The organism is Pseudomonas sp. AF32, assembly GCF_022342325.2.
Classification (GTDB): domain Bacteria; phylum Pseudomonadota; class Gammaproteobacteria; order Pseudomonadales; family Pseudomonadaceae; genus Aquipseudomonas; species Aquipseudomonas uvaldensis.
Genome location: NZ_RQJK02000007.1, coordinates 173,015 through 230,210, shown reverse-complemented (window position 1 = coordinate 230,210; position 57,196 = coordinate 173,015). Strand labels below are relative to the sequence as shown.

Here is a 57,196-nt window from a genome sequence, read left to right as displayed (position 1 = left end):
ATGGTGAAGGGCAGGGCGACGATGACGTGGCTGACCACGAACGCGAACATCGTCCCGGTGTAGCCGAGCTTGAGGAACAGCGCGTACACCGCCACGGCGATGATCACCAGCGGCACGATCATCGGCAGGGTGAACAGGCCGTAGAGCATTTCCCGGCCAGGGAAGCGCCCGCGCACCAGGGCAAACGCGGTCGGCAGGCCCAGCGCCACGGCGCAGACGGTGGTCAGCAGCGCGACCTTGAGGCTAGTCAGGGCAGCGCTCATCCAATCGGGGTTGGAAAAGAACTGGCCGTACCATTTGAACGTCCAGCCCGGTGGCGGGAACACCAGCCACTGGGATGAGCCGAACGACAGCAGCACGATGAACGCGATCGGCAGCAACAGGAACAGCGCGATCAGGCCGGTCGTGGCGTACAGACCGAAGCGCATGCGCCGGCTCATGGCATTGGGAGTCAGGAGCATGACGGTTTACCTCGCGTTACTGGCGCCAACCGGGGATTCCGGCTGAAGCTTCAGGTAGAAGTAGAACAGCACCAGCGTAATGACGATCAGCAACGCGGCACCAGCGCTCGCCAGGCCCCAATTGAGGAACGACTGCACCTGCTGGATGATGAATTCAGGCAGCATCATGTTCTGCGCGCCACCCAGCAATGCGGGAGTCACGTAGTAACCCAGGGACATTACGAATACCATCAGCCCGCCGGAGAACAGGCCCGGCCGGCACAGCGGCAGGAAGACCCGGAAAAAGTTGGTCCAGGGGCTGGCACCGCAGATGGAGCCGGCCTGCAGGATCATCGGGTCGATGGCCTGCATGGTCGCCTGCAACGGCAGGACGATGAACGGGATCATGATGTAGCTCATGCCGATCACCACGCCGGTGAGGTTGTGCACCATCTCCAACGGCTGGTCGATGATGCCCAGGGCCATCAGCGTCTTGTTGACCACGCCTGAGGCCTGCAACAGTACCAGCCAGGAATAGGTGCGGGCCAACAGGCTGGTCCACATCGATAGCAACACGATGTTCAGCATCCAGCGGCCCCAGCCACGCGGTACCAGGGTGATGGCCCAGGCCAGGGGAAAACCCAGCAACAGGCTGAACAGCGTCACCAATCCGGCCACGGAAAAGGTGTTGAACAACACCCGGGCATAAGCCGAATTGGCGAACAATTGCTCGTAGTTGCCCAACCCGGGCACCGGCTCCAGCACGCCACGCAACAGCAGGCCGATCAGCGGCGCCAGGAAGAACAGACCCAGGAACAGCAGGGCGGGCGCCAGGTTGCCGGCCCCACGCCAGCGCTGGGCCAGCGACGGGGTCTGCGCGGTCATGGCCTTTGCGGTTGCCACACCGGCAGCGCCAGGGGCGCTCCCGGTGTGTCGTGCCGTTGCCGACATTTTCATTTCACCAGCCATTCGTTCCACCGTGTCGAGATGTCCTGACCGTTCTTGGCCCAGTACGCGAAATCGAGCGTGATCTGGTCCTTGGCGTAGGCGGTCGGCAGGTTAGGGGCGAGCACTGAATCCAGGCGTGCGACGCTATCGACGTTGACAGGCGCATAAGCGGTCAGGTTGGAGAAGTCGGCCTGGCCCTTGGCGCTGCTGGCATTGGCCAGGAATTTCATGGCGGCGGCCTTGTTTTTCGAACCTTTCGGTACGACCAGGATGTCGGCCATGACCAAGTTCTGTTTCCAGCTCACGCCGACAGGGGCGCCGTCCTGTTGCAGTGCATAGACGCGGCCGTTCCAGAACTGTCCGATGCTGGCTTCGCCGGACGCGAGCAACTGCTGGGACTGGGCGCCGCCGCCCCACCAGACGATGTCTTTCTTGATGGTGTCGAGTTTCTTGAACGCACGGTCCAGGTCCAGTGGGTAGAGTTTGTCCTGAGGTACGCCGTCTGCCAGCAGAGCCAGTTCCAGCACGCCGGGGCTCGGCCATTTATACAGGGCGCGTTTGCCAGGGTAGGTCTTGGTGTCGAACAGCGCCGACCAGTCCTGGGGTTTGCCGGCCCCGAGCTTGCCTTCGTTGTAGCCGAGGACGAACGAGAAGTAGAACGAACCGACGCCGTGGTCGGACACGAAGCGTGGGTCGATCTTGTCACGCTGTATGACCGAGAAGTCCAGCGGTTCGAGCAGGCCTTCTGCAGCGGCGCGCAGGGCAAAGTCAGCCTCGACGTCCACCACGTCCCATTGCACGTTGCCGCTCTCGACCATGGCTTTGAGTTTGCCGTAGTCGGTCGGGCCATCCTGGACCACCGTGATGCCGCTGGCCTTGCTGAACGGGTCGGCCCAGGCCTGCTTCTGCGCGTCCTGGGTGCTGCCGCCCCAGCTAACGAAGTTGACGCTTTCGGCAGCCATTGTCGCCTGACTGGCGATGCTCAACAGGCCCGCAAACAGAACTGCGGCTGCACTTTTCTTCAACACCATTTTCACGCCCTCATTGTTGTGTTTATTGAGCGGGCTTTGTGGTTGCCCGCTTATCGGGAGCTTCAGGTCCATCGGGTCTTGCAGGTGACCGTGCCAAGGGCTGTTGAGTGCGCTTCCCTGCCGGGTGCGCTTGGCTGGAGCGTTCGGTCTATGGAATATCATATTATGGTATTCCAAACTTTGTGCAAGGGTTTTGCCGTACCGGTTATCCATCCGGCCTCGTTTTTTTTGCTGCTTTTCCCTGTGGGAGCGAGCTTGCTCGCGATAGCGGTGTACCAGTCAGCATCCAGGTTGGCAGGTCCCATTGCTATCGCGAGCAAGCTCGCTCCCACAGGGGGTTTCTGTTATTCGGTAAACGGAATACTCTCCACCACCTCCAGGTCATATCCGGTCAGCCCGGCGTATTTGAGCGGTGGCCCCAGATGACGCAACTTGCCGACGCCCAGATCCTGGAGAATCTGCGCCCCGGTGCCTACTTCAGAATAGATGCGCGATTGGGAGCGGCTGAACTGTCGCGGCGGCTGGGTGAGTTGTGGCACCCGTTCGAGCAGCGCCTGGGACGATTCGTGGTTGGCGAGCACCACCACCACGCCGCAACCTTCTTCGGCGACGCGCTGCAGCGCTGCCCACAGCGTCCAGTTGGATGGACCGTTGTATTCGGCGCCCACCAGGTCTCGCAGCGGGTCGATCACGTGAACCCGGACCAGCGTCGGTTCTTCCCGGTGAAGGGTGCCCATGACCATCGCCATGTGCACACCACCCTCGATGCGATCTTCAAAGGTGAACAGCCGGAAGGTGCCATGCACAGTGGGCAGTTCCCGTTCACCAATGCGTACCACGGTGTGCTCGGTGCTCAGGCGGTAGTGAATCAGGTCGGCGATGGTGCCGATCTTGATCCCGTGTTTGCGGGCAAACACTTCCAGGTCCGGGCGGCGGGCCATGGTGCCGTCGTCGTTCATCACTTCGACGATCACCGAGGCGGGCGTGAAGCCAGCCAGGCGCGCCAGGTCACAGCCGGCTTCGGTATGCCCGGCGCGGGTCAGCACGCCGCCTTCCCGGGCGCGTAGCGGAAAGATATGGCCCGGCTGCACGATATCGGCGGGGCCTGCGTCGGTCGCGACGGCAGCGGCTACGGTGCGGGCCCGGTCGGCTGCAGAAATGCCTGTCGTCACACCCGTTGCGGCCTCGATGGACACGGTGAACGCGGTGCTGAAGGCACTGCCGTTACTCGGCACCATTTGTTCCAGGCCCAGGCGCTGGCAATGTTCGTCGGTCAAGGTCAGGCAGATCAGTCCGCGAGCTTCCCGAGCCATGAAGCTGATGGCCTGGGCGCTGCAACAGTCGGCGGCCAGCAGCAAGTCGCCCTCGTTTTCCCGGTCTTCGTCGTCCACCAGCAACACCATCTTGCCCTGGCGGTAGTCTTCAATGATTTCCTGAATGCTGTTAAAGGCCATGGCGGGCTCTCTTTGTTTTTTGGGTGGGTGCAGGATGGAAACAGTTTGTGGTATACCATAATACAAACAACCCGAGAGGTCACTATGAAGGCGTACTGGATTGCTCATGTAGATGTCACCGATCCCGATCAATACACCCGATACACCCAGCGGGCACCCGCGGCGTTTGCCTTGTACGGCGGTCGGATGCTGGCCCGGGGTGGGCGCAGCGAAGCGATGGAAGGCCGGGCCACGCCGCAGCGCAGCGTGGTGATCGAATTTGACTCTTACGAACAGGCGCTAGCCTGCTACCGCTCAGAGCAGTACCAAGAGGCGAAGCGCCATCGCAAGGATGTGGCACAGGCCGAAGTCATCATCGTCGAGGGCGTGCCGATTCCATAGCGATTGGCACGGCTCACACCCTGTGGGAGCGAGCCTGCTCGCGATAGCGGACGGTCAGCCAACACCTGCGCCGACTGATACACCGCATCGCGAGCAGGCTCGCTCCCACAGAAGGTTGCATCAGCGGATGAAGTGGATCTTGCCGCTGTCGTCGTTGCCCATGTAGATGCCGTAGACCCCGGCCTGGCGTTCTTCGATATAACGCTCGAGGATCTGACGGATGGCCGGGTAGTAGATGCTGTCCCAGGGGATGTCCTCGGGAGCGAAGAACTGACAGGCAAGGGTTTCCGGGCCGAACTGGCCGGTGATTTCCAGCGCGACGGCGCGGAAGATGATGTACACCTCGCTGATCTTGGGCACGCTGAAGATCGAATAGGGGGAAACGATGTCGGCGCGTACACCGGTCTCCTCCCAGACTTCCCGCAGCGCCGCTTGTTCAGTGGTTTCGTTGCCCTCCATGAAACCGGCCGGCAGGGTCCAGGTGCCAGGACGCGGCGGGATGGCGCGCTGGCACAACAGGTATTTGCCATCCTGTTCGATGATGCAGCCGGCAATGATCTTCGGATTGACGTAATGAATGTAGCCGCAGCCGCCGCATATCAACCGCTCATGGGTATCGCCCGCTGGCAGGCGGCGACTCAAGTCACTGCCACCACACTTTGGACAAAAGTTCGGGCTGAACATGTCAGTGGCCTATACGGGGTTCTTTCAGTGCGATGGGCGCGGTGATTTCAGGCACGTCGCCGGTTTCTTCCTGCTTGCGCTTGAGGTACTCCAGTGCCACCTTGGCCGCAGCGCGCACGTGATCCACCGAGGCCTGGTGAGCGGCCAGGGGGTCGCCGCTCTTGATGGCTTCGACAATGCGCTCCATTTCCTGATTGCTGGAGCCACGACGGTTTTCCTGGGAGACGGAGGTGGCCCGCAAGTAGCTGATGCGCGCCTGCAACTGGCGCAATTGGGTGGCGGCGACATGGTTGCCGGAGCCTTCGAGCAGCACATCGTAGAAGCCCTGGACCGAATCCAGTACCTGTTGCAGTTCACCATCCTTGAGGGCCTTGCGGTTTTCCTCCAGGGCTTTTTCCAGGGCCTTGATGTCCTTGGGTTTGGCCCGTAGCGTGAACAGCTGGACGATCAGGCCTTCCAACACGCAGCGCAGCTCGTAAATATCGACGGCATCGGCCAGGGTGATGATCGCCACCCGCGGCCCCTTGGCGTCGGCGAACTCAACCAGCCCTTCGGATTCGAGGTGACGCAAGGCTTCGCGTACCGAAGTGCGGCTCACGCCCAGGCGATCGCACAGGTCGCGCTCGACCAGACGATCGCCCGGCAGGAGCTGGAAGTTCATGATGGCGCTTCGCAACTTATCCAGCACGATTTCGCGCAGGGTGACGGGGTTGCGATTGACCTTGAAGCTGTCGTCGAGTGGCAGGCGTTTCATGGGGTCCGCTCTGTAATGTGGCTGTCCATGCAAAACGGGCAACATCCGTGCGCGTTCGGATCAGACAGCCGAAGGTTGACTGGAGGCCTCGGCGTCGGCTTCGGCGAAGGCTTCGCGGGCAAGCCGGAAACTGTCCACGGCAGCGGGGACGCCGCAATAGATACCGACCTGAAGCAGAATTTCGCGTATTTGCTCACGACTCAGGCCGTTACGCAAGGCGCCCCGCACATGCAGCTTGAGTTCATGGGGGCGATTGAGGGCCGAGATCATGGCCAGGTTGATCATGCTGCGCTCCTTCAGCGACAAACCCTCGCGCCCCCAGACGTGGCCCCAGCAATATTCGGTGACCATTTCCTGTAACGGACGAGTGAAATCGTCGGCGTTTTCGATGGAGCGGCTGACATAAGCCTCGCCCAGCACCTGGGTACGGATCTTCAAACCCTGTTGGTATTTATCATGACTCATCGCTGTGCGCTCCCAACGTCTTCGAGTCCACCCATCAGGGTGTACTTGAGTTCCAGATAATCGTCGATGCCATACCGCGAACCTTCGCGGCCCAGCCCCGACGTCTTGATGCCGCCGAACGGGGCGACCTCGGTGGAGATCAGTCCTTCGTTGATGCCGACCATGCCGTATTCCAGGGCTTCGCTCATGCGCCAGGCCCGACCCAGGTCGCGGGTGTAGCAATAGGCGGCCAGCCCGGAGTCGGTATCGTTGGCCATCTGCACGGCTTGGGCCTCGCTGTCGAAGCGGAAGATGGCGGCCAGCGGCCCGAAGGTTTCTTCCCTCGCGACTTTCATCTGCGCCGTGACGTCCACCAGCACCGTTGGCTGGAAGAAGCCGTGACCGAGGGCATGGCGCTCACCGCCACAGAGCAGTCGGGCGCCGTGGGCGAGGGCATCCCGGACGTGGTCCTCGACCTTGGCTACGGCCCGTTCGTTGATCAGCGGCCCTTGGTTGACGCCGCTTTCGAAGCCGCCGCCGACCTTCAGTTGCGCCACACGCTCGGATAGCCGGGCGACAAAGGCATCATGAATACCGCTCTGGACAAGGAAGCGATTGACGCAGACGCAGGTCTGCCCGGCATTGCGGAACTTGGCGATCAAGGCTCCTTCCACCGCTCGTTCCAGGTCGGCGTCGTCAAAAACGATGAACGGCGCGTTGCCACCCAGCTCCAGCGACACCTTCTTCAAGGTCGCCGCGCACTGGGCCATCAAGTGCTTGCCGATGGCCGTGGAGCCGGTGAACGACAGTTTGCGTACCTGTGGGCTGGCAGTCAGTTCACCACCAATGGCGACGGCATCACCGGTAATGACGTTGAAAATGCCTGGTGGAATTCCGGCCTGTTCCGCCAGCGCGGCCATCGCCAGCGCCGAGAACGGCGTCTCCGGCGCCGGTTTGACAATGCACGGGCAGCCCGCCGCCAGCGCCGGTCCGGCCTTGCGGGTGATCATCGCCGCCGGGAAGTTCCACGGGGTGATGGCCGCCACCACGCCGATCGGCTCTTTGCTGACGACAATGCGCGCATCGCCTTTGTGGCTGGGAATGGTGTCGCCGTAGATACGTTTGGCTTCTTCGGCGAACCATTCGATGAAGCTGGCGGCATAGAGGATTTCGCCCTTGGCTTCGGTCAGTGGTTTGCCTTGTTCGAGGGTGAGGATTTCTGCCAGTGCATCGGCGTTCTCAAGCATCAGTCCGTGCCAGCGCTTGAGGATCTGGCTACGCTCCTTGGCGATCAGCCCGCGCCAGGCCGGCCAAGCCTTGTTGGCGGCGACGATGGCCTGACGGGCATGCTCGGCGCCGAGATTCGGCACGCGGCCGATCAGCTCGCCGCTGGCCGGATTGAAAATGTCCTGGCAGGCGCCATCGAATGCCTCCACCCATTGGCCGTCGATATAGGCCTGTTGGCGGAACAGTTGCAAGGCTGCTGAGTTCATGCTGGCTCCTGGGATAAATGTAGAAAAGTCACTCTGTGGCGAGGGGATTTATCCCCGCTGGGGCGCGAAGCGGCCCCAAAAGCTGTTAACTCAATCAGCCTGACACACCGGGTCGGCAGGTTTCAGGGGCCGCTTCGCAGCCCAGCGGGGATAAATCCCCTCGCCACAACAGTGTTCGGCCCAGGATCCCGTTCATATCAGCGCGGGCAGGGCGCCCAACTTGCCTTTGTGGTAGATCATCGGCGTGACCGGTTGCTCGGGCAGTATCAGGTTCTTGACCGCGCCGACGATGATCGCGTGGTCGCCGCCATCGTATTCACGCCACAGTTCGCATTCGATAATGGCCGTGGCCTTGTTCAGGATCGGGTTGCCGAGTTCGCTGAGGTGCCAGTCGATGCCCTTGGCCTTGTCCTTGCCTTTACCGGCGAAGGCATAGGCTTCGGCTGTCTGGTCGGCGGACAGCAGGTGGATCGCGAACTGCTTGCTGTCGCGTAGCACCGGATAGGTGTCGGAGGCGTAATTGGGACAGAACAGCACCAGTGCCGGGTCGATTGACAGGGCACTGAAGGCGCTGGCGGTGATGCCGACGATGTTGCCGTCCGGGTCCAGGGTGGTGACCACCGTGACGCCGGAGGGGAAGGAGCCCATGACTTCTTTGTAAATGCCGGGTTCGATCATTTCGCAAGACTCCTAACGCATCACAAACGGATCAGGCATCGGCGCCTGGGAGAGGTTGATCCACACCGTTTTCAGCTCGGTGTAGGCCAGCACCGAATCGATGCCGCTTTCGCGTCCGTAACCGCTGTTCTTGAAACCGCCGATAGGCGCCATGGCCGACACTGCGCGGTAGGTGTTGACCCAGATGATCCCCGAGCGCACATCCCGGGCCAGGCGATGGGCACGTCCCAGGTCACGGGTCCAGATACCGGCGGCGAGGCCGAACTGGGAGTCGTTGGCGATCGCCAGGGCTTCGGCTTCATCCTTGAAACGAATGACCGAAGCCACCGGGCCGAAGACTTCTTCCTGCATGATCCTCATGGAATTGCGGTCGCATTCGAACAGGGTCGGCTCGTAGAACCAGCCTTCACCCAGGTGCCGGGGGCGCTTGCCGCCCAGGCGCAGGCGTGCGCCTTCGGCAATGGCGTCGGCTACCAGGCCTTCGACCACGGCCAGTTGCTGGGCGGTGGCCATGGGGCCCATTTCGCTGGTGTCGTCCTGCGGGTTACCGATGCGGATGCGTTGGGCGCGTTCCACCAGGCGCGAGACGAACTCATCGTAGATTTCGTCCTGCACCAGCAACCGCGAACCGGACACGCAGCTCTGCCCCGACGCGGCATAGATGCCGGCAATGGCGCCATTGATGGCGCTGTCGAGGTCGGCATCGGCAAAGATGATGTTGGGCGACTTGCCTCCCAGTTCCAGGGACAGCTTGGCGAAGTTCTCCGCACTGCTGCGAACCACGTGACGAGCCGTGGCGGCGCCACCGGTGAAAGCGATCTTGCGCACCAGTGGATGGCGGGTGAGGGCGGCGCCGGTGCTCGGGCCGTAGCCGGTCACGACGTTGACCACGCCCGGCGGGAATCCTGCTTCCAGGGCCAGGCGAGCCAGCTCCAGGATGGTGGCCGAGGCGTGTTCGGAAGGTTTGATCACGATGGTGTTGCCGGCCGCCAATGCCGGGGCCAGCTTGATCGCGGTCAGGTAGAGCGGGCTGTTCCAGGGAATGATCGCGGCGACCACGCCCATGGCCTCATGCACGGTGTAGGCAAACATGTCCGGCTTGTCGAGGGGAAGGGTTCCACCTTCGAGCTTGTCGGCCAGGCCTGCGGTGTAATGGAAAAATTCCGGCAGATAGCCAACCTGACCGCGGGTCTCGCGGATCAACTTGCCGTTGTCACGGCTTTCCAACTGGGCCAGCTGCTCCCTGTTCTCGGCGATCAGATCGCCGAGACGACGCAGTAACTTGCCTCGGGCGGTGGCGGTGAGACCACGCCAGGCGGGGCTGTCGAAAGCCGTTTGTGCGGCCTGGACGGCGCGTTCGACATCCGCCTCCGCGGCGTCGGGCAACTCTGCCCAGGCCTGGGCCAACGCTGGATTCAGACTTTCGAAAGTCTTGCCGGACAGAGCATCGAGCCATTCACCGCCGATGCACATCTGGAAACGTGCGAGTGTCATGCAACGATCCCCTTTATTGGATTGGGTCGGTTGTTTGCCGTGTCGAGAAAATCCAGCAGCAACTGGTTGACCAGGCGCGGCGATTCTACCGGCATCATATGCCGCTGCTCGGCGAGCACGGCAACGGCGGCACCGGGAATTCGCTCGGCCAGTTGCCGGGCCATTTCCGGGGTCGAACCCGGATCCAGTTCACCGGTGGCGATCAATGTCGGTGCGTGGATGCTGCCCAGGTCGTCGGCGCGGTACATGTCCTGGGTGGCGAACAGTTCATAAGTGGTCAGGTAACCCTGGGGATCGTTCTTTGCCAGGGTCTGACGCAGCGCGGCGATCTGCGCCGGGTTGGCCGCCTGGTATTCGCGGCTGAACCAGCGTGACAGCGCAGCCTCGGCATTGGCATCCGGTCCATGTTCGGCGGCCTGGGCGGTACGGGCGATGACGCCGGCACGTTGCTCGGCGCTGCGGTTGAACACACTGTTAAGTACCACCAGGGCTTGCAGGCGTTGCGGGTAATGCAAGGCAAACGCCCGAGCCACCAGACCGCCCATGGAAAAGCCGATCACCGTTGCCTGGGGCAATTGAAGATGATCGAGCAGTTCCAATAACTGATCGGCGTAGCTCAGCAGGGTGGTACCGCTGGCAGGAAGCGGACTGGCACCGTGGCCGAGCATGTCATAGGCGATAACACGGTATTTCGTGGCCAGGCCAACGACTTGGCCGCCCCACATTTCTTTGTTCAGGCCCACGCCGTGGATCAATACCACGGGCTGGCCTTGGCCGGTCGCCAGGTAACTGGTGCCAGCCGGGGTGAGTTCAGCGGTGAGCCGAATCATGGAACGCTCCTGCATGCCTTTTTTATTGTGGTTGGCCGGGTTGAATCACTGGGCCTTCTCGGCGGCCAGCTCTTCAAGGTCGATATAACGGTTACCGATGCGTGGATGCAGGCGGCCACCATCGGCACAGCCGAGCACCACGACGATCTCGTCGGCGCGAGGAGCGTCTTCGATCTGCATTTCCAGGGTGATGTAGTGTGAGCGCAGGCCTTCGTCGTCTTTGTGCATCATAGGGATCTGGATGGAGGTCCCCGGGCCGCCACGCTTGTTGGTGAAGCTCAAGTAGCTTTTGGCCTTGACCGCTTCGCGGTAATGATTACCGAAGCGCAGAGTATGGATGACAGCGGAGGCGTGCTCGATTTCACCATCGGCGCCGACGACCGCCGCCTTGCCATAGGCCTCGATTTTTTCCGCGCCGCCAATGATGCCCACCAGGCGCTCGACCATCAGTGCACCGAGGTCGGAGCAATTTGCGCGGATTTCCGGTTTCAGATCTTCGACAAAGCCACGGCCCAGCCAGGGATTCTTGATCACCACTGCGAGCCCGGCCATGGTCACCGGCTTGTCGGTGGCCTTGCCGCCTTCGATAAAGGTCTCTTCGACATAGCTGACGATCTTGCGAATTTCGAAACTCATGTGCTGCTCCCGTAGGCGATGTAGTGGGTCTATTCGTATGATGGTATACCATAATACTGTAAGCGCAAGTACCCGCTTTGAGTTTGTTTTTGGGAGACGACAGAAGGAGGTCGACTTTCGTCTGGGCAGCCATGCTCTTACAGCCCAACTGAGCCTCTGGGTAAAAACTTCCCCTTTTCAGGGCAACTCTCCCGTCAGTCCGGCTCCGTTGCACCGATTCGATCCGTTTCGGAGCACCCACCTGACGCTGCCTTAAAACGTTTCAGCCCTGCCGACCCTCTTTTGTCGCAAAAACGAAAATAAATTTCGTCCTCGCGTCGTTCTGCGACGTTTTTTCCAGCGAATTGCCACGAAATCGGGCTTGGGCACAGCCTTTGCTACGCTCCATAAGCGCAACCGGCGCAGCGCTGACATTTTCAGGGGGGGCATTCATTACGCAGATCTGACCAGGGGGCGCACGTCATCCAGACGCAATGCCAGAACAGAGACCGACATCGATCGAGGTGCTCAGCGAAACAGGGCTCATCAGAACAAGGCTCATAAGAACAAGGCTCATAAGAACAAGGCAAGGCCGGACTATTTGGAATGACGAAGTGATAAGAAATGCCGTGTAGAACGCGGCTGGGAGTTGGCTATGCCCCGAGCTTTTTTCAATGAAATGTACGATGCCCAGGGTGACTGCCGCCCGCATTACCAAGCCTTCGCACGCTGGCTGGCGGACACACCGGTCGAGTTGCTCGACCAACGCCGTCGCGAAGCCGACCTGTTGTTCCATCGGGCCGGTATCACCTTCACCTTGTATGGGGATGAACAAGGCACCGAGCGGTTGATTCCGTTCGACATCATCCCGCGCAGCATCAAGGCCAGTGAATGGCAATCAGTCGAGCGAGGCTGCATCCAACGGGTCCAGGCCCTGAATATGTTCCTCGATGATCTCTATCACGGGCAGCACATCCTCAAGGAAGGGATCATCCCCGCCGAGCAGGTGCTGGCTAACGAGGGTTACCAGATCGCGATGCAGGGCCTGAACCTGCACCGGGGCATCTACGCCCATATCGCCGGTGTCGACCTGGTGCGCGATGGCGACGGCAGCTACTACGTGCTGGAAGACAACCTGCGCACCCCCAGCGGCGTGAGCTACATGCTCGAAGACCGCAAGATGATGATGCGCCTGTTCCCCGAGTTGTTCGCGGCCCAGCGTGTGGCCCCCATCGATCATTACCCGAACCTGCTGCTCGACACCCTGAAAAGCTCAAGCCCGCTGGAAAACCCCACGGCGGTGGTCCTGACCCCGGGCCGTTTCAACAGCGCCTATTTCGAACATGCGTTCCTGGCCCGCGAGATGGGCGTGGAGTTGGTGGAGGGGGCCGACCTGTTCGTGCGCGACGAGCATGTCTACATGCGCACCACGGCCGGTCCGCAGCAGGTGGACGTGATCTATCGTCGCCTCGACGATGCCTTCCTCGATCCGCTGTCCTTCAATCCCGACTCCATGTTGGGCGTGCCTGGACTGGTTGCCGTGTATCGCGCCGGCAACGTGGTGCTGGCAAACGCGATTGGCACCGGCGTGGCCGACGACAAGTCGATCTATCCTTATGTCGACGAGATGATCCGCTTCTACCTCAGCGAAGAACCCATCCTGAAGAACGTGCCGACCTGGCAATGTCGCAAGCCCCAGGACCTGTCCCATGTGCTGGCCAACCTGCCGGACCTGGTGGTCAAGGAAACCCAGGGCTCCGGCGGCTACGGCATGCTGGTCGGGCCGGCGGCTACCGCCGCGCAGATCGAGGACTTCCGCGCACGCCTCAAGGCCCGCCCGCAGGACTACATCGCCCAACCGACCCTGAGCCTGTCCACGTGCCCGACCTTCGTCGAGAACGGCATCGCCCCGCGCCACATCGACCTGCGTCCGTTCGTGCTGTCCGGCAAGGAAACCCGACTGGTGCCCGGCGGCCTGACCCGCGTGGCCCTGCGTGAAGGCTCGCTGGTGGTGAACTCGTCCCAGGGCGGCGGCACCAAGGACACCTGGGTAGTGGAGGACTAAGACATGCTTTCAAGAACCGCTTCGGACCTCTACTGGATGTCCCGTTACCTGGAGCGCGCCGAGAACCTGGCGCGCATGCTCGAAGTCAGCTACTCGTTGTCGCTGATGCCCCAGGCCGGGCGCAGCGACGGCCATGCCGAGCTGGCGATGTCACTGCTGGCGGCCGGCACGCTGGACGACTACAACGCTCGTTATGGCGCGCTCAACAGCGAACATATGCTGCATTTCTTCGCCCTGGACGACACCAACCCCGGCAGCATCTACAGCTGCCTGCGAGCGGCACGGACCAATGCCCACGCCGTGCGCGGACGCATCACCGCCGACATGTGGGAGAACATCAACGCCACCTGGCTGGAGATGCGCAATATCGCCAGCAATGGCCTGGGCCGCTATGGCATCAGCCATTTCTGCGAATGGGTCAAGGAGCGCTCGCACCTGTTCCGTGGCGCGACATCGGGCACCATCATGCGCAACGATGCCTACTGTTTCATTCGCCTGGGCACCTTTATCGAGCGTGCGGACAACACCCTGCGCCTGTTGGATGCACGCTACGAAATGTTCGGCGAAGAGTCGGAGGAGGTCAGCGACAAATCGGCCCGCGGTTATTACCAGTGGAGCGCATTGTTGCGGGCGCTGTCGTCGTTCGAGGCGTTCAACGAGATCTATCGCAACGCCCCGAATGCCGAGCAGGTCTCGGAGATGTTGCTGCTGCGCGCCGACGTCCCGCGCTCGTTGCACGCCTGCATCGAGGAACTCGATAACATCCTCGCCAGCCTGCCCGGCCATAACGGCCGCCCGGCCCAGCGCCTGGCCGCCGAGCTGCACGCACGCCTGCGTTATTCCGGGATCGACGAGATCCTCGCCTCGGGCCTGCATCAGTGGCTGACCGATCTCATTGGCCAGATCCGTCACCTGGGCCAGACCGTTCACGAGTCCTATCTGGAGGTCGTATGAAACTGTCCATACGTCACGACACCACTTACCGTTACACCGATGACGTGTGCACCAGCATCCAGTTCCTGCGCCTGACCCCCAAGGACAGCCCGCGCCAGCGTGTGCTGCAATGGCATCTGGAACTGCCGCGCCTGGTGCGCAGCCAGCTCGACCCCTACGGCAACATCCTGCACGTGATGACCGTGGACGAGCCCCACGGCGCGCTGGTGCTCACCGCATACGGCGAGGTACAAATCAATCAAACGGTGGAGATGGAGCCCGACCATCAGTCGCCGCTGCCGTTCCTGCGCACCAGCCGTCTCACCCAGGCGGACGAGGCTCTCAGTGCCTTTGCCCAGGAGCAATGCGCAGGGCGACGTGATCGTGCGGCCCTCGCCGATTTAATGGACGGCCTGGTGACGCGCATGCCCTACAGCCTGGGCACGACGGCGGTCAACAGCACGGCCGCCGAGGCATTTGCCGGTGGTTCGGGCGTTTGTCAGGACCACACCCATGCGTTCCTCGCCTGCGCCCGCAGCCTGGGCATTGCGGCGCGCTATGTCTCCGGTTACCTGTGTACCGAGGATGAAAGCCACTTGGCGAGTCATGCCTGGGCCGAAGCCTGGCTGGACGATGGCTGGTACAGCTTTGACGTGACCAACCGGCTGATCCGGCCCGACCGGCACTTGAAACTGGCGGTCGGCCTGGACTATCTCGATGCCTGCCCGGTGCGGGGCATGCGCCGGGGTGGTGGGGCGGAGCAGATGCAGGCGCGGGTGCAGGTGAACTCGATGGTCCAGGTCCAACATTAACGGTCGCGGCTAGCCGGCGCTGCGCAGGTGCTCCATGGCCCAGACGGCGGCCTCGACCCGCGAGCGCAGGCCAAGCTTGTGCAGCAGGTTCTTGACGTGGACCTTGACCGTGCCTTCGGTGATGCCCAGCTTGTGCCCGATCACCTTGTTGCTGAAGCCACTGGCGATGGCCCTGAGTACCTGGCGTTCGCGCTCGGTCAGTTCCACGTCCGCCTGGCGCGGCGGGGAGCGCAGGGCCTGGGCCATGACGCGGGTCAGGCCGGGGCTGATCACGAGGGCGCCGTGGAGGGCGTCGCGGATGTACTGGATCAGCAATTCAGGTTCCATGTCCTTGAGCAGGTAACCGTTGGCGTCCAGGCGCAGGGCGTCGCGGATGTCATCCTCGGCATCGGACACCGTGAACAGCAACACCTTGCCGGTGTAGTTCATCGCACGTAACCGACGCAGGGTTTCGATGCCGTTCAATTGCGGCATGTTGTTGTCCAGCAGTACCAGGTCGGGCTTGAGCGGTTCGATCAGCGTCAGCGCTTCTTCACCGTGGCTGGCTTCGCCGACGATCTGCAGATCGTCTTCAAGTTCGAGCATCTGGCGGATCCCGCGACGCATCATCGGGTGATCGTCGACCAGTAGCAGGGTATGGCGCAGGGGGGCGTTCATGTTGCGATGCCTTCGGAGTGTTGGCCCAGGAATTCCGGTTGGAAATGCACCTGGATACGGGTGCCCTGGGGTGTTCGGGAGAGAATCTGCAGGTGGCCGCGCAGGCTGCGGGCCCGTTCGTTCATGATGTTCAGGCCGTGATGCTCGCGCTGGTCGACCTCGCCGCTGAAGCCCCGGCCATCATCTTCGATCGACAGCCGCACCGTCTCGCCTTCCTGGCGCAGTTCCAGCCAGGCGTTCTCGGCATGGGCATGGCGCAGGCAGTTGGATAACGCTTCGCGGGTGATCTGCAGAATGTGGATCTGTTCGCTGGCCGACAACTCGAACGCCAGCGTGTCGATGAACAGATGCACCTGGAAATCCCCACGGTTGGAGAACTCTTCGGCGGTGTCCTTGAGCTCCTGGACCAGACCATCGTCGTGAATCTGCAAACGGAAGGTCGTCAGCAATTCGCGCAACTGCCGGTAGGCGTTGTTGAGCCCTTCGCGCAACTCGCCGGTCACTGTCTCCAGGGTTTGCACCGGTTCGCCACGACGCATCAGGGTCTGCATGCGGCTGACTTGCAGCTTCATGTATGACAGGGCCTGGGCCAGCGAGTCGTGCAGCTCCCGGGCAATGATCGTGCGCTCGTCGAGCAACAACAGGCGATGGTCCTGTTCACGCTGGCGTTTGAGCGACAGCGATGTGCCGATCAGGTTGGCCAGGGCCTGGATCAATTGGGTTTCCCAGGGTTGCGCCAGATGCCCGTCGACGAAATGCGCCTTGAGCTCGCCAAGCTCGTTGCCCTGGTTGCTGATGCTGAACGTTTGTGGCCGGGCAGAGTGGTGTTTCTCGCAGGTGGCGCAGTCGCTGCTGGCGCACACTTGGCGGCTGTTGGCGCCATGCAAGGCCAGCAGTTGTCGTGCCGGTGCCTGGAGTTGCCCTTGCAGGCACAGCGACAGACGCAGGCCGGGCAGCCGTTGCTGGAAGCGCCGGATCAATTCATCCAACCCCTCGGCATTGGCCTGGCGTGTCGCCAGGCTGCGGCTGCTTTGGTAGAGCAGTTCCAGGGCGGCATTGGCCTGTTGCAGGTTCAAGGTTTTTTGCAGGACCTGATCTTCCAGGGTGCGGTGGGATTGCTCGATGGTTTCGGCCATGGTGTTGAAGCTGGTCGCCAACTGGCCCAGTTCATCCTCGGACTGATGATTGACCCGCACCTGGAACTCGCCCCGACGAAAACGCTGAGTCGCGTCCACCAGCTCCTGCAACGGCGTCACCACGCTGTACTGCAACTCATACAAGCCGATCAGCAGGATGATCATGGTGCTGAACAGCGCCATGCCCTGGATCGTCTGTTGCCAGCCCTGTTTGTGCTCGCTCTGGCGTTGCAACAACGTGACGAACTGGTCCAGTTGTGCGACGAAGGCGTCCGCGCTGGCCTGGAAGAAAGCCGAATCGCCGCGCTCGACGGCGGGCCGCAGTGCTCCGTTCCAGCGTTGCAGGAGATCGCGATAGCTCTGATGCAGGGCGGTAGTCGGACCGTCTTCCAGCACGGCGCGAAGGGAAGGGCTGTTGAGGCGTTGCTGCAGGCTTTCGACGATGGCCGGGATGGCGGCGGTATCGCCCGCCGCCAGTTTCCAGCTCAGGTGGTAGGTTTCCATGCGTACCGAGCCGGCCGTGTTGATCGCCGCCGCGTCACCCTGGCTGAACCAGGCGATCAGCCCGGCGCTCAGGGAACTGGCCAGGGCCAGAATGGCGATCAGGATCACCGCCACCCCCGCGCGCGCGGGCAGGGAGCTGCGCAGCCAGCTCATCATCGTGGCTGACCCGGCAGGAAAATATGCAACCCGGACATGGTAGGACGCCTGGACTGGGGGTGTGGCAGCCGATCCTGGCGCACTACCTCTAAAGAGTTCTCGGCCGTTCCGTTTCTGTAAAAGCTTCGGCCAGATCGCTCAGGACGTTGATAAACAAAGGGGTTTATCTGAATCCCGATCTACCACCTTGGAGGTAGACGGGCCAAGCATAGGCCAGTACCCCCAGGTGGCTCGTTGACCCACGTCAAGTTTTTGCGGGGTAGGCATCACTAGTCTGCGCTCATCGAACTGACTGGGGTGCAGCGTAATGCGAGCGCAAGTGCAACAAGGGCTGGTACTGGGGATGAGTACCCTGGCCTTCACCGTGTGCTTCATGGTCTGGATGATGTTTGCCGTGCTGGGCGTTCCGATCAAGGAAATGCTCGCCCTCAACGAAACCCAATTCGGCCTGCTGGCCGCCACGCCCGTATTGACCGGCTCGCTGGTGCGTTTGCCCCTGGGACTTTTAACCGACCGTTTCGGCGGGCGGATCGTGTTCTTCCTGCTGATGCTCTCCTGCGTCCTGCCGCTGTACCTGATCACGTTGGCGACCGCGTTCTGGCAGTTCCTGGTGCTGGGCCTGTTCGTCGGCTTGGCCGGCGGCTCTTTCTCGGTGGGCATCGCCTATGTCGCCAAGTGGTTCGACAAACAGAACCAGGGCTTCGCCATGGGCGTGTTCGGTGCCGGCAACGCCGGTTCCGCGGTGACCAAGTTCCTGGCCCCGGCCTTGATTGCCCTCGGTTCCTGGCACCTGGTGCCGAAGGTGTTCAGCGCCATCCTGTTCATCACTGCGCTGTTGTTCTGGTTCCTTACCGCCGAGAAGAAAGAACACCGCAGTAGCGGTGGCGCCGGTCTGCGTGAACAGCTCAGGGCCCTGAAAGAGCCCGCCGTGTGGCGCTACTGCCAGTACTACTCGATCGTGTTCGGCGGCTACGTGGCTCTGGCGCTGTGGATGACCAAGTACTACGTGCAGGAATACGGCTTCAGCCTGCAAAGCGCGGCATTGCTGGCGGCCTGCTTCTCGCTGCCCGGCGGCGTGCTGCGGGCGGTCGGTGGCTGGATGTCGGATCGCTGGGGGGCCCAGAGTGTGACCTGGTGGGTGCTGTGGGTGAGCTGGATCTGCCTGTTCCTGCTGTCCTATCCCCAGACCCAACTGCAAGTGCAGACCGTCAACGGCATCGTCGATTTCCATATCGGCCTCAACGCCACGCTGTTCACCGTGCTGCTGTTCGTAATGGGCATCGCCTTCGCGTTCGGCAAGGCCTCGGTCTTCAAGTACATCGCCAACGACTATCCGAAAAACATGGGCGCGGTGTCCGGCATCGTCGGCCTGGCCGGCGGCCTGGGCGGTTTCGTGCTGCCGATCATGTTTGGCGCCCTGGTGGACCTCACCGGCGTGCGCTCGTCCTGCTTCATGTTGTTGTACGGCGTCGTCTGGGTCTCCCTGACCTGGATGTATTTCAGCGAAATGCGCAAGCGCCCGCTGCTGGGCAAGCAACCGCCTGCCAGCCAACCCCCGTTTTCCAGCATTGCCCAAGGAGAAGAACATGTCCGTTCTGCAAACGCCTGACAAAGGCCCGGTCATTCATGACTGGCGCCCGGAAGACCCGGCCTTCTGGGGCCGCAGTGGCAAACAGACCGCGCGGCGCAATCTGTGGATCTCGATCCCGGCGCTGCTGTTGGCCTTCGCCGTGTGGATGGTCTGGAGCACGGTGATCGTGCGCCTGAACGCCATCGGTTTCAGCTTCAGTACCGACCAGTTGTTCTGGCTGGCGGCGCTGCCGGGGCTGTCCGGGGCCACCTTGCGAATCTTCTACTCGTTCATGGTGCCGATCTTCGGCGGTCGGCGCTGGACGGCCCTGAGTACCGCCTCGCTGCTGGTGCCAGCATTGTGGATGGGCTTCGCGGTACAGGATCCGACCACGCCCTATAGCGTGTTCGTGCTGATCGCGCTGCTGTGCGGTTTCGGTGGCGGCAACTTCGCCTCGAGCATGTCCAACATCAGCTTCTTTTACCCTAAATCCCAACAGGGCACCGCCCTGGGCCTGAATGCCGGCCTGGGCAACCTGGGCGTCTCGGTCATGCAGTTCTGCGTGCCGCTGGTGATCTCTTTCGGCGTGTTCGGCTTTATGGGCGGCCACCCGCAAGTACTGGCCGATGGCAGTTCGTTGTGGCTGCAGAACGCCGGTTTCATCTGGGTGCCGTTCATCCTTGCCGTCACCCTGATTGCCTGGTTCGGCATGAACGACCTGTCCAGCGCCCGCGCCTCGTTCAGCGAGCAGGCGGTGATCTTCAAGCGCAAGCACAACTGGCTGATGTGCTGGCTGTACCTGGCGACCTTCGGCTCGTTCATCGGCTTTTCCGCCGCGTTTCCCCTGCTGATCAAAACCTCGTTTCCCGAAGTCATCGCCCTGAAATTCGCCTTCCTCGGCCCGCTGGTGGGCGCGCTGGTCCGGCCGTTGGGTGGCTGGCTGGCGGACAAGCTCGGTGGCGCCAAGGTCACCCTGTGGAACTTCGTGCTGATGATCGTCATGGTGTTCGGTGTCATGCACTTCCTGCCACAAGGCGGGCAGGGCGGCAGCTTCTACGGCTTCCTGGGCATGTTTATGCTGCTGTTCATCACCACCGGCGTGGGCAACGGCTCCACCTTCCGCATGATCCCGGTGATTTTCCGCACCCTCCATGAGAAAGCCGCCCAGGGCAAAAAGCCCGAGCAGCGCGAGCAGGCGCTCAAGGACGCCGGCAAGGAGTCGGCGGCGGTGCTGGGTTTCAGCTCGGCCATGGGCGCCTTCGGTGCGTTCTTCATCCCCAAATCGTTCGGCACTTCGATGGCCCTGACCGGCGGCCCGGAGATGGCCTTCTACATGTTCGTCGGCTTTTACCTGAGCTGCATCCTGGTGACCTGGTGGTGGTACGCCCGCAAAGGCGCGGCGACCCCCTGCTGAGACGAATCAACTATTGCGTGGGCGGGGCGCAGACCCCGCGGAGCAAGCCTGAGAGGAAGACACTGTGAGTCATTTACTGGATCAACTGCGGTTCTTCAACCGCAAGCAAGGCGAGTTCTCCGAAGGTCACGGCGAGACCCGCAAGGAGTCCCGGGACTGGGAGAACGTTTACCGTTCCCGCTGGCAGTACGACAAGATCGTGCGGTCCACCCACGGGGTGAACTGCACCGGTTCCTGCTCGTGGAAAATCTACGTCAAGAACGGCCTGATCACCTGGGAAACCCAGCAGACCGACTACCCGCGCACCCGTAACGACCTGCCCAACCACGAGCCCCGTGGTTGCCCTCGGGGCGCCAGCTACAGCTGGTACATCTACAGCGCCAACCGGCTCAAGTACCCGAAGGTGCGCAAGCCCCTGCTCAAGCTCTGGCGCCAGGCCCGGCAGACCCTGCCGCCGGTGGAGGCCTGGGCGAGCATCGTCGAGAACAAGGCCAAGGCCGACTCGTACAAGAGCAAGCGCGGCATGGGCGGTTTCATCCGTTCCAACTGGGAAGAAGTCAACGAAATCATCGCCGCGGCCAACGTCTACACGGTCAAGCAGCACGGTCCGGACCGGGTGGTGGGCTTCTCGCCGATCCCGGCCATGTCGATGGTCAGCTACGCCGCCGGCGCCCGTTACCTGTCGCTGATCGGCGGCGCCTGCCTGAGCTTCTACGACTGGTACTGTGACCTGCCACCGGCCTCGCCAATGGTCTGGGGCGAGCAGACCGACGTGCCGGAATCGGCCGACTGGTACAACTCCAACTACATCATCGCCTGGGGTTCCAACGTCCCGCAGACCCGTACCCCCGACGCACACTTTTTTACCGAGGTGCGCTACAAGGGCACCAAGACCGTGGCGATCACCCCGGACTACTCGGAAGTCGCCAAGCTCACCGACCTGTGGCTCAACCCCAAGCAGGGCACCGACGCGGCGTTGGCCCAGGCCTTCAACCATGTGATCTTCAAAGAATTTCACCTGGACAAGCCCAGCGCCTATTTCACCGAATACGCCAAGCGCTACACCGACCTGCCGGTGCTGGTGGTGCTCAAGCCGATGCTCGGCGCGGCGCCCGGTTCAGGCTACCAGCCCGACCGCTTCCTGCGGGCCAGCGACCTGACCGACAACCTCGGCCAGGACAACAACCCGCAATGGAAAACCATTGCCCTGGACGCCGACGGCCAACTGGTCTCGCCCCAAGGCTCCATTGGTTATCGCTGGGGTGAAAAGGGCAAGTGGAACATCCTGCCGCGCGAAGGCGGCGAAGGCCGCGAGATCGACCTCAAGCTCAGCCTGATCGGCGGCGACGTGGCCGAAGTGGCGTTCCCGTACTTTGCCGGTGAGTCCCAGGAGCATTTTCAACACGTGGCCGGCGACGCGGTGCAGTTCCGCCGGGTGCCGGTGCACAGCGTGGTGCTGGCCGACGGCAGCGTGGCGAAAGTCGCGACTGTGTTCGACCTGTCGGCGGCCAACCTGGCCATCGACCGCGGCCTGGGTGGCGCCAATGTCGCCAAGGGCTACGACGACGCCTCGGTGCCCGGCACTCCGGCCTGGCAGGAGCAGATCACTGGCGTGAGCCGCGAGAAAGCGATCCAGATCGCCCGCGAGTTCGCCGACAACGCCGACAAGACCCGTGGACGCTCGATGATCATCGTCGGTGCGGCGATGAACCACTGGTACCACATGGACATGAACTACCGCGGGCTGATCAACATGCTCATGCTCTGCGGTTGCGTCGGCCAGACCGGCGGCGGCTGGGCGCACTACGTCGGCCAGGAAAAACTCCGTCCGCAATGCGGCTGGCTGCCCCTGGCCTTCGGCCTGGACTGGAACCGGCCATCCCGGCAAATGAACGGCACCAGCTTCTTCTACGGCCACAGTTCGCAATGGCGCCACGAGAAGATGAGCATGCACGACGTGCTCTCGCCCCTGGCCGACAAGTCGCAGTTCCCCGAGCACGCCCTGGACTACAACATCCGCGCCGAACGGGCCGGCTGGTTGCCGAGCGCGCCGCAACTCAACACCAACCCGCTGCACATCTGCCGTGAAGCCGCCGCCGCGGGCCTGGACCCGAAAGACTACGTGGTCAAGTCGCTGCAGGACGGTTCCCTGCGCTTTGCCTGCGAGCAACCGGACAACCCGGTGAACTTCCCGCGCAACATGTTCATCTGGCGTTCCAACCTGCTGGGCTCCTCGGGCAAGGGCCACGAGTACATGCTCAAGTACCTGCTGGGCACCAAGAACGGCGTGATGAACGAAGACATCGGCAAGGTCGGGGCCTGCAAGCCTACCGAAGCCGAATGGGTGGACGAGGGCGCCATCGGCAAGCTCGACCTGGTAACGACCCTGGACTTCCGCATGTCCTCGACCTGCGTGTACTCCGACATCGTCTTGCCGACCGCCACCTGGTACGAAAAAGACGACATGAACACCTCGGACATGCACCCGTTCATCCACCCGTTGTCGGCCGCTATCGACCCGGCCTGGGAATCGCGTTCGGACTGGGAAATCTACAAGGGCATCGCCAAGGCGTTCTCGGCCATGGCCGTCGGGCACCTGGGCGTGGAGAAAGACCTGGTCACCGTACCGCTGATGCATGACAGCGTCGGCGAACTGGCCCAGCCCTTCGGTGGTAGCGACTGGAAAACCGCCGGCGAGGTGCCACAGCCGGGCAAGAACGCACCGAACTTGCAAGTGGTGGAGCGTGACTACCCGAACATCTACAAGCAGTTCACCTCCCTGGGCCCGCTGCTGGAAAAACTCGGCAACGGCGGCAAGGGCATCAACTGGAGCACCGACACCGAAGTGAAATTCCTCGGTGAACTGAACCACCGCGAAGTCGATTCCGGCATCAGCCAGGGCCGGCCGAAGATCGACAGCGCCATCGACGCCGCCGAAGTGATCCTGTCCCTCGCGCCGGAAACCAACGGCCATGTCGCCGTGAAAGCCTGGGCGGCGCTGTCGGAGTTCACCGGCATCGATCACAGTCACCTGGCCGTGTCCAAGGAGCACGAAGCGATTCGCTTCCGCGACATCCAGGCCCAGCCGCGCAAGATCATTTCCAGCCCGACCTGGTCCGGCCTGGAAGACGATCACGTGAGCTACAACGCCGGCTACACCAACGTCCATGAGTCGATCCCATGGCGCACCATCACCGGTCGCCAGCAGTTCTACCAGGATCACCCCTGGATGCAGGCGTTCGGCGAGCAACTGATGAGCTATCGGCCGCCGGTCAACACCCGCACCATCGAGGTGGTCAAGGGCAAGCGCACCAATGGCCATGCCGAGATCGTCCTGAACTGGATCACCCCGCACCAGAAATGGGGCATCCACAGTACCTACACCGACAACCTGCTGATGCTCACCCTGAGCCGTGGCGGCCCGATCATCTGGCTCTCCGAGATCGACGCCCGGCGCGCCGGCATCGAGGACAACGATTGGGTCGAGTGCTTCAACGCCAACGGCGCGTTGACTGCCCGGGCGGTGGTCAGCCAGCGGGTCAAGGAAGGCATGGTGATGATGTACCACGCCCAGGAACGGATCGTGAACGTGCCCGGCGCGGAGACCACCAAGACCCGCGGCGGCCACCACAACTCGGTAACCCGCGTCGTGCTCAAGCCGACCCACATGATCGGTGGCTACGCCCAGCAGGCCTACGGCTTCAACTATTACGGCACGGTCGGTTGCAACCGCGACGAATTCGTCGTGGTGCGCAAGATGGCCAAGGTCGACTGGCTCGACGGTTCCAGCGGCGATGACCTGCCGCGTCCACTGCCGACCGAGCTGGATTGAGGAGATTGATATGAAGATTCGTTCACAGATCGGCATGGTCCTGAACCTGGACAAATGCATCGGTTGCCATACCTGTTCGATCACCTGCAAGAACGTCTGGACCAGCCGCGAGGGCATGGAATACGCCTGGTTCAACAACGTCGAGACCAAGCCTGGTATCGGTTATCCCAAGGAATGGGAGAACCAGGACAAGTGGAAGGGCGGCTGGATCCGCAATGCCGACGGCTCGATCAACCCACGCATCGGCGGCAAGTTCCGCGTGTTGGCGAACATCTTCGCCAACCCGGACCTGCCAGGCCTGGACGATTACTACGAACCGTTCGACTTCGATTACCAACACCTGCACACCGCGCCTTTGGGCGAACACCAGCCGGTCGCACGGCCGCGCTCGGTGGTGTCGGGCAAGCGCATGGAAAAGATCGAGTGGGGCCCGAACTGGGAGGAAATTCTCGGCACCGAGTTTGCCAAGCGGCGCAAGGACAAAAACTTCGACAAGATCCAGGCGGACATCTACGGCGAGTACGAAAACACCTTCATGATGTACCTGCCGCGCCTGTGCGAGCACTGCCTCAATCCGGCGTGCGCGGCGTCCTGCCCGAGCGGGGCGATCTACAAGCGCGAGGAAGACGGCATCGTCCTGATCGACCAGGAGAAATGCCGCGGCTGGCGCATGTGCATCAGCGGCTGCCCGTACAAGAAGATCTATTTCAACTGGAAAAGCGGCAAGTCGGAAAAATGCATCTTTTGCTACCCGCGCATTGAAGCGGGGATGCCGACCGTCTGCGCGGAAACCTGCGTTGGCCGGATCCGTTACCTCGGCGTGCTGCTGTACGACGCCGACCGCATCAGCGAAGTGGCGAGCACCGCCGATGAGAAAGACCTCTACGAGAAACAACTGGAGATTTTCCTCGACCCGAACGACCCGGCGGTGATCCGTCAGGCCCTGGCCGATGGCGTGCCGCAGTCGGTGATCGACTCGGCGCAACGCTCGCCGGTCTACAAAATGGCCGTGGATTGGAAACTCGCGCTGCCATTGCACCCTGAATACCGCACCTTGCCGATGGTCTGGTACGTGCCGCCGCTGTCGCCGATCCAGAACGCCGCCGCAGCCGGCACCGTAGGCATGAACGGGGTCATCCCGGACGTCGACAGCCTGCGTATCCCGCTGCGCTACCTGGCGAACCTGCTGACCGCCGGCGATGAGAAACCGGTGAAGCTGGCCCTCAAGCGCTTGCTGGCCATGCGCGCCTACAAGCGTTCCGAACAGGTCGATGGTGTGCAGGACCTCAAGGTGCTGGCCGACGTCGGGCTGGACGTGAACCAGGTGAACGAGATGTACCGCTACCTGGCGATCGCCAACTACGAGGACCGCTTCGTCGTGCCAACCGCCCATCGCGAAGAAGCCATGAGCGATGCGTTCGCCGAACGCTCCGGTTGCGGCTTCAGCTTCGGCAGTGGTTGCAGCGGCAGCTCCGACACCAACATGTTCGGCGGCAAGAAGGCCAACCGTCGCGACGTGATCAAGACCGTGCAGTTGTGGGAGGACTGAGCATGCGCATTCTCAAGGTGATTTCGTTGCTGCTCGATTATCCGACCGAGACCCTGGTGGCCGGTCGTGACGAGTTGGAACAGGCGATTCTGCAGGCGCGGGAAATCAGCCCGAATCAACGGGCAGGGTTGTTCGAGCTGCTGGACGTGATTTGCAGCAAGGACCTCATGGACGGCCAGGAACACTACGGCGCGCTGTTCGGCCGTGGCCGTTCGTTGTCGCTGTTGCTGTTCGAACATGTCCATGGCGAGTCCCGCGACCGCGGCCAGGCCATGGTGGACATGATGGCCCAGTACGAGGAGGCCGGTTTCGCCATCGGCGTCAAGGAACTGCCCGATTACATTCCGCTGTACCTGGAATTTTTGTCCACCCGCGACGACCTGGAGGCCCGCGAGGGCCTGGCGGATGTCGCGCATCTGCTGGCCTTGCTCGCGGCGCGCCTGGAGGAGCGCGAAAGCGCCTATGCCAGTTGCTTCCGGGCCTTGTTGCAGATTGCCGGGGCCGAACCCCGGGACGCAGTCGCCGAACTGCGTGAGCAAGTCAAGGCCGAGCCACGGGACGACTCCCTCGAAGCCCTGGACCGGGTCTGGGAAGAAGAGGCGGTGGATTTCATGAAGGCCGAGCAGCAGGACCGCTGCAGTGGGTTGCCGAGCGCGCCGGGCAAGGCCCGGGAAGAAAGCGCGGTGCCGCTGCATTGGGTGGATTTTCAGCATGAAGGGCGGGCCGCTGCGCCTGCCGGGGAGGTGGGCAATGTCTAAGTGGGATCTGTTGTTGTTCGGGGTTTATCCCTACGTCGCCCTGGCGATTTGCCTGATTGGCAGCTGGGCGCGGTTCGACCTGTCCCAGTACACCTGGAAGGCCGGCTCCAGCCAGATGCTCAGCAAGGGCGGCATGCGCGTGGCGAGCAACCTGTTCCACGTCGGCGTGCTGTTCGTGCTGGCGGGCCACTTCGTCGGCCTGCTGACGCCTTCGGCCATCTACCACCACGTGCTGAGCACCGAGAACAAGCAATTGCTGGCGATGGTGTCCGGTGGCCTCTTCGGCGCGCTGGGCCTGATCGGTTTGCTGATGCTGCTCAACCGCCGACTCACCGATCCACGGGTTCGCGCCACGTCCAACACCTCGGACATCCTGGTGCTCGTCGTGTTGCTGGTGCAACTGGTGCTCGGCCTGATGACCATCGTCGCCTCCACGGCGCACATGGACGGCTCGGTGATGGTGATGCTGGCCGACTGGGCCCAGAACACCGTACTGCTGCGTCCAGTGGAAGCCGCTACTTCGATAGCGCCGGTGGGCCTGGTCTACAAGCTCCATGTGCTGTTGGGCCTGACCCTGTTCGTGCTGTTCCCGTTCACTCGTCTGGTCCACATCGTCAGTGCGCCGGTCTGGTACCTGGGACGTCGTTATCAAATCGTTCGGCAGAAGTTCTGAGGAGACGATCATGGCAAGTGGATGCGGATGTGGTGGCGGTAACGGCGGCAGTGGTGGTTGTGGTTCTTCGGCTAAAGCGGCGCCGGTGGTAGCGCCGGTTGCCGATGCCGAACCGGTGGGTGCGGTGCAGTTCGAGCCGGCCCAGGCCGGTCCGGCGGCAGTCGACGAAGCGCCGCAGTTGATCGCCAGCAGCGAGCAGGAGTGGCCGATCATCAGTGTCAACGGGGTCGCTATCAGTCCCCAGTCGATGGCGCTGGAGTTGCAATACCACCCGGCCGAAAGCCGCGAGGAGGCGGTCTATCAGGCCGCACGGGCGCTGGTGATTCGTGAGCTGTTGCAGCAACGCATCGCCGAGCTGGGCCTGTCGTTGCAGGTCGCCGCCGGTGAAAACGAAGAGGAAGCCGCCACCCGGCTGCTCCTCGAACGGGAGGTGCAGGTGCCGCAATGCGACGAGGCCACCTGCCGGCGTTACTTCGAGAGCAACCGGGCGCGTTTCCACAGCGCTCCGTTGCTGGCGGTGCGGCACATCCTGCTTGAATGCGCACCGGACGACGCCGAGGCGCGCAGCCTGGCTCACGTGCAGGCCGAGCTGTTGCTGGAACGCCTGGATCAGCATCCGGGCAGCTTCGCCGAGCTGGCCCAGAAGTACTCGGCGTGCCCTTCCAAGGAGCAGGGCGGGTCGCTGGGGCAGATCAGCAAGGGGCAGACCGTACCGGAGCTGGAGCGTCAGCTGTTCACCCTGCCGGCGGGCCTGGCGGGTAAACCGCTGGAGAGCCGCTACGGCTGGCACGTGATCAGCATCGACCAGCGTATCGAAGGCCAGCCGCTGCCCTACGAGGCGGTAGCGACGGCGATCCGGACCCAGTTGCAGCAGGGCGTGTGGCAAAAGGCGTTGGTGCAGTACCTGCAAACCCTGATCGGTGCGGCGGACATCCGTGGCATTCATCTCCAGGGCGCCGACTCACCGCTGGTGCAGTGAGCACCGGGCCAATCAGGGGGTATTCATGAACGCGGTGTTGCAGGACGGATTTGGGCGCCAGATCGATTATTTGCGGATGTCGGTGACCGATCGTTGTGATTTTCGCTGTGTGTATTGCATGGCGAAAAACATGACCTTCCTGCCGCGTCAGCAAGTGTTGACCCTGGAGGAATTGCAGCGGCTGGCGCGGTTGTTCGTCGGCATGGGGGTGAAGAAGATTCGCCTGACCGGTGGCGAGCCGCTGATCCGTCCGGGCATCGTCGGGTTGTGTCGCGACATCGCGGCATTGCCCGGCCTGCGGGAACTGGTGATGACCAGCAACGGCTCGCAGCTGGGCCGTCTGGCCCGGCCGCTGGTGGACGCTGGCGTCAAGCGCATGAACATCAGCCTCGACAGTCTCGATGGCGAGCGCTTTCGGGCGATCACCCGCAACGGCAGCCTGGATCAGGTGCTGGCGGGCATCGAGGCGGCGAAGGCGGCGGGGTTCGAGCGGATCAAACTCAATTGCGTGGTGATGAAGGGGCGCAACTTCGATGAAGTCCCGGCGTTGGTGCAATACGCCATCGAGCAGCGCATCGACATCAGCTTCATCGAGGAAATGCCCCTGGGAGAGGTGGGGCGTTCCCGGGGCGAGGCGTTCTGTTCCAGCGACGAGGTCAAGGCCGCGATCGCCAGCCGTCATCGGCTGCTCGACAGCGCCGAAACCAGCGGCGGGCCGGCGCGCTATGTGCGCCTGGAGCGCCATCCGGACACCCGCATCGGTTTCATTTCTCCCAATACCCATAACTTCTGCGCCAGTTGCAACCGGGTGCGCATGACCGTCGAGGGACGGCTGTTGCTGTGCCTCGGCCAGGAAGATTCCCTGGACCTGCGGGGCCTGCTGCGGCGCTATCCGCTGGATGACCAGCCGGTGATCCACGCGGTGCAACAAGCCCTGCGCGGCAAGCCGCTGCGCCATGACTTCAATCCTGGCGGGGAGGTGCAGATAGTGCGGTTCATGAACATGAGCGGTGGCTGAGCACCTACCTGGCAGACACCACAACACCTTGTGGGAGCGGGCTTGCTCGCGAAGGCGATGGGTCAGTCGATGAAGATGTTGACTGATCTGGCGCCTTCGCGAGCAAGCCCGCTCCCACAAGGGATTGGCGGTGTTGCTGAATTCGCTTTTCAACCCACCCCCAATTCTTGATATCGATCAATTGCAACCCAACCCTTTCACCGTACCCTTCACTGCATATTGTGTCTAAGTAACTTAAAAAACCTATATGTAGTGTCTGGAGCCCAAATGCAGAGCACATTGATCTCAGTAGGCTGTAACCGCTTGCACAAGCGCGACGGCAGTGTGGTTGCCTTCGATGCGGACAAGATTCGCCAGGCGCTGATCGCCGCCGGCAAGGCCACCGGCGAATACGCCGAGGCCGAGGCCGAGGAGTTGCTCAACGCCGTGTTGGCGCGATTGGAAGGGCAGTCACGGCTGAACGTCGAGCAGATCCAGGACCGTGTCGAACGGGTGCTGATGGACGCCGGTTACTTTCTCGCCATGCGCGCCTACATCGTCTACCGCGAGCAACATGGTCGCCTGCGTCGGGACCGTCGCACGCTGGTGGAAGTCGCCACGTCGATGAACGAATACCTCGACCGCGAAGACTGGCGCGTGCAGGCCAACGCCAACCAGGGCTACTCCCTCGGCGGACTGATCCTGAACGTGTCGGGCAAAGTCACCGCCAACTACTGGCTCGACGAAGTCTACAGCCAGGCCATCGGCGAGGCCCACCGCGAGGCCGATTTGCATATCCACGACCTGGACATGCTCGCCGGTTACTGCGCCGGCTGGTCGCTGCGCACGTTGTTGCACGAAGGTCTCAATGGCGTGCCGGGGCGGGTCGAGGCCGGGCCGCCCAGGCACCTGAGCAGTGCCCTGGGGCAAATGGTGAATTTCCTCGGCACCCTGCAGAACGAATGGGCCGGCGCCCAGGCGTTCAGCTCGTTCGACACCTACCTGGCCCCTTACGTGCGCAAGGACAACCTCAGCTACGACGAGGTCCGCCAGTCGTTGCAGGAGTTCATCTACAACCTCAACGTGCCGTCACGCTGGGGCACCCAGACCCCCTTCACCAATCTTACGTTCGACTGGGTCTGCCCTCAGGACCTGCGCGAGCAGATCCCGGTGATCGGTGGCGAGGAAATGCCGTTCGCCTACGGCGACCTGCAAGCGGAAATGGAACTGCTCAACCGCGCCTACATCGAGGTGATGCAAGCCGGCGATGCGAAAGGGCGAGTGTTCACCTTCCCGATCCCGACCTACAACATCACCCATGACTTCCCGTGGGACAGCGAGAACGCCGACCGGCTGTTCGAGATGACCGCCCGTTATGGCTTGCCGTACTTCCAGAATTTCCTCAATTCGGACATGCAGCCCAACCAGGTGCGCTCGATGTGCTGCCGCCTGCAACTGGACGTACGCGAGCTGCTCAAGCGTGGGGGCGGGTTGTTCGGCTCGGCGGAACAGACCGGTTCCCTGGGCGTGGTGACGATCAACTGCGCACGCCTGGGCTATCTGTACAAAGGCAACACCAGCGCGCTGCTGCAACGCCTCGATACCCTGATGGAGCTGGCCAAGGAGAGCCTGGAGGTCAAGCGCAAGGTCATCCAGCATCACATGGACGCCGGCTTGTACCCCTACACCAAGCGCTACCTGGGCACCTTGCGCAATCACTTCTCCACCATCGGCGTGAACGGCCTGCACGAGATGCTGCGCAATTTCACCGATGACCAGCAGGGCTTGCACACCGAACAGGGCCGGGCGTATGCCCTTAAGCTGCTGGATCACGTTCGGGCCACGCTGCTGCGTTTCCAGGAAGAAACCGGCCATCTCTACAACCTGGAAGCCACACCCGCCGAAGGCACCACTTACCGCTTCGCCAAGGAAGACCTCAAGCGCTTCCCGGACATCCTGCAGGCTGGCAGCCCCGTCGCTCCGTATTACACCAACTCCTCGCAACTGCCGGTGGGCTTCACCGACGACCCGTTCGAGGCCCTGGAACTGCAGGACGAACTGCAATGCAAATACACCGGCGGCACCGTGTTGCACCTGTACATGGCCGAGCAGATTTCCTCCACCCAAGCGTGCAAACAACTGGTGCGCAAGGCCCTGGGGCGTTTCCGGCTGCCGTATCTGACCGTGACGCCGACGTTCTCCATCTGCCCGGTGCACGGCTACCTCGCCGGCGAACATGAGTTCTGCCCCAAATGCGACGAGGCCTTGCTGCTGCAACAACAGCGCCAGGCCACCGTTCACTGATTCGATCCATCGACCGCAAGGAGCTTCATCCATGAACGCATCACACACCGTTCCACAGGCACAGCGTCAACGTTGCGAAGTCTGGACCCGCGTGATGGGCTATCACCGCCCGGTGGCGGCCTTCAACCCGGGCAAGCAATCCGAGCACCGCGAGCGGGTGCACTTCACCGAACGCGCGGCCGGGCGTCCATGAGTCGAGTGCTGCGGGTCGGGGGCATGGTGCCCCTGACCACCCTCGATTATCCGGGCCAACTGGCTTGCGTACTGTTTTGCCAGGGTTGCGCCTGGCGTTGTCGTTACTGCCATAACCCGCAGTTGATCGCGCCGCGTGGCAGCGAAGAGGTGGACTGGTGCCGGGTCCTGGCGTTCTTGCAGCGCCGCCAGGACCTGCTCGACGCCGTGGTGTTCAGCGGCGGTGAGCCGACCTTGCAGGACGGTCTGGCGTCGGCCATGGAGGAGGTGCGGCAGATGGGGTTTCGCATCGGCTTGCACAGCGCCGGCATCAAGCCGGCGGCGTTCGCCAAGGTGGTGGGCCGGGCCGACTGGGTCGGCTTCGACATCAAGGCCCTGCCCGAAGACGCGCTGGACGTGACCCGGGTCGAAGGCAGCGGCGCCGCCAACTGGCGCAGCCTGGATCACCTGCTGGACAGCGGCGTGGACTATGAAATTCGCACCACGGTCCATTGGCATCTGTTCGACCCCGAACGCCTGCTGACCCTGGCCCGGCGCCTGAGCGAGCGCGGCGTCACGCGTTTTGCCGTGCAACTGGTGCGCACCGCGCGGATGCTCGATCCCCATCTCTCCAGCGTTTCGGCACACGCCTTGCAGCCCGAGCTGTGGGGCGCCCTGCGCGAATTATTCCCCTCGTTCGTGTTGCGCAGTTGATCGCTGCGCGATGAGGCACAGCGGCTCGGCTGACCGGGCCATTTCTTTCCAAGGTTTTCAAATGCGCTGCCGGATTGGCAGGTAGTTGAACAGGGAGCATTTGACATGACCAGACTCACCACTGCCCGACGTATCGTGATCGGCTTTGCCATCGCGCCCTTGGCCTTGATCGCCCTGGCGTTGTACGCCTTGCATGACCTGGCGACGTTGCGCGACCAGGCCGAGCAGATCGTCCGCCAGGACTGGCCGAAGATCGATCCGATCATGGTGATCGCCACGGGCGTGCGCGATAACGCCAGGAACACCCGTGACCTGTTGATCGACAAGAACAACGCTCAGGTCCAGCAATCCATCGACGCTACCCGGCAACGCATCACCCAGGCCTTTGCCACCCTGGAGCCGCTGTTGTTCCAGCCCGAGGGCAAGGCGGCCTATGCCGAGCTGAAGAAGCGCCGAGAGGCCTATGTGGCGGCGTTCGTCCAGGTGCAGGCGTTGATCCGCCAGGGCGCAACGGAGGAGGCGATGACGCAGCTCAAGCAGGGTGTGATCCCGGCGGAGCTTGAGGTGTACAAAAGCCTTGAAGGGCTGATGGCGATGCAGGGCCGGTTGTTTGCCGAGCGCGAACGCCTGGCCCAGGACCGCTACAACGATGCGCGGCGCAACATGCTGGCGCTGGTATTGGCGTGCCTGGCCCTGGTGAGCACGGTCGCGATCCTCGTGACCCGCAGCGTGACCCGTCCCCTGGGCGGCGAGCCCGGCGACGCGGCAAGGGTACTCAACCACATCGCCCAGGGTGACCTGACCATTCGCGTGCCGGTGGGTGTCGGCGCCAACGACAGCGTGATGAGCAACATGCACGACATGCAGCAGAGCCTCAACGCCATGGTCCGCCACATCGCGGCGTCGGTCGACCGGGTGGCCAGTTCATCCGAAGAACTGAGTGCCGTGAGCAGCCAGACCAACAGCACCTTGCAACTGCAGGGCATGGAGATCGAGCAGGCCGCGGCGGCGGTGAACCAGATGACCGCCGCGGTGGATGAAGTGGCGCGCAACGCCGTGAGCACCAGCGAGGCGTCGCGCGTTTCCGAGCAGACGGCCCAGCGTGGCCGTGAGCAGGTCCAGCAGACGGTCGCTTCCATTTTCGCGTTGGCCGATGGCGTGACGGACACGTCGGCGCGTATCCAGCAACTGGCCGGGCGGGTCGAGGACATCAGTTCGGTGCTGGACGTGATTCGCAGCATCGCCGAGCAGACCAACCTCCTGGCCTTGAACGCCGCCATCGAAGCCGCCCGCGCCGGCGATGCCGGGCGTGGCTTTGCGGTGGTGGCCGACGAAGTCCGGGCGCTGGCCCATCGCACCCAGGATTCGACCCGGGAAATCGAGGACATGATCGGCAACATCCGCCAGGACAGTGGCCATGCCGTGAGCGCCATGCAAAGCAACAGCGAACGGGTGCAGACCACCTTGCAAGTGGCCCAGCGCTCGGGCGACGCTCTGGATGAAATCGCCCGTTCGATCTCGCAGATCAACGAACGCAACCTGATGATCGCCAGCGCCACGGAACAACAAGCCCTGGTGGCCCGGGAAGTGGACCGCAACCTGGTGGGCATCCGCAACCTGTCCGAACAGGTGCTGCTGGGGGCCCGGCATACCGACACGGCCGGTCAGGACCTGGCGCAGATGGCCGGGTCGCTGCATGAGACGGTGGCGCGGTTCAAGGTATAGCCAGCAGGGACATCACGAATCTTCTGTGGGAGCGGGCTTGCTCGCGAAAGCGGTCTTTCAGTTACATATGCATAACTGACACATTGCATTCGCGAGCAAGCCCGCTCCCACAGGATCCGGTTGTACCCAGGGGTTGTGAACGCCCCATAAGATCACCACCCCCAGAACTGCAACCACCAGCCATAGCCCACCAAGCCGCTTGCCGATATCAGGCAAGCCATGGCGGGCACCCTGCGAGACGGCGTCGTCTGCTCCAATCGTTTCCAGCCCAGCCACAGGCTCCAGCCTATGGCCGCGATCAACAACGCAGCCCGGGCGGGCTGTACCCAGTCGAGCACCAGCCCTTCATAGCGCAGCAATTTCACTGTGGTGGCCGACAAGCCGAGGAACAGCCCCGCACCGCCAAGGGGCGTCAGGGTGATGGCTAAGGGCCAATATTGTGCAGCGTCGCCCGAGACTCTGGCCGCCAGGCGCATCAGCAGCATCAATGAGATGCCCAACAGCAACGCGCTCAGGCCCAGGTAGGCGAGGATACAAAAACCGTCGAGCCAACTGAAGCTGTCGTTGGCCTGGGGATAGTGCGTCAACAGCCACCAGGGCGCATCGTCCTGCAAAGGCCAGAGCCAATCATGGGCCACCAGCCATTGGGCCAGTGCTTGCTTCAGGGCGATGAACCAGGGGCTGACGGTCCACTGGAAGGCGCCCATGGCCAGGCCGATGACACCGAACAGCAGCAAGCGGACGTCCCAGGGCGACACGCTGCTGCTGGTCGACTGAAGAATCTCCTGGTTGCTGGAACGGGCAATCAGGCGAACGGCATCGCGCTGGCCGCTGCAACGGCCACAGGCGTGGCAATCGGCGGCGCCGCGCAGACGACGAATGTCCAACAGCGGCGCGCAGTTGGGGGGCGGTAGGCGAGGGCCGGCATTCGCCAGCCAGCGTTGTTCGTCCACCTGGAAATGCATCGGCGCCAGACGGGCGAGCAAGGCGAAGACGCCGCTGACCGGGCACAGGTAACGACACCAGACCCGCTTGCCACGGGCGAAGAGCAGGCCGACGACCACCGCCGCGATGGTCGACCCACCCAGGATCAGCAACGCTGCCTGGGCATAGTCGTAGACGCTGATGAGTTGGCCATAGATCGTGGTCAGGCAGAACGCCAGGGTCGGCCAACCGGCCCAGCGCAAGCCTTTTGGCATCCCCAGGCCCTTGCCATAACGACTGGCCCATTCGCTCAGGGCACCTTCGGGGCATAACACGCCGCACCAGAGTCGACCGAACAACACGATCGACAGCAACACGAACGGCCACCAGAGGCCCCAGAACAGAAACTGCGCCAGCAGGGTGAGGTTATCGACGATTCGTGCCTGGCTGTCCGGCAGCGGCAGCAGGGCGGGCACCACCAGCAACACGGCATAGAACAGCACCACCGCCCATTGCACGGCGCGAATGGTTGCGCCGTGGCGCCGCATGCCGTCGCCCAGGCGCTGGAGCCAGTTATTCAGGTGGGGCATGGCAGGTGTTCCGCCTTGCGGGGGCGTAGCCAGCCAACGACGGCCAGCCAGTAGCCGATCCACACGATCAGGGTCAGCGCGCTGGGACTCGCCCGATACCCGGCAAAATCAGCCAGGAAACCGCCGAACCCGTGGCCGTCATCCAGGATCGCACTGCTGTCCCACAGGGCGTCACCGATGCCGCGATACACCGCCTCGGGCCAATCCATCGCGAGCAGTTGCCCGCCGATCCGCTCGATGCCGCTGACCAGCAGCGCCGCGCCGAGCAGCAAGAGGATCGTTTCGCTGATTGCAAAGAAACGCGGCCATGAAATGAACCGGCGACTGCCGTGCAGCACGGAGACGGTCAGCAACGCCATGGCCAGTCCCGCCACAGCGCCGATGGCGAACAGGCCCAACGAGGTCCCCTGCAGGCGAGCACCGGCGCCATACAGGAAAACCACGGTTTCACTGCCTTCGCGGCTGACGGCCAGCAGCGCCAGGAGCAACAGCCCCAGGCCCCCCTGGCGGTTCAGTCGATGGCTGGCATCGCGTGTCAGGTCTTGTTTGAGGGTGCGGGCGTTGCGGTGCATCCAGCCCACCATCTGCACGATCAGCAGGCTTGCGATCATCGCCAGCGAGGCCTGGAACCATTCGTTGGCCGAACCGCTCATGGCTTCGCCCGCCAGCAGGATCAGGCCGGCCAGCACCGCCGACAGCAGCAGGCCCAACACCGCGCCGCCCCATACGTAGCGGGACAGTTGCCGGCCCTGTGGCTGGCGGCTGACCCAGGCCTGGAGAATCCCGATCACCAATAACGCCTCGACGCTTTCGCGCCAGACAATAAACATCGATTGAGTCATGCAAACGCCTCCTGCTGGCCGCTTACCGGGCCAGGATGCCGCCCTCGGGCAGTTGCGGATTGAATTCGTCGAAAAACGGATAGTGGCCCGGACGCAACGGGTGGATCACGACGAAGGTGGTGACGCCGGGGGACAGCACCTTTTCCACCCGCAAGGGTGTGCTTTCGAACTCGGCCGGGCCCTGGCCGATGTTTTTCAGGACGATCTTGAAGCGTTGTCCCGCCGGCACTTCCAGCAGCGCGGGGGTAAAGTGTCCATCGCGTATGCTCAGTTCGTAGGTCGGCAGTTCGGCCTGGGCCATCGAAGGCAACGCCAGCCCAGCCAGCATCAGCCAGGCCAGGGGCCGTGCGCGGGTTGCACGTCCCATCCTCAATACCCGCCTTTTTTGCCAATCCCGGCGTAGACGAATTCGTAGTGCAGCTCACAGCGTTCGAACCACGGCGCCACGCCGGTTTCCTTGTCGGTATGACGACCCAGGGATGCATGGCCGCCGGGGGGCAGGAGGGTGAACGTCAATTGGTATTTGCCGGGGCCGAGCAGTTTCACGTTGTCGCCGTAGTGCGGCCCGTCGTTGGCGACCATGGCGTGGAAATCACCCTTGATCGGGGTGTCGTCGCCCTGTTTCTTCAATTGGAACGACACGTTGAGGTAGGGCACGAAGCTGCCTTCCTGGAAGCCCTGCTGGTTATCCGCCGTGGCGCGGATGTCGGCTTCCAGGTGAACGTCCGAATCGGCGGTAGGGCGCATCATGCCGGCGGGGGCCATTTCGATCGGTTGCAGGTACACCGCTCCGACTTCGAGGCCGGGACACATCTGCGGTTCGCCAATGGGGTATTCCTTGGCCTGGGCCAACGGTGCAAGAGCGAGCAGGGCGAGGGACAGGGGAGCGAGCGTGCGCATGGTGACTTCCTGGACGACGTGAGAGTTGGCCGGAGTCTAGGGAGCTTTGCTGCGAATAATAATGATTATTGTCAATTTTCAGGGTGATTGTACCGAGGCGGGGCTGGTTTTCTGATCGGGGGCTCTTGATCGAAATCAAGAGCGATTCCGGCTGGGCGCGGTAGGGTGCGGATACACCCATTGTCAGCGGGGTTCCCATGGCCAAGCCCTTTCCCCTGAGTCCCAAACACCCGGAACGTATCTGCTGGGGCTGTGACCGGTACTGTGCGTCAAGCGCCCTGGCCTGCGGCAACGGCGCCGACCGGACGATGCACCCGGCCGAGATGATCGGCGAGGATTGGTACCTGCATGGGGATTGGGGCCTGGAGCTGACCGACATCACGGAAAACAACGTGGATGAAAGCGCCGCTCATCCAGAGCAATGAGCTAATCCGTGTGGCGAGGGGATTTATCCCCGCTGGGCTGCGCAGCAGTCCTAAAGAAGCACAATCATCAGTTGCCTGAAACACCACAGCGGCGGACTGGGGGCTGCTGCGCACCCCAGCGGGGATAAATCCCCTCGCCACATTAAAGCCAATCCCTCTGGATAGGGGGATTCACAACGTCGGCAATTGCCCGACTCGCCCCATCATCTCGGTCACGATCTGCAAGTCCAGCATGAACTGCTCGACGGTCTTGAACTCGTTATCGTTGTGACCGGTGTACTTCACGTCAGGCATGGCCAGGCCGAATTGCACGCCATTGGGCAAGTCGTGGACCGACGTGGCGCCCGCCGAAGTGCCGAATTTGTGTTCCATGCCCAGGTTTTCAGTGGCCACCGCCAGCAGCGCCTTGACCCATTCACCCTCGGGGTTGCGGTACATCGGTTCGTCGATGGAGTAATCGAAGGCCACAGTCACGTGGGACTTCTTGCTCCAGGCCGCCAGTTTGTCGGCTATTTCTGCCTTGAGTTTTTCCGTGGGCTTGCCCACCGGCACCCGCAGGTTCACGGCGAGTTTGAAGACCTTGTCGTCCATCCCGACGTAGGTCAGGGAGGCGGTCAGCGGACCCATGAAGGTGTCGGAAAAACCGATCCCCAGCTTCTTGCCCAGGTAGTCCAGGCCCCAGTTGTCGGCGGCGTAGCGGGCAGCGTCGGTGATGTGATTGTGCTTGAGCGCTACCTTGCCGTCGAGGCCGTTGATGAAGTCCAGCATCCGGGCGACCGGATTCACGCCGGACTCCGGCTCGGAGGAATGGGCGGAAACGCCGGTGAAGGTCAGCTGGACGTCCTTGCCGACAACGTTGGACGCCACCTCGAAGTTGCCACCGTTGCGCTTGGCATAGTCGGTACCGGCCTTGAGCAGCTCGGCGGCCAGTTCGGCAGGCTTGTCACCGGCAAAGGTGGCAACCGAGGTCGACGGAATCTGGTTGGTGGCCAGGCCCCCCGTCAAACCGATGATTTCGGCGCCCTTGCCCTGTGCGGTGCGCCGAGCGAAGTTGGCCATGACCGTGCCGTAGCCCTTTTCGGCGATCACCACGGGGTAGCCGCCGTCCAGCGCCAGGTTGTAATCAGGCGTCGGGTTGCGTTCGAAGTAGTAAGGGATAGCGTCACCGCTGGTTTCCTCGGTGGTGTCGACCAGCAGCTTGAAATTCCTCGCCAAGGGCAGCTTTTCTTCCTTGATGATCTTCATCGCATAGAGCGCCACGACGATGCCGTTCTTGTCGTCCTCGGTACCCCGGCCATACATGCGGTCGCCCACGAGCGTGACCTTGAACGGGTCGAGGCGGGTGCCGTCCTTCAACACCCAGTTTTCCGGTGTCACCGGTACCACGTCGGCATGGGCGTGAATGCCCACGACTTCGCTGCCACTGCCTTCGAGGGAAATTTCATAGACGCGGTTGTCGACGTTGCGAAAGTTCAGGTTGAAGGATTGGGCCAGGCTCTTGATCTTGTCGGCGATCTTGAGGAACTCCGGGTTCTCGTGCTGGGCGACACCGTCTTTGCGGAAGGTCGGGATGGCAACCAGTTCGCGCAGGGTTTCGGTGGCCGCCTCGCCGTATTTCACTCGTGCATAAAGGCCGAGCAGGCGATGGATTTCGTTCTGTTGCTCAGCCGAAAGGGGTTTGTTGTCAAGGAAGGCGTTGATGGCCGGAGTGAGGCTGGCGGTTTTTGCCACGTCGCTCTTGCCGACGCTTGTCAGGAATTGACGGAAGTCCGTCACTGAGCGGTCGGAGAAAGTCTTGACGATGGCTGCGCTCTGTTGCGCGGTAATGTTGGCGAAGGCTGGCGTGGTGATCGAGGTGAGGCTGGACAGCAGCAGGGAGGTCACGGCCAGGTGCTTGAGGGAAAAGTCCATTGCGAGAGGCATTCCTTTGCGGAGGATTGGAGTAAGTGTCAGTTCAAAGAAACAAGCACTTACAACCTAGCACCCTCGGGAAGTCCGCACAAAGGCAAATGTTGAGTGAAGGGTCAAGTTCCCACGGCCCCCCCCGCCCTGTGGGAGCGGGCTTGCCCGCGAAGAGGCCATATCAGTCGATCTTCATGGACGGTACGACCGCTTTCGCGACCAAGCCCGCTCCCACAAGAGCATGCCCGGTCAATGCGGCGCGCGGGGAATGGTCTTGAGCAGATCTTCAGGGCTGATGTAGCCGACCACCGGTTCTGCGGTGCTGCCCGGCAACGGCAGGTCAAGGATGTGACCCTTGATCTTGCCGATCACATGCATTTCGCACGGCTTGCAGTCGAACTTCAAGGTAAGCACTTCGTCCCCCTGAATCAGTTGCATCGGGGCGACCTTGGTGCGTACGCCGGTGACACCCTTGGCCTGTTTGGGGCAGAGGTTGAACGAGAAGCGCAGGCAGTGCTTGGTGATCATCACCGGTACTTCGCCGGTTTCCTCGTGGGCCTCGAATGCCGCGTCGATCAGTTCCACGCCATGGCGGTGGTAGAAGTCGCGGGCCTTCTGGTTGTAGACGTTGGCGAGGAACGACAGGTGCGACTCCGGGTACACCGGCGGTGGGTTGGTCTCGGCTTTACGGCCGCCGCGGGGGTGAGCTTTGATGCGGGCTGCGGTCAAGGCTTCAATGACTTCGCGACGCAGCGCCTTGAGTTGTGAGTTCGGAATGAAGAACGCCTGGGGCGCGTCCAGTTCGATGTCGGTGGCGTGGTATTCGGTGGTCCCCAACTGGCCAAGCAGATCGTGCAACTGGTCCAGTGCCTGTTCCGGCTTGTTCGCCAGGCCGAATGGCCCTTCGAGGGTAACGCTGGCGCTGATACCTTCCTCGCTGGTGGCGGTCAGTTCCAGACGCTCCTGACGCAGGCGAGCGATCCAGGCCAGGCCCACCCGACGCTCGGCGGAGGTCTTGAGCAGGGCTTGCTGCCAGTTGTGGTCCAGGTTGCGGCTCAAGGGGTGGTTGGGGCGCAACTTGTACATCCCGGCCGGCATTTCGTTGGGCTCGACACGGTAGCGGTAGCGCTTCTGGCCGTCTTCCTCGAATTCGCCCTTGGGTTCGGCGATGTTCGCCCGGAAACCCACGACTTCGCGTTTGACCAGCACATTGAGGCCATCGCCGTTGGACAATGGGTCGAACGTCACCACTTGCAGGTCGCGCTTGCCGACCTTTTCCACCACGCCCACTGGCACGCCGGTAAAGGTCGGTGAGTCGAAGGCGCCGATGTCGATCTTGCGTTCGCTGACGAAGTAGTCGGTGCTGCCGCGATGGAAGGTCTTGTCCGGGTCGGGCACGAAGAAGTGGGCGGTACGGCCGCTGGACGCCCGAGCCAGGTCGGGACGGTCTTCGAGCACATCGTCCAGGCGCTGGCGGTAGTAGGCGGTGATGTTCTTCACATAACCCACGTCCTTGTAGCGTCCTTCGATCTTGAAAGAGCGCACGCCGGCCTCCACCAGGGCGCGGATGTTGGCGCTCTGGTTGTTGTCCTTCATCGACAACAGGTGCTTTTCGTAGGCAACCACCCGGCCCTGGTCGTCCTTGAGGGTGTAGGGCAGGCGGCAGGCCTGGGAGCAGTCGCCACGGTTGGCGCTGCGGCCGTTCTGGGCGTGGGAGATGTTGCACTGGCCGGAGAACGCCACGCACAGTGCGCCATGGATGAAGAACTCGATGGCGGCATCGGTTTCGTCGGCGATGGCGCGGATTTCCTGCAAGTTCAGCTCACGGGCCAGCACCAGCTGCGAAAAACCGGCCTGATCGAGGAATTTCGCCCGTGCCAGGGTGCGAATGTCGGTCTGGGTACTGGCATGCAGCTCGATCGGCGGGATGTCCAGCTCCATCACCCCAAGGTCCTGGACGATCAGCGCATCGACGCCGGCATCGTACAGTTGATGGATCAGTTGACGGGCCGGTTCCAGCTCGTTGTCATGCAGGATGGTGTTGAGGGTGGTGAACACCCGGGCGTGGTAACGATGGGCGAATTCCACCAGCCGGGCAATATCGCCCACCTCGTTGCAGGCGTTGTGACGGGCGCCGAAACTCGGGCCACCGATGTACACGGCGTCGGCGCCATGCAGGATGGCCTCGCGGGCGATGGTCACGTCGCGGGCAGGGCTGAGCAATTCCAGGTGATGTTTGGGCAAGGACATGTATTTTTCTGATCAGGCTGGTCACGGTCGAAGCGCGCATTGTAGCCGCCAGACGCCTGGCCGGCACCTGTGGACTTGGATTTACATGCGCCGGACCGATGCACGGCGGTTCGCAGGGTCGGCCCGCAGCTCAGCGTGGCGAGGCGTCGGCACTGCACCAGCGGTTTCGCCCGGTGTTCTTGGCGAGGTACAAAAAGGCGTCGGCGGCCTTGATCAGCATCGCGGGCGTCACGTCCTCGGTGCCTGGCCGGCAGCTGGTAATGCCCGCGCTGGCGGTGACGATCCCCAACGGATGGTCGCCGTGTTCGATGTTCAGCGCCCGGACGGATTCGAGTATTGTCTGGGCGACCTTGGCGGCACCCGCGCTGTCGGTATTGGGGAGCAGGACGGTGAACTCTTCGCCGCCATACCTGACGGCCAGGTCGCCCGGACGCTTGACCGCTTGCTGGATCGCACCGGCAATCGCCCGCAGGCAGTCATCGCCAGCGGCATGCCCGTACTTGTCGTTGAAGCGCTTGAAATAATCGACATCCAGCATGATCAGCGCCAGCGACGAAGCCTGGCGCCGGGCCAGTCGCAGCTCATCGGTCAGGGTGATGTCCAGTTTCCTGCGGTTATACAGTCCAGTCAGGCTATCGGTCAGGGCCATGGCCCGCATGGTCTGGTGCGCTTCGAGAATCTGCTTTTCCATGGCCATCCGGTAGCGTAACTGGCTCAAGACGATGAGCCCGAAGCTGACCAGCGTCAGGATCAGGAAGACCAGCACGAAGCCGGTCTTGAACAAATCGCGGCGCCAGGGGGCGATGATCGATTCCCTGGACAGCCCGGCTTCCACCACCAATGGATAAGTCGTGAGGGCTCGGTAGCCATACAGGCGTTCGGTGTCGTCAATGACGGCCCGGGCTTCTGCTACGCCCTGGTTCGAGTTCGGCAGGAAGTTCCTGAAGATCACACTGTTGACCAAGCTCTTGCCCACCACCGAAGCGACAAAGGGACGTCTGACCAGAATGGTTCCACCACGCGTGGCGAGGACCAGGGCGCCCTTGTCGTCGATCTTGAAGTCGCCGTAGTAGTCCACGAAGTAGCTGACCTTGACCGTACCGAGCAGCACGCCGGCAAACGAGCCGTCGGGATTGTTCAGGCGCCGGGAAATGGGAATGATCAGGTCGTTGGTGGACCGGCTTCTGATCACTTCACCGATACGCACGTTCCGATCCTCGTGGGTGCGGTGATACTGGAAATAATCACGGTCTGCGTTGTTTGCAGGCTCCGGTGTCACTTCCTTGTCGGTGACCAGCCATTGCCCGTCGGGACCGTAGATGAACAGTCCGTGCAGCTGCGGCATGATGGCGGATTGCTGCACCAGCAGCTTATGGATGCGCGGTATGTCCATGTTCTGGAGCCCGTCGCCCTCCACGCGTTCGCTGAGGGCCGCGGTCACCACATCCACTTGCCGGATGGTGTCCTCGGCGTGCTGGGCTGTTGCCCTTGCCAGGTTCGTCACCGAGTCGCGGGCGGATGCGAAGGCAGAGCGGTAGTCACGCCACGTCCGCCAGCCTTCGACGCTGAGGAACGTCACGATCACCACCAGCATGAAGCTGACCGTGAGCCGCAATGCGGCGCCAGCCTTCACAGTCTGTTGGGAAAAGGCGTCGTCGTTGCTGTCAATCTTTGGCTCCGGCTGGTTGCTTCCAAGCATTGCGCTTCCTTTAGCGACTGTTCTGCGCCCTTATGCGGTGCGCAGCCTACCTTATCCCAAAACCATCCGTTAGTTGACAGTGAGGGCGTCACCATGAAAGTAGGCATCATTTCCGACACCCATGGCTTGCTCCGGCCTGAAGCCCTCGCAGTGCTGGAGGGCTGTGAGCAGATCATTCACGCCGGGGACATCGGTAGCCCGGACATTCTGGAACGGCTGGCCGCTATCGCGGCGCTGCGGGTCGTGCGCGGCAACAACGATCCGGACGCCGGCTGGGCAGGGCAGCTTGCGGACTGCCTGCAGTTCGACCTGTGCGGATGGCAGGTCTTGCTGGTCCATGACATCGCCGATGTCCCGGTACCGCTCGACCCGAGCGTGAGGGTGGTCATCACGGGCCACTCCCACAAACCGGGCATCGAATGGCGTGGCGAAAGGCTCTATCTCAACCCCGGCAGCGCCGGTCGCCGGCGTTTCAAACTGCCGGTGACGCTGGCCCTGCTTGAGGTGGGGGCCGACGGAATCGAGCCGAGGATTGTCCATTTGCTGGAAAGTCCACCCGATGGCGTTATCAGCTCAGCTTGAACCGTCCCATGATTGCATTGACCCGGCTGTTGGCCTCCAGCAACTGACGGGTGTTGTTTTCACTGGCCAGGCCGCTTTCCACCAGCTCCTCCACCATATGGCGGATCTGCACCATGCTGCGATTGATTTCTTCGGTCACGGCACTTTGCTGTTCGGCGGCGGTGGCGATCTGGGTGCTCAGGCTGTTGATCTGGCTGACGGAGCCGGCCATTTCATCCAGGCCCGTGTTGACGCGGGAAGTGGCGTCGGCCGCCGATTGGCAACTGGCCTGGGTGTTTTCCATGGCTGAGACTGACGAACTTACGCCCTGGGTCAGGCGGTTCAGCATTTCGTTGATTTCCGAGGTGCTGGCCTGGGTGCGGGCGGCGAGGGCACGTACCTCGTCGGCCACCACCGCGAAGCCACGGCCTTGTTCACCGGCCCGGGCGGCTTCGATGGCCGCGTTGAGGGCCAGCAGGTTGGTCTGACCGGCAATGGCGCCGATCACCCCGAGAATTTCGGTGATGCGCTGGGCATCCTGCTGCATGCTTTCGACTTTGCGGGTGGCGCTGCCCACCTCATCGATCAGCGCCACCACACTGTTGGAGGCCTCACCCACGACGACGCGGGAGCGGTCGGCATGTTCGTTGGCGCGCTGGGTGAACGCGGCCGTTTCGGCGGCGTTCTGGGCGACGCTTTCCGCCGTGGAGCTCATTTCGTTGATGGCGGTCACGGTCTGGTCGGTTTCCGAGGCGTGTCGCATCAGGATTTCGCTGGTATGGGCTGATGTACGCTGCAGGTTCTCCAGGCTGGAGGCCATGGCCCCCGTGGCCTGGGTGACTTCGCCGATGATGTCCTGCAAGTAGACGATGAATCGGTTGACCGAGTGGCCGATCGCGCCGAGCTCGTCTTCGGCACGGATAGTGATGCGCCGGGTCAGGTCAGCGTCGCCGGTGGACAACGCATCGATGTTGCCCTTGAGAATCTTCATGCGGTGGGTCAACTGGCGGATCGCATACAGTTGCATCAGTACCAGCAGAATCACCATCGGGATCTGCAGCAGGCTCAGCGTGCTCAATACGTCGTCGCGCTGGGCGGTGATCAGGCGCGTTGGCAAAGCGGTGGCGAGGAACCACGGTGTGCCTTCGATAGGGCGCATGAAGAACGTGCTGGCTTCGCCCTTGTTGTCGAACTCGACCCGTTGCAGCGGCTGGTCACGGTTGACCAGGCCCGCCTTGACCTGGGCGGCAAACGGCGAGGTTGCCGCCAGTTCACTGATGTTCTTCAGCACGATCGGGCCGCTGATGCGCGAGCTGTTGCTGATGATCTTGCCGTCGCCTTCGACGATCAGCATCTCGGCGTTCAGGTCGGCCTCCTTGCGCGCAATCAGATCATTGAAGAACCCGAGGGTGACGTCGATGGTGGAAACCCCATAAGGCACGCCATTCTTCTGGATAGCCATGGCGCAGTTGGTGCGCGGTTCGGCGCTGGCGTCGTCCTTGTACGCGGCGGCCCAGGCGCATTTGCCGGCAGGGGTGGCCATGCCGCCCTTGTGCCAGGGTTGATCGTAATAATTGGGCGCGGCATCGCTGTTCCAGAAGGTATTGACGACCAGCTTGCCGGAGCCGTCGCGATGCCAGAAGGTACTGAATTTGTTGCGTCCCTCGGCACGCTGGTTCGGCAGTGGCCAGATCCCGCCACCAAAGACTTTCGGCTCGCCGTACTGATCAACCAGGCCTGGCAGCACTTTGTCGATGGCATCGCTGTCGAGCAAGGGAATGGTCTGGGTGATGCTGCGTTGCTGGGCCTGGACCTTGTTCAGCTCGCCCTGGATCTGCTCGGCCACTTCACCGATACGATTGAGCGCCACTTGTTCCTCGGTGTGACGCAACTTGGGCGCCACCAGGTAGCTGATACCGACTACGGTCAGGATGGACAGCACCAGCATGAATAGAACGAGGAACAGCGTATAGCGGGCCTGAATGGTACGGAATGAGGGCATGGGGTTCGTCCTTGCTGGAGGAGCAGGCGTAATGGGGTAGACATGTCTATATCGGCCCGTTATTGCCGTGCTTGAGTGTGACCGACATCGCGAAGGGAACCGTCGGTCGCAAAATCACAGCGAACCGGCTGCGATCTTGCGAGGACTCGTAGGTATTTGCGCTCAGGCTGCTTCACTCATCAGGCTGCCGAGCTTGCCAGTGCGTCCCTCCAGTTTTCAGTGCGGGCCTGCAATTCGTCGTGCAAGCGTTGCATCGAGGACGCGAGCAGTTTTAGCGGTCGGGCCAACGCTCCACGGTGAAACTGCGCCTGCCAGCCGCCTTCGCTCCCGGCGGGCATCACCCCGGTGAAGAAGAACCCGGCGGCCATCAGGCGACGGTAGTCGTCGGTGAACTGGCGACGAAGTCCGAGTCGTACCGAGATGGACCAATGGGCGGGCAAGCGTTGCAGTTGTCTGGCCAGGGGCCGACTGATCTGCCCGGCTCCGATGTCGACCCGCCCGGGCAGTTGCCTGAGCTGGAGCGGTTGCACGGACGTCGGGATATCGTCATGAGTGACGCCAAATCGCGACGCAATCGGAACCATGAGCCATTGGCATGCCTTGGGCCATTGGAGAGCGGGTAATGGCCGGTGATGGCTACCGATCATCTGGCAGCCCACCACAATGGTTTCGGCCAGGGCAATGTCGAACGGCGAAGGCACATGATCGGGCATCAGGCCGGTGTCATGGAAACCGAGTCGTCGTGCCAAACGCTGGCTATAGGGATGGCTGGTGACTTGCTTGATCGACAACCTGACGAGTCCCAGAGCCTCACAACGGTCCAGCAGTTGCCGGCCCAGGTGCATTGCTATCTGGTTGCCTTGCAGGGCGGGGTCCACCGCCATCAAGGCCAGCTCTGCATCTCCATGGTTGGCCGAAGGCAGGCACAACGCGGCGTGGCCAACCACACGATCATCCACCGTAGCGACCATGGAGTGCCAATGTCGGTGCTGGTTGTGTTGGCAGATCATGTGTGGCACGTAGACATCCGGCGAAACGTAGTGATCGCCGTATACCCGGCGGAACAACTCACTCGTTCCAACGGCATCCGCGGGTGTGAACGGCCGGATAACCGGGGCGGTCATCGCGCAAGCCCCGCCGGGTCGTAGAGGCGCCGGTCGACAATCGGCAGATGCTTGCCCGAGCGTGGATGGCGCTCCAGCTCCAGGGCACTGCATCCCCGGACCTCCAGGCCAAGACGTTCTATGCCCGGGTATTGGCGGGACAGCGCGGCTTTCAGTTCAAGGGAAAGCGATCCGTGCGCCTTTCGAGGAGCCGTTGAAACCCATTTGAAGACCAGGTGATCGTTGTTTTCGACGTGCTCGATGATGAGTTGCCATTGAAGGTCACCGGCAACGTGTCGGGTGATCTCGCTGATCTGCTGCGGGAACAGCGAAATCACCCCCACCCGCACGCGCTGGCTCTGCGCGCTGCGGCCCTGCAGGGCGAATTTGCGCCTCGCTGTGCCGGCCGGCTCGCGCCAACAGGCCCGGTCCCCGACCGGATACCGTACGATGGGCATCAGCCAGCGGCTGAGGTTGCTGACCACCAAGTTACCGGGTCGATCGCAGGCCTCGATCACCTCGCCGCTCAGCTCGTCGATGATTTCCACGCGTGTCTGTTCATCGAAAACCCGGTGTTCGCCAGGATCGCAGTCCGGGGTGCTGGCTCCCACCAGGCCCGCGTCCACGCTGGCATAACCGATCGATGTGAAGCGTGCCCGTGGAAAGGCGCGCTGCAGCAGGGGCCGTTGGCTCTCGAACAGGTGTTCTCCACCAAACAGTATCGTGGTGATGCCGGGCAGCGTTCGCCCCTGTTGTTCCAGGTGGCTGGCAATGGCCAGCAGATGCGCAGGAACCCCGGCCAGCACATTGATATGGTGCGCGATGACCGCGTCCGCCAGCGTGTCGGGATCGACCGAGCCCGTGAAGGGAAACTCGGTAATGGGGACCTCAACGCTGCGAAGGGCACCATGAATGAACAGGAAACTGGCATACAGGTCGCCCGAAAAAAACAGATTGGCAATGCGGTCGCCTGCACTCAATTGGGCGGACAGACCACGACCGAAGCAGCCGACCATCTGGTGCCATTCATCCCGGGTATAGACCGACAGCTTTCCCTGGCCTGTCGTGCCACCGGTTTTAAAGATCAATGCGTCCTGTACGGGGGCGGTCAGTACTTCCCAGGCTTCAAGGTCATGGCTGTCGGCCCAGAACTGATTGACGTCGGTCACGGGCACGTCCTGCAAGGCGTATCCCTGCGCTGGCAAATGCTTCCAGTGACTCTGGTAATACCTTGAGTGCAGCCGGATATGACCGAGCCATTGTTCGATTGTTGAAGAGGTGCTCATCAGGATTTTCTCTGGCTATGAAGTCCGCTGGATGGTTTGCGACGAAACCATCAGCCGGCTCTTCTGGAATCGATCACCAGCGGGACTTTGCCGCTGTGTTTGTTATGTTCGAAGCGTTCGGCCGGACAGGATTGGACGTCTAGGAGCAGCAAGGCTCCCTTGACCGATGCGGAGACGGATTTGAGACTCAACACCGCGCGCCGGACCGTTTCGGCATCGCCGTCGGCGCGAATCAACAGGCGTTCACAGCCGCTGCAATCATGGTCGAGGACAATTTGGATAGCCACGTGTGCGCGCTCGGTCAGCTCGCGGGTATTGATGAATTCCGTGCCGATGCGTATCAGGCGTCCGTGGCGCTCGCGCAGCTCGAACCGGGGCGACTCCAGGCCACAGGGGCAGGGCGGCGTTACCCAGCGGCCGCAATCGCCGACTTCGTAGCGGTTCAGGGGTTGGGCCTGGCGCAGGCGGGAAGTGAAGAGCAGGCGCCCGGTTTCCCCTGGACTGACCGGCCTGTCCTGCTCTGGATCGACAATTTCCAGGTGTTGGATGTCGGTCATCAGATGGAATATGCCATCGTCGCTGGCGGTGCAGGCATGGCCGAGGGGGCCAGCGTCCACCGTGCCATAAATGGCTGAGCGGATATGGGCAACCCCGCAATCCTGGAGCAGTTGCCGGCTGCCTTGCCCCAGGTGTTCGCCCCCCAGCAACACTTTGTGGACGCCCGCATAGCCTTTGAGCATTGACTGCTGGCTGGAGAACAGGCGCTGGAGGGTACTGGGCATGCCCACCAGGGTGTTGATGCCATGGCTGACAATCAGCCTTGCGATTGCTTCGAAGTCATCGTCCGAGGGAGCCCCCATCGGGTAGTGCACGACGTTCATCTGCTCCAGTATCTTCGAGAAGCTGAAGAAGCCGCCGTAGAGGTTGCCGCCGTAGAACAGATTCATCACCCGATCCCGCGCCGGGTCGAGGCCGGCCGCACGTATTCCATCGGCGGCGGCACGCATGTGGCGATCAAAATCCCGATAGCTGTAGGGCGACAACACCGGGTCACCGCTGCTGCCACCGGAGCGGAAGAAAAGCTGCGCCTGTGCCGGGAGGGCCAGCGCCCGGAAGGCGTCCTTGTCCATGATCGGCGTCGAAGGAAGTATCCGCATGGGGGTGGGCTGGGCGTCCAGGGTGACGCGCAGGTTTGCGACATCCGCTTCAAGACCGATCGACACCCGACGGCTCAACCGTTGCAACGCATAGACCCCATCGTGAGGCTCACCGTCATAGCCTTGCTGGATGTCGGCGGTTGCCGAAATACGGGGCACGCCGGCGGCTAACAGGCTGCGTGCCACTGCGGGCACCCGTTCCTCTTCGCAGATCAGCGCGCAGCTTTGCAGGACGTTGCGCCAGGGCAGCAAGGTCTCGATCAGCGAATCCTGGGGTACGGGCCGCAGCAATAGCGTGCGGAACAGCGGCGACGGCGAGAGGTCGCGATGATGTTCCCAGAGAATGCGCCAGCCGCTACCGACCCAGACCTGGCCGGTCTGCCCCGCGAAGCTCTGGTCCAGTCGGGCCAGGGCGGTGCGGGTAGTGATCTCGCAGGCTTCGGCGGTGCTGGCGGTCAGTGCAGGCCAATGATCTGCCCGTCGTTCGAAGGCAGCGGCCAGTGCATTGCCCAGTGCCTGCAGCGCAGCGGGCTCGTCATGATCCACCAGGAGCCATTGGGGGCTGGAGCAGGCTTGCTGATCGAGACGGCAGATTTCATCCACCAGCGCGTCCAGCGCCTGCGGCGTGGCGGCGCGAGGCGTGACATAGGCGAAGCTGATGCGGTGGCCCCAATCGATCCAGCGGCAGCCGCTCGGGATCTGCTCGCGCAGGGCCTTGAGCGCCGTTTCGCCGCCCCAGGCGCTGACGCCTTGGGCCAACGCGAAAAGCCGTCCGCTTTCATGGTGAGGCACGGGCAGAACCGCGAGGTAACCGCCAAGCCGGCCACTGCGGTCGCAATCGAGAAAGGCTTTCAATGTCCGAGCCGTCAGGTCCCCATCCCGTGTGCTGGGCCGCAGCCAGTTGATATTCCCCGCCAACAGGCTTTCCAGGGCAGCACAGAACGCCAGCAGCGGTGCGTTGCCCGGTGTGATATGCACCACCAGGCCCAGGGGTTGCCAGCTTTCGAAGGGACCATCGCTGTAGTCGATTCGCCTGATCGAGCGAGGCTCCTCCCCCAGTTCTCGCGTCAATTTGAGGCTCAGGTGCTCCCTCGTACAAAAGGCGATCAATGCCTGACGCTGGTCCTCGTCAAGGAAGCAATCCTGCCCCGTCGAGCGCAATGCCTGGGTGAACGCCTCGGCGCAATCGAGGACACTGTCGATCGAGGGGGGCTCGGCCAGCAGGGCGGGCAATTGTGCCTGCAAGCGTTCGAGGACCGGATCGAGGAGCAGGCTCTCGTGCAGTTGGCCATTGATGAGATACATGTCAGTTTTCCTTGATCAATTCGGCGGCAGCCATGGCGCAGCTTCTGCTGGCGCTGGTGCCGGCACGGCCGTGGAGTTCGAACCACTGGGTGCTGGAGCCACACTCGCAATCGGCGCCATGCAGGGTCGCAAGGTCGCTCATCACCACGGCGTGGGCGGGACTGGAGGAGATGTAGGGTGAAACGAAGGACAGAAGACCGGCCTCGCCGAGGGGCTGGACACTGAAGTCCGAGGGATGCCGCACAAAGACTTTCGAATAGACCGGCACGTGAAAACGGTGCTGTTCGCATTCGACATAAGGCACGGCATGCTCGACGGCACCGTAGCCGTCACGGCATCGATGGGGAGCGATCCCCAACTGCCGGGTGATGCGCTCGTAGACCTGATGGCGGGGAATCTCCTGGGCGGCCTGCTTTTTCCAGCCGCCTCCCAGGAATACCAGGGAGCCAGGCGCAAGCTCCAGGTCCGCAAGGCCTGTTTCGCGCATGCGTTCGAGTACGTGCCAAAGCAAGGCCGGGAAGCCGAAGATCCTGACCGGCAAGCCCTGCCCGGCGAACGCTTGCAAGGCGCGGATAACGCCGAACACATCGAATTCGTGCCCTGTCCCGGTACGCCGCAAGGCATAGGCAACGCGATTGACCGGGGCAAAGCGACACAGGAACTGATCGGTGTACGCCGTTCCCAGTCGATTGTCCGGTTCGGGTTCATGCCCAAGCAGCAGATAGTTGCAGGGGGTATCCGGGGTGGACCAGCCGTAATGCTCGAAGATCCGCGCCACCATGCCCTGGGCCGCGGCCATGCTGCGTTCGTCGTAGCGCATGCGGCTTTTCTGCCCACTGGTGCCGGACGACGTGAGTTCCAGGGCATCTGCGGCGGTTGGGCTGAGCAGCAGTCGCTGTTTGAAATAGTTGGCATAGACAGCTGGCAGTTGCGACCAGTCGGTCATGTGCTCCAGGTCTGCGGCGCCAAGACCATTGGCGTTGAGCCAGGCTTCGTAGCCTGGGGTGTGGTGGCAATGAAACAGGCTTATCTCGGCCATGGCGCGATCGAACAGCCCGGAAGGTACCGAGTCGGGATCGTAGGGATGGGGCAGTGCGCATAGCGCATCGGCGTGGGGAAAATGAATCATCTGGGCAGGGTTCCTCAGGGACGACAACTTCAAACGTGGGCAGACGGCTGCGACAGGAACAGGCGCAATGCGACAAGACAGCTGAGCCCGGCGATGCCGGCCATCAGGGCGAAGGATTCCAGGCTGGCCCCGGCGCCCAGCAGGGCCAGCAGCGAACCTGCCGTGCTCATCACCGCAATGGAAATCATCCCGACCATGGCCGAGACCAGTCCTTTGCTGTCGGCGCTGGCGAACAGCGCCAATCGATACAGCGCCGCATTGCCCATGCCGAGTCCAAGGGCATACAGCGACAGGCTGCTGACCAGCACCGGCAACGCCAGATCGAACCGACTGGCAATGACCAGTGCGATCAGGCCGGCGCACAAGGGCCAGAGGCTGTAGCGGAGCACCCCGTGGACACCGGCCCGTTCCACCAGCCCGTTGAGCAGCAGATTGCCAAGGATCACGGCGGCGAAGACCGGCACCTGCCACAACCCGTACATCAGCGGTGAAAGGTCCTGGCCCTGGATAAGCAACTGGGGCGACAGCCCTATCCAGGCGATCAGCGGCAGACTCATCAGGCCGAGCGCTACGCTGGCGGCCATGAATCCGCCATGCCCCAGCAGTGCGCCGTAACGCTTGAGCAGGGAGCGCAATTCGAAGGGTTCGGATGGCTGCGGTTTTCCGGTCGCCTGCCCGGTCCCCGCGTTTTGCGGCATGAACCACCACAGGGCCAGCCAGCTCACCGCCCCGAGGCCCGCGAGTAACAGAAACAGTTCGCGCCAGGACAACCATTGCAACAGCACCCCACCCAGCAACGGCCCGAGCAGGGGAGAAAGAAGCGCGAGGTTGCCCAGCAGCGCCATGACTCTCACGGCGTCCGATTCGCTGAACATTTCCTGGATGGCGGGATAGCTGACGGCAATCACGAAGCCCAGGCCCATGCCCTGGATCAGGCGCAGGGCATTGAATCCGTGCATGTGACTGACCTGGGTGATTGCCGCGCAAGCCAGCGCAAAGCCGGCGCAGCCGGCAAGCATGAACGAGCGGCGCCCATGGCGATCCGATAACGGGCCGATCAGCCACGGCAACACAACGCCGCCCAGCAGGTAGAGGTTGAACGCGTAGGGAATTTGATCCGCGCAGGCCCCCAGTTCTTCGGTGACGCCGGACATGGCGGGCATGACCAGGTCGCTGGCAAGATAGGTCAGCAGTTCAAATAGCGCGATAGCCAGGCAAAAACCCGTCAATCGATGTGGCGAGAAGGTTGTCAGCGAGTTTTGCATGGTTCCCAACGTTATTTTCCATAAGGAGGTAGGTGCCTCTTTTCGAGAATACGTGGGGAGTTTCTGGGTCGAAATAAGCCCTGGCCTCAGTTTGCGAAGGAAACCGGACCGAAGTTTGTACGAACAACGCTCGTAAATGGCGGACGCGTGGCGGCGACGAAGGGAATTAATCCGATAGCTGGCAGAAAGGCCGTATTCAACCGATCGAACATCCTGGTTGCGCACCTATGCGCTTTCGGCTGTACCATGGGGCCCCGCCTGTGCCTCTTGTCCCCGCCATCGGGAATGCACCGGGCAAGCAGTCGGATACAACGGATACATTCAGGAACTGGCAATGACCCATTCGCAACGTTTGAAATACTCGATTCTGATCGTCCTCGTCGTCCTGGCAATCATGCTGGGGCTGTCCTGGATGCAGAACAAAGGCATGATCAGCGAACAGCTGTTTCAGTACATCGCCATTGCCGTGGCGGTCGTCGTGGTGGTGGTCAATGGTGTGATGCGTCGAAAGGTCAAGCCCTAGCCCTGCCAAGCGCTGTCATTCCACGGCCTCAAGTATGGCCACCGCCCTGGCATGCAAGCTGTAGCTCTTGTCGGGGTTCAGCGTCAGCACACCCTCGCTGCACAGTCGCTTCAAGACCTCGCGCACGCTGAGAAAGGACAACGGAATGTCCAGTCCCGCCAGTTGACTGTGGATGCCCCGCACACCCAGGCCCCGGTTCTGCGCGGCTGCGGTGAGCAACGTATCGATGACCTTGAGGCGAATCAGGCTGGTCCTGAGCCCGAAATGCTTGAGCAGACGCTTGATGTGCTCATTGTTGCCTCGTTCCGCTGGCCTGGCGAACACGCGCTGCGCAGCTGTCATCGGGACGCCGGTCGGCCCTGGTTTTTTACCCTCCATGGGTAGTTGCGTGTCTTGCATGCAAAAACTCCTTACCAGCCTGATCAGAAAAGGTCACAAATGCTCTCCTGTATAGGACGAACGAAGGCGACCAATCATGAAGCCCCGAATGTGAAAAAAAAGCCGGGATGCCGTCAAAGCCCCGTGCCCCAGCGACCGCGAGGCCATTAATTTTTTTTCATCCGGTTCGTTTCCAGGAGAGGCGCATTCCCGGTCATGCACGGTGAATGTGGATGGCCAGGCCGGATTCGATGTTTTTCCCTGTTGTCATATCGGGGGAGCGGTCCTGGTTCTTGCAGTTTTTTCGATCAGGAGTGAACGTGAGAAAGTCCGGGCAGTTATCGAGATTGCGTCTTGCAGGCGCATGTTTGGGAATGGGCCTGGGGCTCATCTCGGTCGCCAGCGCTCAAGGCGATGCAGGACAGGCCAGCGCTGAAATCCGTCGAACCCAGTTTGGCGTCCCTCACATCCGGGCCGAGAATGAGCGCGGTCTGGGTTACGGCATCGGTTATGCCTATGCCCAGGACAATCTTTGCCTGCTCGCCAACGAGATCGTCACAGTCAACGGCCAGCGCTCTCGCTACTTCGGACCCGAGCAGGTCACGGTGGAACAGCGGAAAAACAGCGCAAGCGACGTGTTCTTCAACTGGCTCAACACCCCACAGGCGGTCTCCGGCTTCTGGCAAGCCCAGACACCCCAGATCCAACAGCTGGTCGAGGGCTATGCGACCGGTTACAACCGGGCTCTGGCCGAGCGCCGGGCCAAAGGGCTGCCCGAGCAGTGCGCGAGCGACTGGGTGCGGCCCATCACGGCGCTGGACCTGGTCAAGTTGACCCGTCGCCTGCTGGTGGAAGGGGGCGTTGGTCAGTTCGCCGAAGCCCTGGCCGGCGCGCAACCGCCCCAGGCGGCCGCAAGCATTGAAGGTCCGGCCGATTTTTCAGTCGCCGCGCTGCGGCAGCAGCGTTTTGCCCTGGAACGTGGCAGCAACGGGTTGGCCATCGGCAGCGAGCGTTCATTCAACGGACGCGGCATGCTGCTGGCTAACCCACATTTCCCGTGGGTGGGGGGCATGCGCTTTTATCAGATGCACCTGACCATTCCCGGCAAGCTGGACGTCATGGGGGCTGCCCTGCCGGGATTGCCGATGATCAACATCGGTTTCAGCCGGCACCTGGCCTGGACCCATACGGTCGATACGTCCAAGCATTTCACCCTGTACCGTCTGCAACTCGACCCCAAGGACCCGACCCGCTATTTGCTCGATGGCAAATCCGTTCCGATGAGCCAACAGACGGTCATGGTGGACATCAAACAACCCGGTGGGCAGATGAAGACGATTTCACGGGTGGTCTACGGCTCGCAGTTCGGCCCGGTCGTGCAATGGCCGGGGCGGCTGGATTGGGATCGACGCTTCGCCTACAGCCTGCGGGACGCGAACCTGGAGAACGACCGCGTGCTGGCCCAGTGGTACGCCATGAATCGGGCGGTCACGCTCAAGGACCTGCAAGCGACCGTCCATGAGATCCAAGGCATTCCCTGGGTCAATACCCTGGCGGTGGACGACCAGGGGCAGAGCCTGTACATGAATCTGTCGGTGGTGCCGAACGTGGAGGCTGACAAGCTGGCTCGCTGCAGTGACCCTCGGCTCGGTTCGAAGCTGATCGTATTGGATGGCTCGCGCAGCGAGTGTGTCTGGGACATCGATCCCAAAGCGGCGCAGCCAGGCATTTATGCCGCCGAAAGGCAGCCACAGCTGTTGCGCCGCGACTACGTGCAGAATTCCAACGATTCGGCCTGGATGACCAACCCTTCGCAGCCCTTGTCAGGCTATTCGCCCTTGATCAGCCAACAAGGCCAGCCACTGGGCCCACGGGCACGCTTTGCGTTGGACCGACTCGACAAGCTCGCCAGGACAGGGCCGGTGAAGGTAGAGGACCTGCAGCGCATGGTCATGGACGATCAGGTTTATCTGGCTGACCAGGTCATGCCGGACCTGCTCCGGTTCTGCACCGCTGATCCGGGACCCGAGGCGTCGGCACTGGCGCAGGTGTGCACCCGCCTGAAGGCCTGGGACCGTACGGCTGGCCTGGACAGCGGAGTGGGGTTCATTCATTTCCAGCACATCATGGAAGGCTTGCAGGCTGTCCCTGATTTCTGGCGTGTACCTTTCGATCCCCAAGACCCGCAACAGACCCCGAGAGGCCTGGCGATCGACCAGCCTGCGGTTATCGAGGCGTTGCGCAAGACCATGCTCGCTTCGGCGGATGCGGTCAAGGCGGCCGGGTTGTCGGCGGACAGTCGCTGGCAGGACGTGCAGGTTGTCAGCAGTCGCGGTCGACAGACGCCCATCCATGGGGGGCCGGGGGAGCTGGGGATCTACAACGCAATCCAGAGTGTGCCGCGCGCGAATGGCAAGCGGGAAGTGGTCGGCGGTACCAGCTACTTGCAAGTGGTCACCTTTGACGACAAAGGCCCTCAGGCCCAGGGATTGCTGGTCTTTTCCGTCTCCAGCGACCCCGCATCTCCCCATGCGGCAGACCAGACCGAAGCGTTCTCCAGGAAACAATGGAGCGTGTTGCCCTTTACCGAACAGCAGATCAAGGCCGATCCGTACTATCAGGCATTGATTATCCGTGAACGGGATGAGGCGGGAAGGGTGGCAACGCAGTAGGCCGAGGGCGTCGGGCTTATCGAGCGTGGAAGCCGCCATTCGCTCCTGCCGGGAGAGGAGGCGGCTTCTTTCATTGGTTGGCGGGTCG

Annotated in this window: 48 protein-coding genes and 2 pseudogenes (2 of these 50 cut by a window edge); 20 read left to right on the top strand and 30 right to left on the bottom strand. The window is 62.4% G+C overall.

The window, feature by feature from the left end:
• The 4 genes from EGM97_RS09505 to ribBA form a co-directional block, all read right to left on the bottom strand.
• On the bottom strand, positions 1-461 hold the 5' portion of the coding sequence (locus tag EGM97_RS09505; RefSeq protein WP_238963531.1) for an ABC transporter permease. Its footprint begins 349 nt before the window's first position; the window shows 461 of its 810 coding nt (coding positions 1-461); it begins with the start codon at positions 459-461; its stop codon lies beyond the left edge, outside the window.
• A gap of 6 nt (positions 462-467) precedes the next feature.
• Positions 468-1,397 (bottom strand): ABC transporter permease, encoded by a 930-nt coding sequence (locus tag EGM97_RS09500; protein ID WP_238963559.1) that lies wholly within the window; start codon positions 1,395-1,397, stop codon positions 468-470.
• The gene (locus tag EGM97_RS09495) at positions 1,394-2,419 is read right to left on the bottom strand and encodes an ABC transporter substrate-binding protein (protein WP_238963529.1); all 1,026 of its coding nucleotides are present in this window, start codon (positions 2,417-2,419) and stop codon (positions 1,394-1,396) included. Before EGM97_RS09495 ends, EGM97_RS09500 begins: the two co-directional genes overlap by 4 nt.
• Before the next feature lie 344 nt (positions 2,420-2,763).
• Complete coding sequence (gene ribBA / locus EGM97_RS09490) at positions 2,764-3,873, bottom strand: bifunctional 3,4-dihydroxy-2-butanone-4-phosphate synthase/GTP cyclohydrolase II (protein ID WP_238963527.1); 1,110 nt, start codon at positions 3,871-3,873, stop codon at positions 2,764-2,766.
• Positions 3,874-3,957: 84 nt separating this feature from the next.
• Here ribBA and EGM97_RS09485 point away from each other — a divergent pair, with 84 nt between their 5' ends.
• Complete coding sequence (locus EGM97_RS09485; protein WP_238963520.1) at positions 3,958-4,254, top strand: DUF1330 domain-containing protein; 297 nt, start codon at positions 3,958-3,960, stop codon at positions 4,252-4,254.
• A 120-nt stretch (positions 4,255-4,374) separates the two neighbouring features.
• Here EGM97_RS09485 and EGM97_RS09480 read toward each other — a convergent pair whose 3' ends face one another.
• From EGM97_RS09480 to EGM97_RS09445, 8 genes are all read right to left on the bottom strand, one after another.
• Positions 4,375-4,938, bottom strand: a complete 564-nt coding sequence (locus tag EGM97_RS09480) for an NUDIX hydrolase (RefSeq protein ID WP_238963514.1) — start codon at positions 4,936-4,938, stop codon at positions 4,375-4,377.
• 1 nt (position 4,939) lies between these two features.
• Positions 4,940-5,692: a GntR family transcriptional regulator gene (locus EGM97_RS09475; protein ID WP_238963505.1), complete on the bottom strand. Its 753-nt coding sequence runs from the start codon at positions 5,690-5,692 to the stop codon at positions 4,940-4,942.
• A 60-nt stretch (positions 5,693-5,752) separates the two neighbouring features.
• Positions 5,753-6,157 (bottom strand): carboxymuconolactone decarboxylase family protein, encoded by a 405-nt coding sequence (locus EGM97_RS09470; RefSeq protein ID WP_238963495.1) that lies wholly within the window; start codon positions 6,155-6,157, stop codon positions 5,753-5,755.
• Positions 6,154-7,629: an NAD-dependent succinate-semialdehyde dehydrogenase gene (locus tag EGM97_RS09465; protein ID WP_238963494.1), complete on the bottom strand. Its 1,476-nt coding sequence runs from the start codon at positions 7,627-7,629 to the stop codon at positions 6,154-6,156. The genes EGM97_RS09470 and EGM97_RS09465 overlap by 4 nt, the downstream gene beginning before the upstream one ends.
• A 192-nt stretch (positions 7,630-7,821) precedes the next feature.
• The gene (locus EGM97_RS09460) at positions 7,822-8,307 is read right to left on the bottom strand and encodes a flavin reductase family protein (RefSeq protein WP_238963492.1); all 486 of its coding nucleotides are present in this window, start codon (positions 8,305-8,307) and stop codon (positions 7,822-7,824) included.
• A 12-nt stretch (positions 8,308-8,319) separates the two neighbouring features.
• Positions 8,320-9,801 carry an aldehyde dehydrogenase gene (locus tag EGM97_RS09455; RefSeq protein WP_238963491.1) on the bottom strand — a complete coding sequence of 494 codons (1,482 nt, stop codon included), beginning with the start codon at positions 9,799-9,801 and terminating at the stop codon, positions 8,320-8,322.
• Complete coding sequence (locus EGM97_RS09450) at positions 9,798-10,631, bottom strand: alpha/beta fold hydrolase (RefSeq protein WP_238963489.1); 834 nt, start codon at positions 10,629-10,631, stop codon at positions 9,798-9,800. Before EGM97_RS09450 ends, EGM97_RS09455 begins: the two co-directional genes overlap by 4 nt.
• A 45-nt stretch (positions 10,632-10,676) precedes the next feature.
• Positions 10,677-11,267, bottom strand: a complete 591-nt coding sequence (locus EGM97_RS09445; protein WP_238963488.1) for an amino acid synthesis family protein — start codon at positions 11,265-11,267, stop codon at positions 10,677-10,679.
• A gap of 634 nt (positions 11,268-11,901) precedes the next feature.
• On the opposite strand from EGM97_RS09445, the gene EGM97_RS09440 reads away from it, so the two are divergent.
• Genes EGM97_RS09440 through EGM97_RS09430 form a run of 3 tightly spaced genes read left to right on the top strand, consistent with a single transcriptional unit; the run spans position 11,902 to position 15,056 of the window.
• Positions 11,902-13,311 (top strand): circularly permuted type 2 ATP-grasp protein, encoded by a 1,410-nt coding sequence (locus EGM97_RS09440; protein ID WP_238963486.1) that lies wholly within the window; start codon positions 11,902-11,904, stop codon positions 13,309-13,311.
• A gap of 3 nt (positions 13,312-13,314) precedes the next feature.
• A complete protein-coding gene (locus EGM97_RS09435; RefSeq protein WP_238963483.1) occupies positions 13,315-14,265 on the top strand; it encodes an alpha-E domain-containing protein in 951 nt (316 codons plus the stop codon).
• Complete coding sequence (locus EGM97_RS09430; protein ID WP_238963481.1) at positions 14,262-15,056, top strand: transglutaminase family protein; 795 nt, start codon at positions 14,262-14,264, stop codon at positions 15,054-15,056. Before EGM97_RS09435 ends, EGM97_RS09430 begins: the two co-directional genes overlap by 4 nt.
• 9 nt (positions 15,057-15,065) lie before the next feature.
• On the opposite strand, the gene narL is transcribed toward EGM97_RS09430, so the two are convergent.
• The gene (gene narL, locus EGM97_RS09425; protein WP_238963479.1) at positions 15,066-15,713 is read right to left on the bottom strand and encodes a two-component system response regulator NarL; all 648 of its coding nucleotides are present in this window, start codon (positions 15,711-15,713) and stop codon (positions 15,066-15,068) included.
• The gene (locus EGM97_RS09420; protein WP_238963477.1) at positions 15,710-17,509 is read right to left on the bottom strand and encodes a HAMP domain-containing protein; all 1,800 of its coding nucleotides are present in this window, start codon (positions 17,507-17,509) and stop codon (positions 15,710-15,712) included. Before EGM97_RS09420 ends, narL begins: the two co-directional genes overlap by 4 nt.
• Before the next feature lie 307 nt (positions 17,510-17,816).
• Between EGM97_RS09420 and EGM97_RS09415 the strand changes: the two genes are divergently transcribed.
• From EGM97_RS09415 to EGM97_RS09360, 12 genes are all read left to right on the top strand, one after another.
• Complete coding sequence (locus EGM97_RS09415; protein WP_238963476.1) at positions 17,817-19,118, top strand: MFS transporter; 1,302 nt, start codon at positions 17,817-17,819, stop codon at positions 19,116-19,118.
• Positions 19,096-20,493: a NarK family nitrate/nitrite MFS transporter gene (locus tag EGM97_RS09410; protein ID WP_238963474.1), complete on the top strand. Its 1,398-nt coding sequence runs from the start codon at positions 19,096-19,098 to the stop codon at positions 20,491-20,493. Before EGM97_RS09415 ends, EGM97_RS09410 begins: the two co-directional genes overlap by 23 nt.
• A gap of 64 nt (positions 20,494-20,557) precedes the next feature.
• The gene (locus EGM97_RS09405) at positions 20,558-24,325 is read left to right on the top strand and encodes a nitrate reductase subunit alpha (protein ID WP_238963472.1); all 3,768 of its coding nucleotides are present in this window, start codon (positions 20,558-20,560) and stop codon (positions 24,323-24,325) included.
• A 10-nt stretch (positions 24,326-24,335) separates the two neighbouring features.
• Positions 24,336-25,874, top strand: a complete 1,539-nt coding sequence (gene narH, locus EGM97_RS09400) for a nitrate reductase subunit beta (RefSeq protein WP_238963470.1) — start codon at positions 24,336-24,338, stop codon at positions 25,872-25,874.
• Between the two features lie 2 nt (positions 25,875-25,876).
• The gene (narJ, locus tag EGM97_RS09395; protein ID WP_238963462.1) at positions 25,877-26,632 is read left to right on the top strand and encodes a nitrate reductase molybdenum cofactor assembly chaperone; all 756 of its coding nucleotides are present in this window, start codon (positions 25,877-25,879) and stop codon (positions 26,630-26,632) included.
• The gene (gene narI, locus EGM97_RS09390; protein WP_238963451.1) at positions 26,625-27,305 is read left to right on the top strand and encodes a respiratory nitrate reductase subunit gamma; all 681 of its coding nucleotides are present in this window, start codon (positions 26,625-26,627) and stop codon (positions 27,303-27,305) included. Before narJ ends, narI begins: the two co-directional genes overlap by 8 nt.
• Positions 27,306-27,315: 10 nt before the next feature.
• Positions 27,316-28,284 (top strand): peptidylprolyl isomerase, encoded by a 969-nt coding sequence (locus EGM97_RS09385; RefSeq protein WP_238963448.1) that lies wholly within the window; start codon positions 27,316-27,318, stop codon positions 28,282-28,284.
• 25 nt (positions 28,285-28,309) lie between these two features.
• Positions 28,310-29,302, top strand: a complete 993-nt coding sequence (moaA, locus tag EGM97_RS09380; protein WP_238963446.1) for a GTP 3',8-cyclase MoaA — start codon at positions 28,310-28,312, stop codon at positions 29,300-29,302.
• A gap of 267 nt (positions 29,303-29,569) precedes the next feature.
• Complete coding sequence (locus EGM97_RS09375; protein WP_238963444.1) at positions 29,570-31,585, top strand: ribonucleoside triphosphate reductase; 2,016 nt, start codon at positions 29,570-29,572, stop codon at positions 31,583-31,585.
• 31 nt (positions 31,586-31,616) lie between these two features.
• Entirely contained in the window at positions 31,617-31,778 is a 162-nt protein-coding gene (nrdD, locus tag EGM97_RS09370) for an anaerobic ribonucleoside-triphosphate reductase (protein ID WP_053151391.1), read from the top strand.
• A complete protein-coding gene (locus tag EGM97_RS09365) occupies positions 31,775-32,470 on the top strand; it encodes an anaerobic ribonucleoside-triphosphate reductase activating protein (RefSeq protein ID WP_238963442.1) in 696 nt (231 codons plus the stop codon). The genes nrdD and EGM97_RS09365 overlap by 4 nt, the downstream gene beginning before the upstream one ends.
• Before the next feature lie 105 nt (positions 32,471-32,575).
• On the top strand, positions 32,576-34,195 hold the full coding sequence (locus tag EGM97_RS09360; protein ID WP_238963441.1) for a methyl-accepting chemotaxis protein: 1,620 nt from the start codon (positions 32,576-32,578) through the stop codon (positions 34,193-34,195).
• Positions 34,196-34,347: 152 nt separating this feature from the next.
• On the opposite strand, the gene EGM97_RS09355 is transcribed toward EGM97_RS09360, so the two are convergent.
• Genes EGM97_RS09355 through EGM97_RS09340 form a run of 4 tightly spaced genes read right to left on the bottom strand, consistent with a single transcriptional unit; the run spans position 34,348 to position 37,451 of the window.
• The gene (locus tag EGM97_RS09355) at positions 34,348-35,709 is read right to left on the bottom strand and encodes a 4Fe-4S binding protein (protein ID WP_238963439.1); all 1,362 of its coding nucleotides are present in this window, start codon (positions 35,707-35,709) and stop codon (positions 34,348-34,350) included.
• On the bottom strand, positions 35,697-36,551 hold the full coding sequence (locus EGM97_RS09350) for an FTR1 family iron permease (RefSeq protein WP_238963437.1): 855 nt from the start codon (positions 36,549-36,551) through the stop codon (positions 35,697-35,699). The genes EGM97_RS09355 and EGM97_RS09350 overlap by 13 nt, the downstream gene beginning before the upstream one ends.
• Before the next feature lie 22 nt (positions 36,552-36,573).
• Positions 36,574-36,918 carry a cupredoxin domain-containing protein gene (locus tag EGM97_RS09345; protein ID WP_238963435.1) on the bottom strand — a complete coding sequence of 115 codons (345 nt, stop codon included), beginning with the start codon at positions 36,916-36,918 and terminating at the stop codon, positions 36,574-36,576.
• A gap of 2 nt (positions 36,919-36,920) precedes the next feature.
• Positions 36,921-37,451: an iron transporter gene (locus tag EGM97_RS09340; RefSeq protein WP_238963431.1), complete on the bottom strand. Its 531-nt coding sequence runs from the start codon at positions 37,449-37,451 to the stop codon at positions 36,921-36,923.
• 197 nt (positions 37,452-37,648) lie between these two features.
• Between EGM97_RS09340 and EGM97_RS09335 the strand changes: the two genes are divergently transcribed.
• Positions 37,649-37,876 carry a DUF3079 domain-containing protein gene (locus tag EGM97_RS09335; protein WP_238963429.1) on the top strand — a complete coding sequence of 76 codons (228 nt, stop codon included), beginning with the start codon at positions 37,649-37,651 and terminating at the stop codon, positions 37,874-37,876.
• Positions 37,877-38,047: 171 nt separating this feature from the next.
• On the opposite strand, the gene EGM97_RS09330 is transcribed toward EGM97_RS09335, so the two are convergent.
• The 3 genes from EGM97_RS09330 to EGM97_RS09320 all read right to left on the bottom strand — a co-directional run bounded on the left by EGM97_RS09330 (position 38,048) and on the right by EGM97_RS09320 (position 43,727).
• Positions 38,048-39,787 carry a dipeptidase gene (locus tag EGM97_RS09330; RefSeq protein WP_238963427.1) on the bottom strand — a complete coding sequence of 580 codons (1,740 nt, stop codon included), beginning with the start codon at positions 39,785-39,787 and terminating at the stop codon, positions 38,048-38,050.
• Positions 39,788-40,027: 240 nt separating this feature from the next.
• Complete coding sequence (locus EGM97_RS09325) at positions 40,028-42,028, bottom strand: peptidase U32 family protein (RefSeq protein ID WP_238963425.1); 2,001 nt, start codon at positions 42,026-42,028, stop codon at positions 40,028-40,030.
• A gap of 130 nt (positions 42,029-42,158) precedes the next feature.
• Positions 42,159-43,727, bottom strand: a complete 1,569-nt coding sequence (locus tag EGM97_RS09320) for a sensor domain-containing diguanylate cyclase (protein WP_238963423.1) — start codon at positions 43,725-43,727, stop codon at positions 42,159-42,161.
• Between the two features lie 93 nt (positions 43,728-43,820).
• On the opposite strand from EGM97_RS09320, the gene EGM97_RS09315 reads away from it, so the two are divergent.
• Complete coding sequence (locus tag EGM97_RS09315) at positions 43,821-44,309, top strand: metallophosphoesterase family protein (RefSeq protein ID WP_238963421.1); 489 nt, start codon at positions 43,821-43,823, stop codon at positions 44,307-44,309.
• Here EGM97_RS09315 and EGM97_RS09310 read toward each other — a convergent pair.
• The 7 genes and pseudogenes from EGM97_RS09310 to EGM97_RS09280 all read right to left on the bottom strand — a co-directional run.
• Positions 44,296-44,823 (bottom strand): annotated as a pseudogene (locus tag EGM97_RS09310) (methyl-accepting chemotaxis protein); the annotation flags it as partial. The gene EGM97_RS09315 and the pseudogene EGM97_RS09310 overlap by 14 nt on opposite strands.
• Positions 44,824-45,156: 333 nt before the next feature.
• Positions 45,157-46,236: pseudogene (locus tag EGM97_RS09305) on the bottom strand (cache domain-containing protein); the annotation flags it as partial.
• 233 nt (positions 46,237-46,469) lie between these two features.
• A complete protein-coding gene (locus tag EGM97_RS09300) occupies positions 46,470-47,414 on the bottom strand; it encodes a GNAT family N-acetyltransferase (protein WP_238963417.1) in 945 nt (314 codons plus the stop codon).
• On the bottom strand, positions 47,411-48,679 hold the full coding sequence (locus EGM97_RS09295) for a phenylacetate--CoA ligase family protein (protein WP_238963415.1): 1,269 nt from the start codon (positions 48,677-48,679) through the stop codon (positions 47,411-47,413). Before EGM97_RS09295 ends, EGM97_RS09300 begins: the two co-directional genes overlap by 4 nt.
• Positions 48,680-48,729: 50 nt before the next feature.
• Positions 48,730-51,141 carry an acyl-CoA reductase gene (locus tag EGM97_RS09290; RefSeq protein ID WP_238963413.1) on the bottom strand — a complete coding sequence of 804 codons (2,412 nt, stop codon included), beginning with the start codon at positions 51,139-51,141 and terminating at the stop codon, positions 48,730-48,732.
• Between the two features lies 1 nt (position 51,142).
• Positions 51,143-52,270 (bottom strand): LuxE/PaaK family acyltransferase, encoded by a 1,128-nt coding sequence (locus tag EGM97_RS09285; RefSeq protein ID WP_238963411.1) that lies wholly within the window; start codon positions 52,268-52,270, stop codon positions 51,143-51,145.
• 29 nt (positions 52,271-52,299) lie between these two features.
• Positions 52,300-53,535 carry an MFS transporter gene (locus EGM97_RS09280; protein WP_238963409.1) on the bottom strand — a complete coding sequence of 412 codons (1,236 nt, stop codon included), beginning with the start codon at positions 53,533-53,535 and terminating at the stop codon, positions 52,300-52,302.
• Positions 53,536-53,869: 334 nt separating this feature from the next.
• Between EGM97_RS09280 and EGM97_RS09275 the strand changes: the two genes are divergently transcribed.
• Positions 53,870-54,058, top strand: coding sequence for a hypothetical protein (locus tag EGM97_RS09275; protein ID WP_053151440.1), 189 nt, complete (start codon positions 53,870-53,872; stop codon positions 54,056-54,058).
• Between the two features lie 15 nt (positions 54,059-54,073).
• Here the strand turns inward: EGM97_RS09275 and EGM97_RS09270 are convergent, their stop codons facing one another.
• The gene (locus EGM97_RS09270) at positions 54,074-54,457 is read right to left on the bottom strand and encodes a fe2+ zn2+ uptake regulation protein (protein WP_238963407.1); all 384 of its coding nucleotides are present in this window, start codon (positions 54,455-54,457) and stop codon (positions 54,074-54,076) included.
• 299 nt (positions 54,458-54,756) lie between these two features.
• Here EGM97_RS09270 and pvdQ point away from each other — a divergent pair, with 299 nt between their 5' ends.
• Entirely contained in the window at positions 54,757-57,108 is a 2,352-nt protein-coding gene (pvdQ, locus tag EGM97_RS09265) for a bifunctional acylase PvdQ (RefSeq protein WP_477788794.1), read from the top strand.
• Between the two features lie 70 nt (positions 57,109-57,178).
• On the opposite strand, the gene EGM97_RS09260 is transcribed toward pvdQ, so the two are convergent.
• Positions 57,179-57,196 carry the end of a FecR family protein gene (locus tag EGM97_RS09260; RefSeq protein WP_238963404.1) on the bottom strand. The gene runs 984 nt beyond the window's last position, so only the last 18 of its 1,002 coding nucleotides appear in the window; its start codon lies beyond the right edge, outside the window; the stop codon is at positions 57,179-57,181.

What these genes read in the sequence shown, in the direction of transcription:
- EGM97_RS09290 (WP_238963413.1), bottom strand. Translation starts at nt 51,141, where the DNA reads ATGTATCTCATCAATGGCCAACTGCACGAGAGCCTGCTCCTCGATCCG.
- EGM97_RS09375 (WP_238963444.1), top strand. Translation starts at nt 29,570, where the DNA reads ATGCAGAGCACATTGATCTCAGTAGGCTGTAACCGCTTGCACAAGCGC.
- narJ (WP_238963462.1), top strand. Translation starts at nt 25,877, where the DNA reads ATGCGCATTCTCAAGGTGATTTCGTTGCTGCTCGATTATCCGACCGAG.
- EGM97_RS09440 (WP_238963486.1), top strand. Translation starts at nt 11,902, where the DNA reads ATGCCCCGAGCTTTTTTCAATGAAATGTACGATGCCCAGGGTGACTGC.
- EGM97_RS09280 (WP_238963409.1), bottom strand. Translation starts at nt 53,535, where the DNA reads ATGCAAAACTCGCTGACAACCTTCTCGCCACATCGATTGACGGGTTTT.
- EGM97_RS09320 (WP_238963423.1), bottom strand. Translation starts at nt 43,727, where the DNA reads ATGCTTGGAAGCAACCAGCCGGAGCCAAAGATTGACAGCAACGACGAC.
- EGM97_RS09500 (WP_238963559.1), bottom strand. Translation starts at nt 1,397, where the DNA reads ATGAAAATGTCGGCAACGGCACGACACACCGGGAGCGCCCCTGGCGCT.
- EGM97_RS09365 (WP_238963442.1), top strand. Translation starts at nt 31,775, where the DNA reads ATGAGTCGAGTGCTGCGGGTCGGGGGCATGGTGCCCCTGACCACCCTC.
- ribBA (WP_238963527.1), bottom strand. Translation starts at nt 3,873, where the DNA reads ATGGCCTTTAACAGCATTCAGGAAATCATTGAAGACTACCGCCAGGGC.
- EGM97_RS09435 (WP_238963483.1), top strand. Translation starts at nt 13,315, where the DNA reads ATGCTTTCAAGAACCGCTTCGGACCTCTACTGGATGTCCCGTTACCTG.
- EGM97_RS09430 (WP_238963481.1), top strand. Translation starts at nt 14,262, where the DNA reads ATGAAACTGTCCATACGTCACGACACCACTTACCGTTACACCGATGAC.
- narL (WP_238963479.1), bottom strand. Translation starts at nt 15,713, where the DNA reads ATGAACGCCCCCCTGCGCCATACCCTGCTACTGGTCGACGATCACCCG.
- EGM97_RS09345 (WP_238963435.1), bottom strand. Translation starts at nt 36,918, where the DNA reads ATGGGACGTGCAACCCGCGCACGGCCCCTGGCCTGGCTGATGCTGGCT.
- EGM97_RS09415 (WP_238963476.1), top strand. Translation starts at nt 17,817, where the DNA reads ATGCGAGCGCAAGTGCAACAAGGGCTGGTACTGGGGATGAGTACCCTG.
- nrdD (WP_053151391.1), top strand. Translation starts at nt 31,617, where the DNA reads ATGAACGCATCACACACCGTTCCACAGGCACAGCGTCAACGTTGCGAA.
- EGM97_RS09270 (WP_238963407.1), bottom strand. Translation starts at nt 54,457, where the DNA reads ATGCAAGACACGCAACTACCCATGGAGGGTAAAAAACCAGGGCCGACC.
- EGM97_RS09355 (WP_238963439.1), bottom strand. Translation starts at nt 35,709, where the DNA reads ATGCCCCACCTGAATAACTGGCTCCAGCGCCTGGGCGACGGCATGCGG.
- EGM97_RS09330 (WP_238963427.1), bottom strand. Translation starts at nt 39,787, where the DNA reads ATGGACTTTTCCCTCAAGCACCTGGCCGTGACCTCCCTGCTGCTGTCC.
- EGM97_RS09445 (WP_238963488.1), bottom strand. Translation starts at nt 11,267, where the DNA reads ATGAGTTTCGAAATTCGCAAGATCGTCAGCTATGTCGAAGAGACCTTT.
- EGM97_RS09350 (WP_238963437.1), bottom strand. Translation starts at nt 36,551, where the DNA reads ATGACTCAATCGATGTTTATTGTCTGGCGCGAAAGCGTCGAGGCGTTA.
- EGM97_RS09385 (WP_238963448.1), top strand. Translation starts at nt 27,316, where the DNA reads ATGGCAAGTGGATGCGGATGTGGTGGCGGTAACGGCGGCAGTGGTGGT.
- EGM97_RS09315 (WP_238963421.1), top strand. Translation starts at nt 43,821, where the DNA reads ATGAAAGTAGGCATCATTTCCGACACCCATGGCTTGCTCCGGCCTGAA.
- EGM97_RS09460 (WP_238963492.1), bottom strand. Translation starts at nt 8,307, where the DNA reads ATGATCGAACCCGGCATTTACAAAGAAGTCATGGGCTCCTTCCCCTCC.
- EGM97_RS09285 (WP_238963411.1), bottom strand. Translation starts at nt 52,270, where the DNA reads ATGATTCATTTTCCCCACGCCGATGCGCTATGCGCACTGCCCCATCCC.
- narH (WP_238963470.1), top strand. Translation starts at nt 24,336, where the DNA reads ATGAAGATTCGTTCACAGATCGGCATGGTCCTGAACCTGGACAAATGC.
- EGM97_RS09480 (WP_238963514.1), bottom strand. Translation starts at nt 4,938, where the DNA reads ATGTTCAGCCCGAACTTTTGTCCAAAGTGTGGTGGCAGTGACTTGAGT.
- EGM97_RS09300 (WP_238963417.1), bottom strand. Translation starts at nt 47,414, where the DNA reads ATGACCGCCCCGGTTATCCGGCCGTTCACACCCGCGGATGCCGTTGGA.
- EGM97_RS09340 (WP_238963431.1), bottom strand. Translation starts at nt 37,451, where the DNA reads ATGCGCACGCTCGCTCCCCTGTCCCTCGCCCTGCTCGCTCTTGCACCG.
- EGM97_RS09475 (WP_238963505.1), bottom strand. Translation starts at nt 5,692, where the DNA reads ATGAAACGCCTGCCACTCGACGACAGCTTCAAGGTCAATCGCAACCCC.
- moaA (WP_238963446.1), top strand. Translation starts at nt 28,310, where the DNA reads ATGAACGCGGTGTTGCAGGACGGATTTGGGCGCCAGATCGATTATTTG.
- EGM97_RS09420 (WP_238963477.1), bottom strand. Translation starts at nt 17,509, where the DNA reads ATGATGAGCTGGCTGCGCAGCTCCCTGCCCGCGCGCGCGGGGGTGGCG.
- EGM97_RS09495 (WP_238963529.1), bottom strand. Translation starts at nt 2,419, where the DNA reads ATGGTGTTGAAGAAAAGTGCAGCCGCAGTTCTGTTTGCGGGCCTGTTG.
- EGM97_RS09465 (WP_238963494.1), bottom strand. Translation starts at nt 7,629, where the DNA reads ATGAACTCAGCAGCCTTGCAACTGTTCCGCCAACAGGCCTATATCGAC.
- EGM97_RS09470 (WP_238963495.1), bottom strand. Translation starts at nt 6,157, where the DNA reads ATGAGTCATGATAAATACCAACAGGGTTTGAAGATCCGTACCCAGGTG.
- EGM97_RS09325 (WP_238963425.1), bottom strand. Translation starts at nt 42,028, where the DNA reads ATGTCCTTGCCCAAACATCACCTGGAATTGCTCAGCCCTGCCCGCGAC.
- EGM97_RS09335 (WP_238963429.1), top strand. Translation starts at nt 37,649, where the DNA reads ATGGCCAAGCCCTTTCCCCTGAGTCCCAAACACCCGGAACGTATCTGC.
- EGM97_RS09485 (WP_238963520.1), top strand. Translation starts at nt 3,958, where the DNA reads ATGAAGGCGTACTGGATTGCTCATGTAGATGTCACCGATCCCGATCAA.
- EGM97_RS09275 (WP_053151440.1), top strand. Translation starts at nt 53,870, where the DNA reads ATGACCCATTCGCAACGTTTGAAATACTCGATTCTGATCGTCCTCGTC.
- EGM97_RS09410 (WP_238963474.1), top strand. Translation starts at nt 19,096, where the DNA reads ATGTCCGTTCTGCAAACGCCTGACAAAGGCCCGGTCATTCATGACTGG.
- narI (WP_238963451.1), top strand. Translation starts at nt 26,625, where the DNA reads ATGTCTAAGTGGGATCTGTTGTTGTTCGGGGTTTATCCCTACGTCGCC.
- EGM97_RS09450 (WP_238963489.1), bottom strand. Translation starts at nt 10,631, where the DNA reads ATGATTCGGCTCACCGCTGAACTCACCCCGGCTGGCACCAGTTACCTG.
- EGM97_RS09295 (WP_238963415.1), bottom strand. Translation starts at nt 48,679, where the DNA reads ATGAGCACCTCTTCAACAATCGAACAATGGCTCGGTCATATCCGGCTG.
- EGM97_RS09455 (WP_238963491.1), bottom strand. Translation starts at nt 9,801, where the DNA reads ATGACACTCGCACGTTTCCAGATGTGCATCGGCGGTGAATGGCTCGAT.
- EGM97_RS09360 (WP_238963441.1), top strand. Translation starts at nt 32,576, where the DNA reads ATGACCAGACTCACCACTGCCCGACGTATCGTGATCGGCTTTGCCATC.